Source organism: Streptomyces sp. SAS_272 (assembly GCF_052543235.1).
Genome location: NZ_JBMNDR010000031.1, coordinates 1 through 55,952, shown reverse-complemented (window position 1 = coordinate 55,952; position 55,952 = coordinate 1). Strand labels below are relative to the sequence as shown.

Genomic DNA, 55,952 nt, shown 5'->3' with positions numbered 1-55,952 from the left:
CGCGAACCTCGCCGGTCATCTCGCCAAGGAGCTGTACGGCGTCCCGCACGTGGTGACCGCGCACTCGCTGGAGCCGCTGCGCCCCTGGAAGGCCGAGCAACTCGGCGGGGGCTACGCCCTGTCGAGCTGGGCCGAGCGGACCGCGGTGGAGGCCGCCGACGCGGTGATCGCCGTCTCCGGCGCGATGCGCGAGGACATCCTCGCCTGCTACCCCTCGCTCGCCCCGGACCGGGTCCACGTCGTGCACAACGGCATCGACACGGCCCTCTACCGGCCCGACCGGGGCACGGACGCGCTCACCCGGATCGGCCTCGACCCGGACCGGCCGTTCGTGCTGTTCGTCGGCAGGATCACCCGGCAGAAGGGCGTGCCGCATCTGCTGCGCGCCGTACGGGACATCGATCCCGCGGCGCAGGTCGTGCTGTGCGCCGGAGCCCCCGACACCCCGGAGATCGAGCAGGAGTTCCGCGATCTCTTCACCGAACTGCGCGGCTCGCGGGACGGGGTGCACTGGATACCCAAGATGCTGCCGCGCCCCGAGGTGATCCAACTCCTCACGCACGCGGCCGTCTTCGTCTGCCCCTCCGTGTACGAACCGCTGGGCATCGTCAACCTGGAGGCGATGGCCTGCGGCACGCCGGTCGTGGCCTCCCGGGTCGGCGGGATCCCGGAGGTCGTCGAGGACGGGGTGACGGGCAGGCTGGTGACCGTCGACGAGGATTTCGAGGCGAACCTCGCGGGCGCGCTGGACGGGATCCTCGGCGACCCGGCGGCCGCGGCGCGGATGGGTGAGGCCGGACGGGCACGCGCGGTGGAGGAGTTCGGCTGGGACGCGGTGGCCCGGCGCACGGTCCGGCTGTACCAGGAGATCGTCAAACAGGCGTAGGGAGCCCCGCGCCGGGGCAGCCATGGGTATCCGACCAGGGTGAGGGGAGCGGCCATGCGGCGTGGAGGACCTACGGTGCTCGGGATCGTGCTGGCGGGCGGTGAGGGCAAGCGGCTGATGCCGCTCACCGCGGACCGGGCCAAGCCGGCGGTGACGTTCGGCGGCACCTACCGGCTCGTCGACTTCGTCCTGTCCAACCTCGTGAACGCCGACATCCTGCGCATCTGCGTGCTGACGCAGTACAAGTCGCATTCGCTGGACCGGCACATCACGACGACGTGGCGCATGTCGAGTCTGCTCGGCAACTACGTCACCCCCGTCCCGGCGCAGCAGCGGCTCGGGCCGCGCTGGTACCTCGGCAGCGCGGACGCCATCCTGCAGTCGCTGAACCTGATCTACGACGAGCAGCCCGAGTACGTGGCCGTGTTCGGCGCCGACCACGTCTACCGCATGGACCCGCGCCAGATGCTCTCCCAGCACATCGAGAGCGGTGCGGGCGTCACGGTGGCGGGGATCAGGGTCCCGCGGGGCGAGTCCTCCTCCTTCGGAGTGATCACCCCCGGTTCGGACGGTCAGACGGTCGAGCGCTTCCTGGAGAAGCCGGCCGACCCGCCGGGGCTCGTCGACGACCCGGAGTCGGTGTTCGCGTCGATGGGGAACTACATCTTCACCACCAAAGCCCTCATAGAGGCGCTCCAGCGGGACGCCGAGGACGAGGCGTCCGTGCACGACATGGGCGGCTCGATCCTGCCTCAGCTCACCGAACGCGGCGAGGCCGGGCTGTACGACTTCAGCGAGAACCACGTCCCCGGCGAGACCACCCGGGACCAGGGCTACTGGCGGGACGTCGGCACGCTCGACGCGTACTACGACGCCCATATGGACCTGATCGCCGAGCGCCCCGCCTTCAACCTGTACAACCGCAGCTGGCCGATCTACACCCACTCGGGCCAGCTCTCCCCGGCGCGTTTCAACGCGGGAGGCATCGCCGGTGAGTCGATCATCAGTTCGGGATGCCTGATCCGCGGACAGGTGACCCGGTCGGTGCTGTCGCCGGGGGTGGTGGTCGACCCCGGGGCGGTCGTCCAGGGCTCGATCCTGCACGACAACGTGCACATCGGCCGGGGCGCCGTGGTGCGCGGGGCGGTTCTGGACAAGAACGTCGACGTCCCCCCGGGCGCGACCATCGGCGTGAACCCGGAGCGGGACGCGGAGCTGTACACGGTGTCCCCGGGCGGGGTGATCGCCCTGGGCAAGGGGTGCCAGGTGTCATGAACTTAATCGGATGTTAACTGTGCGTAGCGTGATCGTACTTGACCGTAATCGCGTCCGAGGGGTTGACTGGTTTCACACCCGTCCTTCGCTCACCCGTCCTCGACGCGAGGCAAGTCCGTGACTGCTGATGATCTGCTGGCCCCCCTCGACCTGGCGTTCTGGAACCTCGAGTCGGCCGAGCACCCCATGCACCTGGGCGCTCTCGGCGTCTTCTCGGCGCACTCGCCCGCCGCGGGCGCCCACGCGGCAGACCTGCTCGCGGCCCGGGCGTCCGGCGTCCCCGGGCTGCGGATGCGGATCCGGGACGTGTGGCAGCCGCTCGCCTTCGGGGGAGCCGTCCGCGAGGCCGACCCGGACTTCGACCCGCGCCACCACGTCCGTCTGCACGCTCCCGAAGCCGACTTCCAGACCGCGGCGGGCCGGCTCATGGAACGGCCCCTGGAGCGCGGCCGTCCGCCCTGGGAGGCGCACGTCCTGCCGGGGGCGGACGGCGCCTCCTTCGCCGTGCTCTTCAAGTTCCACCACGCCCTCGCCGACGGTCTGCGCGCCCTGACGCTGGCCGCGGCCGTCCTCGACCCGATGGACCTGCCCGAGCGCCGGCCCCGCCCGGCCGCGCCCGCCCGCAGGCTCATCCCCGACGTGGACCGGCTGCGCGGACTGCTGCGCGGGACCGTCTCCGACGTGGGCCGCGCCCTCGACATCGGCGCCTCGCTCGCGGTCTCGGGCCTCGGCGTGCGCTCCAGCGCCGCGCTCACCGCCGCGCCCAGCGGCACCCGCCGCACCGCCGGCGTGGTCATCGACCTCGACGACGTGCACCGGATCCGCAAGGTCGCCGGCGGCACCGTCAACGACGTGCTGATCGCGGTCGTCGCCGGAGCCCTGCGCCGCTGGCTCGACGAGCGCGGCGACGGCAGCGCGGGCGTACGGCCGCGCGCCCTGATCCCCGTCTCCCAGCGCCGCCCGCGCACCGCGCACCCGCAGGGCAACCGGCTCTCCGGGTACGTGGTGCGGCTCCCGGTCGACGACCCGGACCCGCTGGGCCGGCTCGCCCACGTCCGCACCGCCATGGACCGCAACAAGGACGCCGGGCCGGCCAGGGGCGCGGGCGCCGTCGCCCTGCTCGCCGACCACGTCCCGGCCCTCGGCCACCGGCTCGGCGGGCCGCTGGCCGGCCAGGCGGCCCGGTTCTGGTTCGACATCCTCGTCACCAGCGTCCCGCTGCCCAGCCTCGGCCTGAAGCTCGGCGGGAACCCGGTCGACGAGGTCTTCCCCTACGCGCCGCTGGCCCGCGGCCAGGCCCTGGCCGTCGCGGTCTCCACCTACCGCGGCCGCGTCCACTACGGGCTCGTCGCCGACGCCGAGGCCGTCCCCGACCTCGACCGCGTCGCCCGCGCGCTGACCGCCGAGGTGGAGACGCTCATCACGGCCTGCGGCCCTTGACGGGAGCGCGTTTGGAGGAGAGGCGCGGCGCTCCGTAAAATTCCCCCTTCGTAAGGCGGGCGCGGTCGGAGCGCCGCCCGGGTGAGCAGGGAAGCGGCAGCGCGATGACGGTGACAGAGGACAACTCGGCGGCGATCACCGAGGAGGCCGTTGACACGGTCGTGCACGGGCCCGGCATCGATCCCGAGCGGCTCGCCGTCTGCCTCGGCGTGCTGGAGGAGCTCGACAAGCTCGACGTGGACCACCCGGACGCGATCGCCGTGCGCCGGGCCACCGCGGGCGTCTACCGCACGGTCAAGCAGCGCCGCCGCCAGGAACGCCGGGCCGCCAAGACCGCCCACGACAAGACGGTCACCGAGGCCACCGCCACCGGTTCGGCCCAGCGCATCGACGACGAGACCGAGGGCATCCTGCCCTCGTCCGTCACCGAGGAGGGCAGGATCGCCGGGATACTCCAGCGACCGCGCTCCTGCTACACCTGCAAGACCCGGTACGTCGAGGTCGACTACTTCTACCACCAGCTCTGTCCCGAGTGCGCCCGACTGAACCGCGACAAGCGCGACGTGCGCGCCGACCTCACCGGCAAGCGCGCGCTGCTCACCGGCGGCCGGGCCAAGATCGGCATGTACATCGCGCTGCGGCTGCTGCGCGACGGCGCGCACACCACGATCACCACGCGTTTCCCGAAGGACGCCATCCGCCGATTCAAGGCCATGGACGACTCGGCCGACTGGATCCACCGCCTGGAGGTCGTGGGCATCGATCTGCGCGACCCCGCGCAGGCCGTGGCCCTCGCCGAGCAGGTCGCCGCAGCGGGGCCGCTCGACATCCTCATCAACAACGCCACACAGACCGTGCGCCGGCTGCCCTCCGCCTACGCCGCACTGGTGGGCGGCGAGAGCGCCCCGCTGCCCGCCGGCGAGCTGCCCGCCCACCACGTCATCGGCGCGTTCGGCTCCGGCGCCGTCGACGGGCTCACCGCACTGCCGGTCGGGGCCGGCGCCCTGGACGCGCAGAAGGTCGCCGACCTCGCCCTGGTCGCGGGCAACGCCAGCATCGCCCGGCACCTCGACGGCACGGCCATCGACGCGGGCGGCCTGGTCCCCGACGTCGTCGACACCAACACCTGGGTGCAGACCATCGAGCAGATCTCCCCGGTGGAGCTGCTCGAGACCCAGCTGTGCAACTACACGTCGCCGTTCATCCTGATCAGCAAGCTCCGGCCGGCCATGGCCGACGCCGCGGCGAAGGCCGGGAGCGGGCGCGCGTACGTCGTGAACGTCTCGGCGATGGAGGGCGTCTTCGGTCGCGGCTACAAGGGCGCCGGGCACCCGAACACGAACGCGGCCAAAGCGGCGATGAACATGGTGACCCGCACCAGCGCGCAGGAGATGTTCCAGACCGACGGCATCCTCATGACCTCCGTCGACACCGGCTGGATCACCGACGAGCGCCCGCACTACGACAAGCTGCGCCTCGCGGAGGAGGGCTTCCACGCGCCGCTCGACCTGGTGGACGGCGCGGCCCGGGTCTACGACCCGGTCGTGCGGGGCGAGGCCGGCGAGGACCTGTACGGGGTCTTCCTCAAGGACTACGCACCGGGCAAGTGGTGACCGGAGGTCCGTGCCGCTGACCCGGAGCCGGCGCCTGCGCTGAGGGGGCCGGAGCCGATGGGCCCGGCCTGCGGCGGGCCGGGAAGCGGAGTCGACGCCTGCGCCGGGTGCACGTCGCGGGGCGACCGTGCGGACCGGCCGGCGGAGCCTCGTGTCACCCGGGCGCGGGCTCCTGACGTGCGGCGCGTGCCGCCCGCACCCGCGTGCCGCCGTCCACCAGCAGGTCCGCGCCCGTGATCCACCGGGCCTCGTCCGAGCACAGCCACAGCACCGCCCGGGCCACGTCCTGCGGCTCGCCGATGCGTTCGAGCGGCAGCTCCCGTGCGACGGCCCGCTCCCTGGGCTCCCAGACGAACCGCGCCATCTCCGTGCGGACGAGGCCGGGGGAGACGGAGTTCACCCGCACCCCCGGGCCCAGCTCGCCCGCGAGCTGCTGGGTGAGGTGCAGCAGCGCCGCCTTGCTGGTGCCGTAGGCCCCGACGCCCGGCCCCACATGCCCCGCGCCCTCCGTGCAGACGCTCACCACGGCCCCGCCGTGCTCACGCATCCAGCCGTGCCACGCGCACTGCACCAGCCGCAACGGGGCCTCGACGTTGACGGCGAACGCCTCCCGCCACACGTCCGGGTCGGCGTCCATGAGGGGGCCGTACGGCTGGTTGGTCGCCGCGTTGTTCACCAGGACGTCCAGCCGCCCGAAGGAGCGCAGACACAGGTCGGTGAGCTCCTCGGGATGACCCGGGTCCGCGACGCTCCCGGCCAGCCCCACCCCGCCCAGCTCGGCGGCGGCGCGCCGCACCTCGTCGGGGTCCCGTGCGCTCACGCACACCCGCGCCCCGGCGTCCCGGAGCGCCCGGGCCACCGCCCATCCGATGCCCCGCGTGCCCCCGGTGACGAGGGCGGCCCTGCCGCGCAACCCGTACGACGACGTCATCGGCGTACGGTCTCACGGCCCGCTCCCAACCGACAGGCCCAGGAAGGGAGTTGCTTCCTCCGACCACCGCCGGCGGGCGGCCGTGCGGCGTCGGCGAGGCCGGACGGGCCGGGCGGGCGGCCTTTCGGACATGGGGCGAGGAACCGGGAGGGGGTCGGCGACATACGCCGTCCGGGTGAACTCATAGGGCGTGGAAGCGGTGAAAAGGGTTCAATTCGCTTACGGGGGCCTGTGGGTGACGCGCCATGGTTGTGTCAAATCTTCAGGCCCTATCGAGCGGCACCCCGCTCATTTGGTTAGTGTGTAGCGGACGGACAGCAGGACGGAGTGCCACCCACACCCACCGTCCGTCTGGGACAAGCCGGTTCACAACGGCCAGCTCTCCTGGGAGTCACCGGCGCCACCGTGTCGCCACCGACTCCAGCCAGACCCTAGGGAGCGTTCAGCGCCGGACCGCAGACTGGCCGGCACGCCCCGAGGGTGACCCGACACATAAGGAGTGCGCGGTGACACCGGAGAAGACGAATCGCGAGCAACGTCCCAAGGAACGCACGGAGCGGGCCGGCCGCAGGCCCGGCGAGATCGGCAACCTCGACGTGTGGGCCCGCTCCGCCCCCATCCGCCTGGCCGGCTACGAGGACGACCTGGCCGAGGACCACATCCTGCCCAGCGTGGACTGAACCCACGGATCGCGCACCGCGCGATCACCGCCGCATGGGCGTGCGCCCACACCCGAGCCACGCCCATGCCGCCCCCCGCGGGCCCGCCCTCCGCCCGCCCTCCCCGGCCGCCTCCGCCCAGGCCGACGCGGCCGGGGCAGGCTCCGGCCGGGCCTCAGCGCGCGCTCCGGTCGAGCGACGCCGTGCGCCGCCAGGGGCGCAGGTTCTCCAGCTGCTCCGCCACGCGCAGCAGCTCCGCCTCCGAACCCGGCCGTCCGACCAGCTGCACCGCCGCGGGCGCACCGGACGGCAGCGTGCCGGACGGGACCGCCATCGCCGGCCAGCCGGTCAGGTTCCACGGCGGGGTCATCGGCGAGTAGTTGGTGTTCGCCAGGACGTTGCGCAGCCAGCCCCGCTCGTGCCACGGCCCGGCCTTCGGCGACCGCCGCGCCAGCGCCGGGGTGAGCAGCACGTCGTACTCCGCGAAGAACGGCTCCAGCCGGCGCCGCAGCTCCTCGCGCGCCGAGCCCGCGCGCACCCCGTTCAGGAAGCGCCGGCCGAGCGCCGCGTGCACCCGGGTGCGACGGGTCAGCAGGCGGGCGTCGAGAGTGGCCGCGTCCACGGCCGTGCCCGCCGTCCAGTGGGCGAGCGAGGTCACGCCCAGCGACAGCGGATAGGGCGGATCGGCCCGCCGCACCAGATGCCCCGTCTTCATCAGCACGCCGGCCGCGTCCCGGGCCGCGCCCGCGTAGGGAGCGCTCACCGTGACCCCGGCCAGCGGGCTGCGCACGGAGACCGCGATCCGCAGTGCCCCGGCCCCGTCGGCCGCCGTGACGTCGGCGTCCGCGAGCACGGAGAGCATCAGCCGCGCGTCCGCCACCGTGGTCGCCAGCGGGCCGTTCTCCGACATCCCGAACCAGTCGCCGTCCCCGATCCCGGCCGGCACCACCCCGTGACCCGGCTTCAAGGTCACCAGGCCGCAGTTGGCCGCCGGGATGCGCAGCGAGCCCATGCCGTCGTTGCCGAGCGCGATCGGCGTCATCCCGGCGGCGACCGCGGCCGCGCTCCCGCCGGAGGAGCCGCCCGCCGTGCGGGAGACGTCCCACGGATTGCGGGCGGTGCCGTGGACGCCCTCCGTGGTGCCGAACACGCACAGCTCCGGCACGTTCGTCAGCCCGACGACCACCGCGCCGGCGGCGCGCAGCCGGGCGACGGTGACATGGTCGGCGGCGGACGGGGCGTCGGGCGTCGCCGCCGAGCCGACGCGCATGGTCTCGCCCCGCACACCGAGGTTGTCCTTGACCGCCACCGGCACCCCGGCCAGCGCCAGCTCGCCCAGGTCGGGCCGGGCGGCCACCTCGTCGGCCTCCGCGAGCGCGGCCTCGGCCCGCACCGCGCGGAACGCGCCGACGCGGCCGTCCAGCCGCTCGATCCGCGCGAGGTGCTCCGCCACCACCTCCCGGGGCGTGACCCGCTTCTCCCGCACGGCGGCGGCGATCTCGACGGCGGTCCGGCCCACCCAGGCAGCCACGGCAGCTCCTCTGCACTACTCGCGAGTACGTAGGGAGAACTGTGCCCCGGCGGACGCCCCGAGTCGAGAGGCGCCGGCCGACCGGCCGGTTGTGCGGCTGTCGGGCCCCGGCCGCACGTCGTCCGGTCATCCGCCGGTGGCCGGCCGCACGTCGGCGGGTGATCGGCCGGTGATCGGCCGGGGCCGGGTGGATCACGGGGCGCCTGCGGCGGGTACGGTCGGAGGAGCCGAACCTCGAGAGCGGGAAGGGGAACGCCGGGTGAGCGACTTCGAAGGGCTGACGGCCCCGGCGGCGGAGGGCGCCTGCGGCACCGGTCCGGTGAACCGGCTCGGGCGCAGCCGTGTGACGGTCAGCCGGCTCGGCTTCGGCGCCGCCGCCCTCGGCAACCTGTTCGCCGAGGTCGGCGAGGAACAGGCGCAGGAAGCCGTGGCAGCCGCCTGGGGGCAGGGCGTCCGCTACTTCGACACGGCGCCGCACTACGGCCTCGGCCTGTCCGAACGGCGCCTCGGCGCCGCGCTGCGCGAGCACCCCCGGGCGCACTACACGGTCTCCACCAAGGTGGGCCGCCGACTGGAGCCGGCCGACGGCCACGGCGACGACCTGGCGAACGGTTTCGCCGTCCCGGCCGCGCACCGCCGCGTGTGGGACTTCAGCGCCGACGGCGTCCGCCGCACGCTGGAGGCGAGCCTGGAACGCCTCGGCCTCGACCGCGTGGACGTCGTCTACCTCCACGACCCCGACGACCACGCCGAGCAGGCCTTCCGGGAGGGCTACCCGGCGCTCGAGAGGCTGCGCTCCGAAGGCGTCGTCGGAGCGATCGGGGCCGGCATGAACCAGGCGGAGATGCTCACGCGCTTCCTCCGCGACACGGACGTCGACGTGGTGCTGTGCGCCGGCCGGTACACGCTGCTCGACCAGCGGGCCGGGGCCGAACTGCTGCCCGCGGCGCTCGAGCGGGGCGTGTCGGTGGTCGTGGGGGGCGCGTTCAACTCCGGCCTGCTCGCCGACCCCCGGCCCGGGGCCACGTACGAGTACACGCGGGCCCCCGCCGGCCTGGTGGACCGGGCCCTGCGCCTGCGGGAGGCCGCCGGGCGGCACGGCGTCGGCCTGCGCGCCGCGGCCCTGGCGTTCTGCGCCGCCCATCCTGCCGTCGCGAGCGTGCTGGTCGGCGTCCGCTCGGCGGACGAAGCGCGCGACTGCGCCGTGCAGTTCGGCACACCCGTGCCCGCCGCCCTCTGGCAGGAGCTGCGGGACACCGGCCTGCTTCCCTCCGAGGAGCCGTCATGAGAACCGCCCTGCCCACCGTGAGCCGCGTGGACCGCGTCGCCGTCCCCGCTCCCCTCGTCCGGGAGCCGGTGTGAGCGTCGACGCGCACCACCACGTCTGGGACCTGTCGGTGCGCGACCAGGACTGGATCGCCGAAGGCAGCCCGCTGCGGCGGGACTTCGGCGTCGGCGACCTGGCGCCCGAGGCCCGCGCGGCAGGGGTCGACCGCACGGTCCTCGTCCAGACGGTCACCGTGGCCGAGGAGACGCCCGAGTTCCTCGCGCTCGCGGCGGGGAGCGACCTGATCGCGGGCGTCGTCGGCTGGACCGACCTGACCCGACCGGACGTCGCCGACGAACTGGCCCGGCTGCGGGAGCTGCCCGGCGGCCGGTACCTCAAGGGGATCCGGCACCAGGTCCAGGGCGAGAGCGACCCGGAGTGGCTGCTGCGGGCCGACGTGCAGCGAGGGCTGGCCGCAGTCGCCGACGCCGGTCTCGTCTACGACCTGGTGGTGCTGCCCGGCCAGCTGCCGGCCTGCGTCCGTGCGGCGGCCGCGCTGCCCGGACTCACCTTCGTGCTGGACCACCTGGGCAAGCCGCCCATCGCCGCCGGGGCGCTGGAGCCCTGGGCGCGCGACGTCCGGGCGCTCGCCGCCCTGCCCCACACGGTCTGCAAGCTCTCCGGCATGGTGACGGAGGCCGACCCGGCGTCCTGGACCATCGACGACCTGCGCCCGTACGCGGACACGGTGCTGCAGGCCTTCGGCCCGGCCCGGCTGATGTTCGGCTCGGACTGGCCGGTGTGCACGGTGGCCGCGTCGTACGGCGAAGTCGTGGACCTCGCACGGCGGCTGACCGACCCGCACGACCACGTCCAGATCTTCGAGACCACCGCGGCCCGCGTCTACGGCCTGTGAGCCGCGCCGCGTCTACGGCCTGCGGGCCGAGTTCGCGAGCCGGGTCGGCGGCAGGTACTCGCGCACATACGTCCGCTCCCAGCACGCGCCCGTCTCCCGCAGCTCACGCCAAGTCGTGAACCGGTAGCGGAACAGACGGGCGCGGACGTGGTGCGGGGGCTCGCCGGGCGGGAACGGGGAACGGCGCAGCAGCTTCAGCGTGTCGCGGTCGCCTTCCAGCAGCCGTTCCACCAGGGCGGCGAACCACGCCCCGGCGTAGGCGGGGGAGAGCGCCGCGAACCACATCATCCAGTCCAGGCGCAGATGGTAGGGGGCGAACTGGCGCGGCCAGCGCCGCGGATCGCCCGGCTTGCCCTTGAACTCGTACTCCCGCCAGTCGGAGTCCTCGCGGGGCGCGGTGTCGCGCGTGCCCTCGACCACCACCTCGTAGCGGATCCGGCTGACGCTGCCGAACGCGCCGTAGGTGTTGACCAGGTGGAGCGGATCGAAGGACCGGTTCATCACCTGCCGGCGGGAGAGCATGTTGAGCACCGGGCGGTGGCTGAGGAACAGCAGCACGGCGGCCACGGCGAGCACGATGACCTCGTACCAGAGCGGGGCGTCGGGGCCCGGACCGTGGTCGGAGGGGAGAGCCAGCGCCGGGACTGCCAGGACGACGGTGATCCAGTTGAGCCAGGAGAAGTTGCCCGACAGCACCAGCCACAGCTGGGTGAGGATCATCAGCGCGGCGGCCGCCGTCGCCACCGGCTGCGGGGCGAACAGCGCGAACGGCACGACGAGTTGGGTGAGGTGGTTCGCCGCCGCCTCGACGCGGTGCAGGGGCTTGGGCAGGCGGTGGAAGAACCAGCTCAGCGGGCCGGGCATCGGCTGCGTCTCGTGGTGGTGGTAGAGGCAGGTCAGCTTCCGCCAGCAGGCGTCCCCCCGCATCTTGATCAGGCCCGCGCCGAACTCGACCCGGAACAGGAGCCAGCGGATCAGGAAGAGGACGACGACCGGCGGGGCCACCTCGTCGTTGCCCAGGAACACCGCGAGGAAGCCGGTCTCCAGCAGCAGGGACTCCCAGCCGAACCCGTACCAGGTCTGGCCCACGTTGACGATCGACAGGTACAGCGCCCACGGCACGAGCCACAGTGCCATCGCCGCCCAGAGCGGCAGCAGCCCGTCGACGCCGGCCAGCAGCGCCGCCGACACCGCGCACCCCGTCCACGCACAGCCCGCGAAGAACCGGTCGGAGTAGCGCAGCTGGAACAGGCTGGGCGCCCGCCGGAAGGGCGCCTGCTCGACGAACCGGGGCACCGGCAGCATTCCCCGTTCCCCGAGCAGCGCCCGGAACTGCAGCGCCGTGGCCAGGAACGCGACCACGTACAGGCCCGCCAGGGCGCGCTGGAAGACCAGCCGGCTCAGCCAGTAGTCGGGTGCGGTGAACCACTCCACGGCCGTGCGCTCCTTCGCTCAGGTCCTGTCCCTTCCCGGTCGGTCCTCCCCGGTCCTGTCCCTTCCCGGTCGGCCCCCCTCCGGCCCTGGCTCTCCCCGGCCGACTCGTCACGGTAGGTGTCCGCTCGCTCCGCTTGCGTGACCCGTGCGGGCCAAGCAGACAATAGTGGGCGAACCACTTCGGTTCGATCCGTTCGGACGATGCGGAGCACGTGGTGCGACTACCCACAGCCACTCTCCTCACCGCCTGCGCGCTCTCGGCGGCGCTCGTCGTCGCCTGCCGCGGCGGCGAGGCGGCGAACCACACGATGCCGGGATCGGACGTCGTCCTCCCGGCCGCCGAGGGCCGCGCCCTCTTCGACGACCCCTTCGCGGACGGCTCGGGCCCCGACGCCGACGGCGCGGACGCGGACGGGCCGGAGCTCGACCGCGGCCTCGACCCCGGCTCTTTCGACCCCGACGCGATCGGCCCCGAGACCGTGCCCGAGGTGCCCGACCTGCCCGACGGCGGCGGGCTGATCCCGGACGGGCCCGACGAGTCCGACGAGTCGGGCGAGCTCGGCGAGCCGTACCGGTCCGGCGGTTCCGGCGTGCCCGACCGGCCGGACGCCGTCTTCGGCAGTCCCGTCGACATCGCCCTGGGCTGACCGTGGCCGCGGGTCCGGCGCTCACCGGTCGAATAATCGGGCAAATCCTGGCAAGGTGGGCCCATGGCTGATCGGGGAGCGAGAGCCCTTTCACTCCCGGACGACTGGCCCGCCCACCCGGACCCGATCCTGGCGCTCAATCGCATGGGCGGCTTCGACTGGGACCTGGACTCCGGTGTGCTCCAGATGGACGCCCGGGCCCACGAGATCTTCGATCTGCGGCCGGACGAGTACGACGGCAACCCGGCGTCGCTCGCCCTGCGGGTTCCGCCCAACGAGGGCATCCGCCTGGACGAGCTGGTCTCCCAGGCCATCAAGGACGGCAGCGAGAACTACGGCGCCTACTTCCGCCTGCGACTGCGCGACGGCGCCCTGCGCTGGACCCACACCCAGGGCTACATCCGGCGCGACGGCACCGGCCGGCCGCGCCGGATCGTCGGCATCGTCCGGGACGCCACCGACGAGCTGCACGATCTCGCCGACCGCCACGAGGCGGCCGCACTCGACGACGCGCGCCGCGAGCAGACCAACGTCGTCCAGCTCACCACCGCGGCCCTCGCGCACGCCCGCACCGTCCAGGACGTCATCGACGTCCTCAAGGACACCCACGGCCTCACCCACCTGGGGGCGACCAGCCTCGTCATGGGCCTGGTCGAGGCCGGCCGGATCCGGCTGATCGCCGAGGGACCGGAGGGCAGCTTCGTGCCCGGCACGCTGGTCACCCGGATCGACGAGCCGTATCCGATGAGCGAGGTGGTGCGGACCCTCACCCCCCGTTTCATCGAGTCGCCCGAGGAGTTCGCCGGCGGCTACCCCGTGCTGTGGCCGCACCTCACCGACCTGAGGATCACCTCGGCGGCCTATCTGCCGCTCATCGTGCAGGCCCGTCCGATCGGCGCGATGGGGCTGCTCTACAGCGACCGTCACGGCTTCACCCCCGAGGAGCGCAACATCCTCGTCGCCCTCGGCTCCAGCATCGCGCAGAGCCTGCAGCGGGCCATGTTCTACGAGCAGGAGAAGGACATCGCCCAGGGCCTCCAGCAGGCCATGCTCCCGCGCACCATTCCCAGTGTGCGCGGCGCCGAGGTGGCCGTCCGCTATCGCGCCGCCACCATAGGCGGCGCGAACGGCCGGGACATCGGCGGCGACTGGTACGACGTGATCCCGCTGCCCGGCGGCCGGGTCGGCGCGGTCATCGGCGACGTCCAGGGCCACGACACGCACGCGGCCGCCGTCATGGGGCAGCTGCGCATCGTGCTGAGGGCCTACGCGGCCGAGGGGCACACCCCGGCGGCCGTGATGGCCCGGGCCTCCGTCTTCCTGCACGAGCTCGACACCGACCGCTTCGCGACCTGCCTGTACGCGGAGGCGGACCTGTCCACCGGGGTCGTCCAGCTGGTCCGCGCCGGGCACATCGAGCCCCTGCTGCGCGGCCCGGACGGGAACTGCCGGCGCGTTCCGGTGCCAGGGGGGCTGCCGCTCGGCCTGTCCGCCGAGTTCGGCAGTCTCGGGTACCCGGTCGGCACGGTCGAGCTCGATCCCGGGCACACCCTGCTGATGTGCACCGACGGCCTGGTGGAGCAGCCCGGCGCCGACCTCGACGACGGCATGCAGACCCTTGCCGCCTTCATCGCCGCGGGCCCCGAGGACGTCCGCGAACTCGCCGACCGGCTCATCGAGATCGCCGAGGAGCGCGGCGGGGACGACGACGTGGCCCTGCTGCTGCTGCGCCGGCGCGGCCCGGACAACCCGCAGTCCGGCAACCGCCTCCAGCAGCATGTGGCTCCCGGCGATCCGGAGGCCCTCACCGAGGCCCGGCACATGATCCGCGCCGCCGTCCGCTCCTGGGGGGCCCGGGACCGCTCCGACGAGATCGAGCTGGTCGCCGACGAGCTGGTCACCAACGCCCTCATGCACACCGAGGGCGCGGCGATCGTCACTCTGCGCGCGCTGACCGGCGGCGACCGCCGGCTCCGCGTGGAGGTCGAGGACTCCTCCAGCGCGCTGCCGCGCCGCCGCGACGCCGGCGAGTCGGGCGTCTCCGGCCGCGGCCTGCTCCTGGTGGACCTGCTCACCGACGGCTGGGGAGTGGAGGCCCGGGGCGGCGGCAAGTGCGTGTGGTGCGAGTTCGTCGTGCACGAGCACCACTGAGCCCGCGTGGCACTCTGGACGTATGCCGGAACTTCCCGAGGTGGAAGCCCTCAAGGACTTCCTGGCCGAGCATCTGGTCGGCCACGAGATCGTGCGCGTGCTGCCCGTCGCGATCAGCGTGCTGAAGACGTACGACCCGCCCGTCACCGCCCTGGACGGGCAGGAGGTCACCGCCGTGCACCGGCACGGCAAGTTCCTCGACCTGACGACCGCGGACGGCCTGCACCTCGTCACCCACCTCGCCCGCGCGGGCTGGCTGCACTGGAAGGACCGCCTCCCCGACGGCCCGCCCCGCCCCGGCAAGGGCCCCCTCGCCCTGCGGGTCGCCCTGGAGACGGGTGCGGGCTTCGACCTCACCGAGGCCGGCACCCAGAAGCGCCTCGCCGTGTACGTCGTCCGAGATCCGCAGGAGGTGCCCGGCGTCGCCCGGCTGGGCCCCGACCCGCTCGCCGCCGACTTCGACGAGGCCCGCTTCGCCGCCCTGCTCGCGGGAGAACGCCGTCAGCTCAAGGGCGCCCTGCGCGACCAGAGCCTGATCGCCGGCGTCGGCAACGCGTACAGCGACGAGATCCTGCACGCCGCGAGAATGTCCCCCTTCAAGCTGGCGGCCTCCCTGACGCCGGAGGAGATCCACGCCCTCCACGAGGCCCTGCGCACGACACTGACGGAGGCCGTCGAACGCTCGCGGGGCCTGGCGGCGGGGCGGCTGAAGGCCGAGAAGAAGAGCGGTCTGCGCGTCCACGGCCGTGCCGGCGAACCGTGTCCGGTGTGCGGCGACACCGTCCGGGAGGTCTCCTTCAGCGACTCCGCGCTCCAGTACTGCCCCACCTGCCAGACGGGCGGCCGGCCACTGGCGGACCGGAGAATGTCCCGGCTGCTCAAGTAGCCGGCCGAGGCGGGCCGTTCGGAGGACTCCGGCGGTCGTTGCGCGCCTGCGCGGCGCGGCAGGGGCGGGGCTGCTCGCCGCGGTGCGCGCTTCCCGCCGGCACCGCATCGGCATCCGGCGCGGCAAGGGGCGCCGGTAGGTGGACCGGGTCCGTCTGCACTCCGCCCGGGGCGGCGGCGGGAGCGGCTCTCATGTGCTGGTGAGACGGCGCCGGAGTGACCTGAACTCACTCCGGCCGGTCACTGCACGGGGAGCGTCACCAGGTGTTCGCCGCCGGCCGTGCGCAGCTCGTAGCGGGCGATCTCGTCGGGGTGCCAGGCCGCCGCGCCCTGCATGGTGTTGGGGCGGGCGTCGTGCAGGGGGACGTTCCAGCTGGTGACGGTCTGCTCGGAGCCGTCGCGACCGACGGCGATCAGACGGCAGGAACGCGGGCCCGCGCCGTCCTTGACCTCCAGCCGCACATGGCTGCCCCATTCCTCGTCCTCGGTGGTGACCTGGGCCCACACCCCGGACTTCTCGTCCGTCGCGGTGACCCGCACGGCGTTCGCGCCGTCGTCGCCACCGCTGCCGCCGCCCGCCATCATCGCGATCACGGGGCCGGCGAGGGCCACCACCACGGAGGCGGCCACGGCGTACAGCACGCGCCGGCGCACCGCACGGTGCCGGGTCGCCACCTCGGCGAGCAGCCGGTCCAGCAGCTGCGGACCGGGCCCGGCGAAGGGGTGCACGGCGCGCGGGGTGGCACGCCGGTACAGCATCATCTGCCGTGCGGTGGGGCCGAACTCGGTGACCTGTGCCGCACACTGAGGACACTCCATGAGGTGGTCCTCGAAGCGGAAAGCCTCTGCTTCGTCCAGCACGCCGAGCGCGTACGCGCCGACGTCGCGATGCCTTTCCAGGGACCTCATGCCGAAACCTCGTGCCGTTGAGTGCCAGTGGGGTTACTCCTTGCTCCCACCGGTACGCACCTGGCAGACGAATCACTCAAGCCGCGTACCGAATCGTGACCCAGATGTTCGGAGCGGTCCGGCCCGCGGATTGGTGCGAGTCTAGAAAAGATGAATCGCCAGGTGGCCGAGTGGCAACCCGAGCTGCCAGGCGGGCGTCCAGACCTTTGGCCCGTCGTCCTCGCCGGCGCCGACGGAGCCGCCCGGCACCGCGTTGAGGTCGGGAGCGAGCAGCTCCGTCTCCTCCAGCCAGCGCCAGGCCGCGGCGGCGAGTTCCAGATCGGGATCGGGCCCCTCCGACGCGGACGCCTCGTCCGTCAGTTGTGACATACGTGCGCCGACCCACTCCTGCCACGGCTGGTCGTACGCCGTGAGCGAAAGCCAGGTCTCCAGTTGGGTCACGACCCGGATCCCGGGCAGCTCGCCGTCGGTGTCGGACAGGAAGATCGTCAGTGCCAGGGCGTCACGCCCGGCGCGGAACTCGAAGGACGTCGGCGGCATGAGCTCACCGGTCCGCAGCAGTTCGTCGGCGATGTACTCGGCGTACAACCAGGCCATGGGGACGGTCAGTTCGCCGCCGCCGGTGCCGTCCGTGCTCTGGTGCCCTCTGTGCAGCATCCCTTCCTGCCTTCCTCCGGTGCGTGCGCTTCGCCCGTCGCCGGGACGCTGGAGACCCGCTTCCCGGACCCGTCCGGAACACGGATAAGGACACCCGATTACCCAACGGGGGTCCTCGGCAAGGCGCTTTGCGAAGGCTTGACCCGACCGTGGGTTTCAGTGCAGGTCGGCCGCGTATCCCGGAAGCACCCGGCGCAGGGCGCGCAGCGCGTAGTACGCGCGGGACTTCACGGTACCGGGCGGGATGCCGAGCGTTTCGGCGGCCTCCGCCACACTCGCCCCTCGGAAATACACCAGCACCAGGACTTCACGGTGCTGCGGAGTGAGAGTCTTCACAGCCTCGCGCACATCGAGGGTCGCGGCCGCCCGCTCGGCGTGGTCGGCGCAGACCGGCGCGTTCTCCAGCACCGCGTCGCCGACCTCGGCGGGACGGGCCTGGCGGGCCCGCCGGGCGTCGATCGCGAGCCGCCGGCCGACGGTGAGCAGCCAGGGCCGCACGGAGTCGAAGGCGTCGGCGCGCAGCGCCTCGGGGTGCTGCCAGGCGCGGACCAGAGTCTCCTGGACCAGATCCTCGGCGCGCTGGCGGTCGCCGTCGCACAGCCGCAGCAGCAGCGCGAAGAGCGGCCGGCCGTGCTCGCGCTGGAGCGCGGCGAGCTCGTGTTCGGCGGTCGTCGTCCGGGCGTTGAGGGCGGCGGTGGCGGTCATGGGCGTATGGCATCGCAAGGGGCGGGTTCGAGACAGGGCGCGCACAGGGGTCTGCGGCGGACGGTCGATCGCGTCGGCGAACGGTTCGACGAACGGTCCCGGCTACGCCGATCGCGGGCATCGCCCGTGGACGAAGGGAGTGCCGCGTCGGTCGGCCGTCTCGCATCGACTAGTAGTGAGACATGCATAAATATGACAATTCGGATGAACTGGGGTGATCCGGTGATCGCGCGCAGACATCAGGTGGCCCTGGCCCTGACGGTCGTCCTCACCGCGGCCGCCGCCTGCCAGAGCCAGGACCACCGGCCGGGAGAACGGCCCGGACGCCCGGCGCCCGCCGGCGCCCGCGGCTTCACCCTCGTCGCCTCGGGCGACATCCTTCCGCACACCACCGTCATCGACCGCGCCCGCTTCGACGGCGGCGGCGTCGCCTACGACTTCCGCCCCATGCTCGCGGGGATCGCACCCGTCGTCTCCCGTGCCGACGTCGCCCTGTGCCACATGGAGACGGTGTACGGCGCGAACGGCGACTACACCGGCTACCCCGCCTTCAAGTCCCCGCCCGAGATCGCCGCCGCCCTCGCCGCCACCGGCTACGACGGCTGCTCCACCGCCTCCAACCACAGCCTCGACGACGGAGCCGCCGGCGTGCAGCGCACCCTGGACGCGCTCGACGCCGCCGGCGTGCGGCACGCGGGCACCGCGCGCACCGAGGCCGAGGGCAACTCGGTCACCCTGCTGCGCGCGGGCCCGGCCCGCGTCGCCCACCTCGCCTACACCTACGACACCAACGGCTACCCCCTCCCGCCCGGGCAGCCCTGGACCGTCGACCTGATCGACGAGAGCCGCATCATCGCCGACGCCAAGGTGGCCCGGAAGGCGGGCGCGGACGTGGTGGTCGTCTCCGTGCACTGGGGCACCGAGTGGCAGGACGCCCCGGACGACCGCCAGCTCACCCTCGCCCGCACGCTCACCGCCTCCCGCACCGACGGCCGCCCCGACATCGACCTGATCCTCGGGACCCACGCCCACGTTCCCCAGGCCTACGAGAAGGTCAACGGCACATGGGTCGTCTACGGCATGGGCGACCAGATCGCCGGTGAGATGTTCAACCACCAGGGGGCCCAGGACGCGCGCGGCAACGAGTCCACCGTCGCCCGCTTCACCTTCGCCCCGCCCGCCCGGGCCGGAGGCCGCTGGGAGGTGCGCAAGGCCGAGTTCGTGCCGCAGATGTTCGACGTCGACGCGGGACGGGTCGTCGACCTGAACAAGGCCCTCGCCCAGGGCGCCGGCGTCCAGGGAGTGCGCGACCGGATCAGGGACGTCGTCCTCAGCAGGGGCGCGGCCGAGGACGGGCTGGTGATGGGGGAGTAGCGAGGAGTGCTGCGGCGTGGTCCCACACCCGGGTCACGGCCGGCCCCCGGTCATCCGCCCGGAGCCCGGTCATCCGCCCGGAGCCCCGGGTCAGCGGCCGGAAGACCGGTGAACCCGGCCGGACCGGGACGGCGGGCTACGGCACGACCGTCACCGGCCACCGGCCCGCCTTCACCAGCCGCACCGCGACCGAACCCACGATCCGGTGCCCGGCCTGCTCGGAGGCGCCCACCACCACCGCGTCCGCCTTCAGCTCGTCCGCCGCCCTCGCCAGGCCGCCGTAGGGATCGCCGCGGAAGGTGTGGAACTCCCAGCGCACGTCGAATATCCCCCGCGTCCGCTCGGTGGCCTCGCGGATCTGGGCGACCAGGTCCTCGGCGACGGCGTCGGTCGTCTCCGCGACCGGCACGCCCAGCGCGGCGCCCGCCGTCATCACCGGCTGCACGTACACCACGGCGAGCAGCGCGTGCTGGCGGCGGGCCAGCCCGCCGGCGTAGGCCGCCGCGCGCAGCGAGGAGTCCGATCCGTCCACGCCGACGAGGACGACCTTGGGACCGTCGGTACCTCGCTCGAACTGGTGCGCGGGCTGCTGCGAGTGCTGTTCCGTCACGGCCCGAGGCTATCGGAAGCCCCAGGTCCCGCCGGTGCCGGGCTGCCCGACGGGCGACCCGGCCCAGGTGTTCCTACAGTCGGAACATGAGTGCCACCGTGGAGCGCACCGCGGCCGACCGCACCACGCGCCCGGCCCCGCGGCCGGCGGCCCGCGTCCTCACCCGGGTCCCCGAGACGTTCGCGGCCTTCTTCGGCGCCCTCGGCCTGCTGTGCGTCCTGCTGGCGCTGATCCCGCCGCTGCGCCGCCTGCTGCGTCCCGTCGTCCGCTTCCTCGACCTGCTCATCGTCCCGGTCAGCGCCAACCTGGCCTACGCCGTCTTCCTCTTCCTGCTGGCCGCCGCCACCGCCGCCCGCAAGAAGGTCGCGTGGTGGCTGGTCGTCGTCTACCTGGGGCTCCTCGTCCTCACCGACGTCCTCGGCGTGGCCGTCGGCCTGTACGCGCAGTCGGTCCCGTCCCTGGTGGTCTGCGCGCTCGCGCTGGCCCTGCTCGTCCTCGCCCGCCGCGAGTTCTACGCCGCCTCCCGCCGGGCGGCCCTCCGGCGGGCGCTCGCCGTGCTGTTCGTGGGGCTCGGCCTCGCGATCCTCGCCGGCTGGGGCCTCGTCGAGGCGTTCCCCGGCACCCTCCCCGCCGGCCAGCGCCTCGGCTGGGCCGCCAACCGGGTCCTGGGGGGCCTGGTCTCCGCCGGCTCCTTCGACGGCCGCCCGCCCCGCGCCCTGTTCTTCCTGCTCGGGCTCTTCGGGGCCCTCGCCCTGCTCAACGCCGCCGCCGTGCTGTTCCGTTCACAGCGCATGGAAGCGGCCCTGCACGACGACGAGGAGACCCGTATCCGGGCCCTGCTGAAGGCGTACGGCGCACAGGACTCGCTCGGCTACTTCGCCACCCGGCGTGACAAGGCCGTCGTCTTCTCGCCCAGCGGCAAGGCCGCCGTCACCTACCGGGTCGAGGCCGGCGTCTGCCTGGCCAGCGGCGACCCCGTCGGCGACCGCGAGGCCTGGCCGCACGCCATCGCCGCCTGGCTGGACGCGGCCCGCCGGCACGCCTGGGCCCCCGCGGTCATGGGCGCGTCGGAGGACGGCGCCAAGGCCTTCGCGCGCGCCGGGCTCGGAGCGCTGCAACTGGGCGACGAGGCCATCCTGCACGTCGCCTCCTTCGACCTCGGCGGCCGCGAGATGCGGGTGACCCGGCAGGCCGTCAACCGGGTCCGCCGCACCGGCGCCACCTGCCGCGTACGCCGCCACTCGGCCCTCACCGACCGGGAGACGGAGGACGTGGTCGACCGTGCCGACGCCTGGCGCGACACCGAGACCGAACGCGGCTTCTCGATGGCCCTGGACCGCCTCGGCGACCCCGCCGACGCCGACTGCCTCCTCGTCGAGGCCCTGGACGGCGACGGCCGCCCCCAAGCTCGGCGTGCGCCGGATCTCGCTGAACTTCGCCGTCTTCCGCTCGGCTTTCGAGGAGGGCGCCCGCATCGGCGCCGGACCGGTCCTGCGGCTGTGGCGCCGACTGCTGCTGTTCTTCTCCAAGTGGTGGCAGCTGGAGGCGCTCTACCGCTCCAACGCCAAGTACCGGCCCGAGTGGTACCCCCGCTTCCTGTGCTACGGCGACGCCGGCTCCCTGGCGCGGGTGGGCCTGGCCTCCGGCATCGCCGAGGGCTTCGTGTCCGTGCCCTCCCTGCGCAAACTCTGGGGCAAGCGGCGCCCGAAGGGCGGGCCCCGCCCCGCCACCACCGAAGGCCTGCCGTCACTGGCGGCGCTCGGCCTCGACGGAGGGGACGAGGCCGGACGGAGCGGTCCGGACGCGGGCCTGCCCGACCAGGTCCGCGTCCGGCGCCGCACCCTCGACCGGCTGCGTGCCCGGGGCGCCGACCCCTACCCCGTCGGCGTCCCGGCGCGCACTCACACGCTCGCCGAGGTCCGCGCCCTCGCCGGCGACGGAGAGACGGTCACCGTCGCCGGCCGGATCATGCGCGTACGCGACTTCGGCGGCATCGTCTTCGTGACCCTGCGCGACTGGTCGGGCGACCACCAGCTCGCCCTCACCCGCGACGCCCTCGGCTCCGGCGACGCCCCCGGTTCCGCGGCCGCCGGCCGCTCCGGGGGTCCGGCGGAACGCGCAGGCTCCCTCGGAGACTTCCGGGCCGACACCGACCTCGGCGACCACCTCTGCGTCACCGGGACGGCAGGCGTCAGCGACAAGGGCGAGCCGACCGTCTTCGCGACGGCCTGGCAGCTCACCGCCAAATGCCTGCGCCCCCTTCCCGACAAGCGCCGCGGCCTGACCGACCCCGAGGCCAAGGTCCGCATGCGCCATCTCGACCTGGTGGCCGGCCCCGCCGCCCGCGACGTCGTCCGCGCCCGCTCGACCGCCGTCCAGGCCCTGCGCCAGGGGCTGCTGCAGCGCGGCTACCTCGAGGTCGAGACGCCCATGCTCCAGCAGATCCACGGCGGCGCCAACGCCCGGCCCTTCACCACCCACATCAACGCCTACGACCTCGACCTGTATCTGCGCATCGCCCCCGAGCTGTATCTGAAGCGGCTGTGCGTCGGCGGTCTGGAGAAGGTCTTCGAGATGGGCCGCACCTTCCGCAACGAAGGCGTCTCCTACAAGCACAACCCCGAGTTCACGATGCTCGAGGCCTACCAGGCGTACGCCGACTACGACGAGATGCTCCGTCTGGCCCGCGAGCTGATCCAGGGCGCGGCCACGGCCGCCTTCGGCTCACCGGTCGTCCACAAGGACGGGCGCGAGCACGACATCTCGGGGGAGTGGCCGGTGCGAACGGTCCACGGCGCCATCTCCGAGGCGCTCGGCGAGGAGATCGACGCCGACACGGAGCTGGCGGCCCTGCAGCGGCACTGCGACCGCGCCGGCGTCCCGTACACAGCGGACGACGGCACGGGCGACGTCGTCCTGGAGATGTACGAGCGGCTCGTCGAGGAGAGGACCCTGCTGCCGACCTTCTACAAGGACTTCCCCACCGACGTCTCCCCGCTCACCCGGCAGCACCGTCTCGACCCGCGTCTCGCCGAACGCTGGGACCTCGTCGCCTTCGGCACCGAACTCGGCACGGCGTACTCGGAGTTGACCGACCCGGTCGAGCAGCGTCGGCGGCTGACCGAGCAGTCTCTGCTGGCCGCCGGCGGTGACCCCGAGGCGATGGAGCTCGACGAGGACTTCCTCGACGCCCTGGAGTACGCGATGCCGCCGACCGGCGGCCTCGGCATCGGCGTCGACCGCCTGGTCATGTTCCTCACCGGGCTCACCATCCGCGAGACCCTGCCGTTCCCGCTGGTGCGGCACCGCTGAGCGGCCGCCGGCGCAGTGCCTGGCATCGACCGGCGCCGTGCTGCGCCGGGCGGGTGGAATCATGCCGCCGGTCCGGTGTCGGCAGGGTGGGTCGGGGGCCGGTCGGGCGACTGATGACTGCATGAAGAAGGAGCAGTTGTTCACGCGGCGCCGGGCGTTGCTCGCCGGCGCCGCCGCCGTCGGAGCGGTCGGCACGGCCGGAGTGTTCGCATGGGGCGACAAGGGCGAGCCCGTCGGGGCCGCCGTCCCCGCCGCGGGCGCCCAGGCGCGCAGCCTCCCGCTGAAGCCCTCCGCCTACCGTCTCCAGCCGCTGACCGGCTACGGCCCACCGCGCGCCGCCCCCGCCCGCACCCCGGTGCGCCGCGAACCCCTGCTGCGGATGACCGGCCGCGGCCGCACCATGGTGCTGACCTTCGACGACGGACCAGACCCCCACTACACCCCCGGCATCCTCGACACGCTGGCCGAGTACGACGTGCGCGCGACGTTCTTCGTGTGCGGCGAGATGGCCGTCGACAACCAGGACCTGCTGGCGCGGATGGCCGACGAGGGCCACGTCGTCGGCAACCACACCTGGTCCCATCCGCTGCTCACCAGACTGACCCGCGGTCAGATCCGCTCCGAGATGTCCCGCACCAGCGACGTCATCGAGGAGGGGTACGGGGAGCGGCCCCGCTGGTTCCGCGCCCCCTACGGCGCGTGGAACCGCGCCGCCTTCCAGTTCGGCGCCGAACTGGGCATGGAACCGCTCGCCTGGACGGTCGACACCCTCGACTGGACCACCCCCGGCACCGGCGCGATCGTCGACCGGGTCGAGAAGGGAGCCGCCCCCGGCGTCGTGGTGCTCTCGCACGACGCCGGGGGCGACCGCAGCCAGAGTGTGCGGGCGCTGCGCAGATACCTGCCGCAGCTTCTGGACTCCGGCTACCACCTCACGCTGCCGCACTCGCAGCACGCCTGAAGCGGGTCCGCCCGCCCGGCCGGGTCCGCTCAGCGGACCTCGACCAGGCGGGCGAAGGCGACGACGTTGCCGTCGTATCCGTTCGCCTTGGAGAAACCGCCGCCGCAGGTGATGACCCGCAGTTCCGGCGATCCCTTCGAGGCATAGACGCGGTCGCCGGGGAAGTTGTTCTTCGCGAACACCTCGATGCCGTAGATCTCGAACACCGCCGTCTTTCCGTCCTTGCGTGACACCTCGACGCGGTTTCCCTTTTTGAGTGCGCCGAGGCCGTAGAAGACCGCGGGGCCGAGTTTGTTGTCGACATGACCGACGACGACCGCCGTCCCCTTCTCGCCCGGCGAGACACCGCCGGTGAACCAGCCGGCGAGATTCGGGTCCTCCGGCGGCGGCGCTCCCACCCAGCCGTCCGTGTCGAGGCCGACCGCCATGACCGGCGCGTCGACCCGGATGGCGGGGATCCGCACCCGGTCCGGCTCGGCGTAGGGCAGGGCGGCCGCCGTCCGTCCGAAGACGTCGCCGGCGGTCCGGCCGTCCGCGGCAGCGGCCGAGGCCGGCTGCGGCGGGCCGATGTCGAACTCTCCCGACCCGTTCCGGATGAGCGCGAGACCGGTCAGCAGAACAAGCGCTATCACGCCCCAGGGTGCGCGCTTCCGCCGCCGCTCCTCCTCTTCCGCCACCTCGGACAGCTCGTACGCAGACATTCGCCATCCCCTTTCGACACGGCCGTCGCCGCGTCCTTTCGCGCATACGAGAACGCTAAGCGCCGCGACGTGAACCGGCGACGGGGCAACGGCGAACGGGTGGCCCCGGCTTCGTCCGGTGCGCCATCCGAGTTGACGACGGCAGATATTTTCTGACGGTCCGTGACCTGCGGCGATATCCGATTGTGTGCATATCGCTCGGCGTGTCCGCTCACCAGGACGGACCATTCCCGAAATGCGGGCGCCCGCACGGCGTCCGAGGGTCGGTCCGGGAGGTGCTTTCTCGCCGACATGCCGGGGACGGGACCCGGGGCGCCTTCCGCGGAGGATCACATGCGTACCACTCGTGCTCTGGCGGCTTCGGCGGTCTCCGCCGCCGCGGCCGCCGCCCTCGCTCTCACCGCCCCCGCAGCCGTCGCCCGCGACGGCATGGGCGCCAACCCCAGCAACATCGTCGTCCTGCCCGCCGTCATCGCCCGCGGCGGCCAGCTCACGATCACCGTCGACGGCTGCCCGGGCGGCGGCGCCGTGACCTCGGCCGCGTTCCCGCAGGCCCAGCTGACGCCGATCAACGGCGCCAACCAGACCGCCAGGGGCACCGCCACCGTCAACGACACCGCCCGTCCCGGCGCCTACGACGTCACCGTCAACTGCTCCGGCCGTACCCTGACCCGCCCGGCCGCCTTCACCGTCATCGGCGGTGTCCGCGGCGGCCTCGGCGGCAGCAGCACCAGCGGCGCCACCCCCACCGACGTCGCGATCGGCGGCGGGCTCGTCGCCGCGGCGGTGGTCGGCGGCGGGCTGTTCTGGATGCGGCGCCGCGCCGAGCGTCGCATCTGACGTCCCGCCGCCGAGCGGACGGCGCGTCACCCAGGACTTCGCCCCGGACCTGCTGGGATCCGGGGCGAAGCCCCGTGCGCTGTGAGTTGTCAGCCGCCGTCCTCACGCGTGCGCCGCCGCGCGACGCGGTAGGCGGCCCCGACGGAGCCCGCGACGAGCGCCGCGCCCAGCCCGATCTCCTGGAGGTCGAACCCGGCGAAGCTGCCGCCCTCGCCGGCGTGCACACCCCGGGGCGGCTGCGGGCGCAGGGGATCCGGGCGGACGGCGGCGATCGTCAGCTCCTTGACGGCGCTCACGCCGCCGCAGTCGAAGGTCACCCGGTACGAGGCGCCCGGCTTCGCGTCCCGGTCGACCCGTGCCACCGCCGACGTGGAGCGCTTCGGGATGTCGACGGTGTCGAACACCCCCGACGTGACCGTCACGGCGCTCCGGCAGCCGCTGGTGACGCGGTCCACCTGGAGGACGACATCGCCGCCCGCGGCGACCGTCGAGGGCAGCACCCGGTAGCCGTTGGACATGACGTAGTGGTCGTCGTCGCCGTCGCTCGCGACGGCGGCCGGTGCGAAGCAGGTCAGGGCGGTGACGCCCAGCAGAGCGGCCGAAGCGACGCGTATCGCGCGCATGGAGGATCCTCCGGTCTTCGAGGAGCAGCTGCGGACCTGTTCCGCTTTCTCCGGCAATGCTCCTCGATGACCGAAACGCTAGGAACGTGTGTGCGCTCCCGCGATCGCTGTCGCGCGAATGGGGCACGGGCGTGGGCCGCACGGGGGAAGCCGTTCCTGCAACCGGGGGACGGCGGCGGCGTGGCGGCCGTCCCCCGGCGGGTGGACGTGGGGGTGAGCGGGCGTCAGCCCCGAGGGCCTCAGCCACCGATTCCCGGGAACAGGCGGAGGAACGGTTCCGCCGACGCGGTGACACCACGGCTGTACGGCGCGTCGAAGTCCCAGATGAGGAAGAGCAGGAAGGCGATGAGCGCGGAGAACAGCCCGGCCAGGACCAGTTCGCGGGTGGTGCGCCGGATCTGCAGCGCGAACACCATGCCGATGGTGATGACGGCCCCCGCCAGCAGCCCGAACCACACCACGCCGGGCATGGTCGCCCCCGTCGACTCGGCGCGGGCGTTGCGCGCCTGGTCGGCCGCGGCCAGCTGGTCGAGCAGCGGCTGGTAGGCCTGCGCCTGGAAGTCGGAAGCCGGCTGGTGGTCGGTGACGTCCACCCGGACCTGGTGGAGGAGCTCGTCGCCGCGCCGGCTCACCTCGCCGCCTTCGGCCATCTCCTTCCACTCCGTGGTGACGACGTGTCCGACATAGGCGTTGACATCCGCTCGAATACGGTCACGAACGTCCGCCGGGTAGACGCGCACCCGCTCGGAGATCTCGTGCAGCGCCTGCGCCTCGGCCTGCACGTGGTCCTGGGCGACGCTGCGCGCCTCCCAGACGCCGGCGATGGCCAGACCGAGGACGATGGCGTACACCACGCCGATCCACATCGTCATGTACTCGATGACGTCCGGGGTCTCCGAGGGGTCCTCGTCCTCGGGCGCCCTGCGGTGCCGTACGAGGGTGATGACGACCACCACCGCGCAGGCGGCGAGCATCGCGAGGGTGAGAACAAGCCATTCCGGCAAGGAAAGCCTCCAGGATCGGCATTCAGCGCGGTCGCAGCGCGGCGACGGCGATCAGCGCGGGCACGGTGACGAGCAGGACGTAGGTGACCGGCGACTGGCCCCCGCGGGAGGGCCGCTGACGCGCTGTCGCGTGGTACGCCGGGTAGGTCACCGGAGCCGCCGAGGGACGCGGGGGCGCCGGCTCGGGGGTGCGGGCCGGCGCGGGCGCCGGCGGGGGTGTGGGGGCCGGCCGCGGAAGCGGCGCGGCGCGGCGCGGCGGCGCGGGCGCCGGTGGTTTCGGGCGCGGCTTCGGCGCCGGAGGCCGGGGCGCCGGGGGCGGCGGCTCGGGGGCCGGCTTCGGGGGCGGGGCGGGCGTGGGGGGCGGCGTCGGTTCGGGCGGTTCGGGCGTCGGCGGCGTCGGCGGCTCGGGCGGCGGGGTGGGCTGCGGGCACACCGGGGAGCCCTCCCACCCGTAACTCCCCGCGACGGCCACCGCGTCGGTGCCGTCCGGGCCGGTCGAGGCGTACGCGCACGCGTCGGCCGTCGCCAGGCCGGCCGGGACGGCCGCGAGGATCCAGACCGCGGTCACCAGGGCCAGACCTCGTGTGACGAGGGCGGATCGGGTCGGTTCGGGTCCATGCACGACGGAGATCATGCGGCCTCCAGCGGCGACCGGAGTTCTCGCCCGGCGGGGATTGCCCCGAACGGGGGAAGAGCGGCTCCCCGGGTTTGCCGGGTGGTGCGTTCGCTTATGCGGGCCGTCGTCCGTCTGTGCGATCGGCGAGGCGATCGACGCGGTCCGGGCAGGTGAGGGCGCCCGGTCCGGGGCCGTCGGGAGCGGCCCATGACGGACCGCGTCACAGGTCGTGGAAAGAAATTTGTGCCGCGGTTGAGCACAACGGACCTCCGCGTGCGTACCCAGTGTCGTGCGGTGGCGCAGCAGGGCGCCGCAACACTTTGGGAGGATCGGGGAGTTGTTGACGATGAAGACCACCTGGCGGAGCGCCTCACTCGCGGCTGGCACCGTGGCCGTACTGGCGCTGACGACGGCGTGCGGATCGGAAAGCGGCACGTCAGCGTCGAGCCAGAACGTCGGGGCCACGGCTCCGGCCGGTGGCATCGGGGGCGTCGGCAGCGGTTACGGCCAGGTCGGCGCCAGCGCGAGCGCCGCGCCCGGCGGCGTCGGTTCGGGCACCGGAGCGCAGGGCGGTTCGACGGGCGAGCTGGCCGTCACCGCGAACCCGGAACTGGGCAAGATCCTCACCGACGGCGCCGGCAAGACCCTCTACCGCTTCGACGCGGACACCGCGGAACCCCCGAAGTCGAACTGCGACGGCGACTGCGCGACCGCCTGGCCGCCGGTTTCGGCCGACGACGCGAGCGCCGGCGACGGCATCGACAAGTCGCTGCTCGGCGAGATCACCCGCTCCGACGGCAGCAAGCAGCTGACCGTGGGCGGCTGGCCCGCCTACTACTACGCCAAGGACGCCAACCCCGGCGACACCACCGGGCAGGGCGTCGGCAACAAGTGGTTCGCGCTGGCTCCCGACGGCAAGAAGGCCAAGGGCGGCGGGGGCGGCGGCGGGGGCGGCGATGCCGCTCAGGCCGGGCTGTCCGTCCGCAAGGACCCGAACCTCGGCGACATCGTCGTCGACAAGAACGGCATGACCGTCTACCGGTTCCTGAAGGACAAGGCGTGGCCCAAGCCGGTGTCGAACTGCAACGGCCCGTGCCTGGAGAAGTGGCCGGCGGTGGCGCCGGTCGAGGCGAACGACACCAAGGGCGTCCAGAAGAAGGGCCTGATGAGCTTCACCCGTGGCGACGGCGTCAAGCAGCAGACGGTCAACTGCTCGCCGATCTACACCTTCTCCGGTGACAAGTCTCCCGGCGACATCAACGGTCAGGGCGTGGGCGGCACGTGGTACGCCGTCGCGCCCGACGGGAAGCTGGTCGGAGCGCCGGGGCAGTAGGAACGCCTCCCCAGGGCCGGTTCCCGCAGCTGTCCCCTCGCGCACGACCCGTTGGTCCGCCCCCTCCGCGCCGCACGGAGGGGGCGGACCGCTGTGCTTGTCGGGCCCCCTCTTCCTGTGCGTAGAATTCGGCCGCCCTCCGGGCCGCTTCCGGAACCCTCTGGAGCGGCCCGGACACTTTTCGCAGCCCGCGGGGGTCGTCGGTCCGGCACGTGCCGGAGGCAGTGACCGGGAACGGACGGTCAATTTCCGTTTCCCCTCGCCCGTTTGGCGGGCGATCAGTAGCCTCAGCTCGAACACCGGATCGCCTACGCCTTGGAGAGATAGATGGAGCGTCCCGCCTGGGCCCCTCGGAGCATCGACATCTCGGTGCCGAGCGTCTCGCGGATCTACGACTACTACCTGGGCGGATCGCACAACTTCGAGGTGGACCGGGAAGCGGCCCGCAGGGCCATGGAGTTCGTGCCCGGACTGCCGAAGATCAGTCAGGCGAACCGGGCGTTCATGCGCCGTGCCGTGCGGTACGCGGTCGACGAGGGCGTCACCCAGTTCCTCGACATCGGCTCCGGGATCCCCACGTTCGGCAACGCGCACGAGATCGCCCGGGCGGCGAGCCCCGAGGCGCGCGTGGTCTACGTCGATCACGACCCGGTGGCCGTGGCGCACAGCCAGGCGGTGCTGACCGACTGCGACGGCGTCGACGTCGTGGCCGCCGACCTGCGCAAGCCGCAGGAGATCCTGACCAGCCCGCAGGTGGAGCAACTGCTCGACCTGACGCGGCCGGTGGCCCTCCTGCTGGTCGCGGTGCTCCACTTCGTCGAGGACGCCGACGACCCGCACGCGGCGGTGGCGGAACTCGGCGCCGCGCTCGCGCCCGGCAGTCTGCTGATGCTCACGCATGCCTCGTACGAGGGAATCCCGCAGCTGTCGCAGCGGGCCGAGGGCGCCGTCGACGTGTACAAGGACATTCGCAATCCGCTGGTCATGCGCTCGCGTGACGAGATCGGGCGGTTCTTCGAGGGGTACGACATGGTGGAGCCGGGACTGGTGCCGATGCCGTACTGGCGGCCGGACACGGCGCCGGAGGACGAGGACCCCTGGGCCTTCTCCGGGTTCGCCGGCGTGGGGCGTACGGCGTGAGTGCGGAGCCGGACGGGCCGGAGGACAGACTGCGGCGGTTCGTGACGATCTGGAGCCGGGCCGTGTACCCGGTGACCTCGACGTCACTGACCCGCCCCGAACTCGAAGAGCGACTCCTGCCGCTGGCGCGGCGCTTGCGTGAGGCGCTGCTGGAGCGGACCCTCGACGCCGACGCCGCCAAAGCGGTCGGCGCCGCCCTGGTCGACGTGCACTGCACCGACCCCGAGGCGCTCAGCCGCACACTCGACTGCGTCGACGCCTATCTGGTGCTCTACTGCGGCGAGGACGGGCCTCAGGAGGACCTGCGCACCCGCGCCTCACGTCTGCAGCACGCCATGGCGGGCGGCTACGCGGCGGCGCTGCGCGAGCGCACCCTGACCGAGCAGGAGGCCATCGCCCAGGCCGCGTTGCGCGCCCAGGGCGTCGTCGCGCAGGCGCTGCACGCCAGCGAGGCCCGCTTCCGCGCGGTCTTCGAGGGAGCCGCGATAGGGATCAGCATCGCCGACCTGGAGGGCAACGTCCTGCAGGTCAACGGGGCGTTGCTGCGCATGTTCGGCGGTTCGCAGCAGTCGCTGCTGGGCCGCAAGGTCCAGTCCCTGACCCACCCCGAGGACGCGCCGCAGACCTGGCGGCTCTACGACGAGCTCGTCCGCGGTGAACGGGAGCACTACCACACGGAGAAGGCGTTCAGCCGCCCCGACGGAACGGTCCTGTGGACCAATCTGACGGTCTCGCTGCTGCGGGACGCGGACGGTGCCCCGCAGTACCAGCTGGCGCTGATGGAGGACACCACCGAGCGCCGGCTGCTCAACCTGCGGCTGCGCTACGAGGCCACCCACGACGCGCTCACCGGACTGCCCAACCGCACCCTGTTCTTCGAACGGCTGGAGAAGGTCCTGGCGGCCGGCGAGGGCCGTCGGTTCGGGCTGTGCTACCTCGACCTCGACGGTTTCAAGACCATCAACGACAGCCTCGGACATGCCGCCGGCGACCGGCTGCTGGTGGAGGTCGCGGACCGGCTGCAGTCCTGCGCGACCGCGCCCGGGGAGATGGTCGCCCGCCTCGGCGGCGACGAGTTCGTGGCGCTGACCACCGGCCCCGACACCCGCCATGAGGTCGACGAGCTCGCCGCGCGCATCATGAACGCGCTGATCGCGCCCGTGAGCATCGACGGCCGGGAGCTGACCGTGCGCGGCAGCATCGGCATCGTCGAAGGGCCGGCCGGGGAGCGCAGCGCGGCGGAGGTGCTGCGCAGCGCCGACATCACCATGTACCGGGCCAAGTCGGCGGGCGGCAACCGCTTCGAGGTCGCCGACCCGGAGGCCGACGCCCGCGCCATCACCCGGCACGGCCTGACCACGGCGCTCCCGGCGGCCCTCGAACGCGGCGAGTTCTTCATCGAATACCAGCCGCTGGTCCACCTCGGCGACGGCAGCGTACGCGGCGCGGAGGCGCTGGTGCGCTGGCTGCATCCGCAGCACGGGGTGCTGGGCCCCGACCGGTTCATCCCGCTTGCGGAGCACACCGGTCTGATCGTGCCGCTGGGCCGCTGGGTGCTGGAGGAGTCGGTGCGGCAGGCCGGCGAGTGGCGTGACCGCCACCAGGACACCGGCCCGCTGCGCATCAACGTCAACCTGTCCCCGTGCCAGCTCACCCATCCCGGCCTGGTGCAGGACACCGTCGACATCCTGGAGCGCGCGGGCGTCGACCCCGCCGCGCTGTGCCTGGAGGTGACGGAGTCGGCGTTGATCGGCGCCGACGACGCCCTGCTCAAACCGCTGCGCCGGCTCGCCGAGATGGGCGTGGACATCGCGCTCGACGACTTCGGCACGGGCTACTCCAACCTCGCCAACCTGCGCCGGCTCCCGGTGAGCGTGCTCAAGCTGGACCGCTCCTTCACCCGGGGCATGCAGCAGTTCCCGGCGGACCCCGTCGACCTCAAGATCGTCGAGGGGATCGTCTCGCTCGCGCACAGTCTGGACCTCGCGGTCACCGTGGAGGGCGTGGAGACCGGCGCCCAGGCCGAGCAGCTGCGGATACTCGGCTGCGACACGGCCCAGGGCTGGTACTACGCCCGCCCCGGCCCCCCGGACCGCCTCCACGACCTGGCCCTGGTGGACGCGACGGGCTGACCTCGGGCGCGACTTCTCCGGGTGGAGCGGGCCGTCACGACACGGAGCACGGCCACCGGCGCGCGGCGCGGCGCTCGGCCTGCCGTGCCGCGCGGTCGGCCCGGATCACCGCTCCAGCAGCATGCGCTGCAGCTCACGCGCCGCTCGGGGCGGGGCCACGTCGCTGCGGTGGGCCAGGGCGATCGTGCGGTGCAGGCCCGGCCGGGCGAGCGGGGTGACCCGCAGGCCCCGGCCGGAGCGGGCGGCCACCATACGGGGGACGACCGCCACCCCGAGGCCGGCCCGCACGAACCCGAGCACCGCGTCCATCTCGCCGCCCTCCACCGCGAAGTCGGGTTCGAATCCCTCCGCGCGGCATGCGGCGACCGTGAGTTCCCGCAGGTCGTAGCCGTGCCGGAACATGACCAGGCGCTCGCCCTCCAGGTCGGCGATCCGCACGGTGCGCCCCTGTCCCGGCCGGCGTGCCTCCGGCGAGGACACCACCACCAGATCCTCGCGCAGCAGCTCCACCGTGGTCAGCGCCGGGGACGGGCTGGGCAGGGGCAGGACGACCAGGGCGAGGTCCAGGGCCCCGCGTGCCAGTTCGCGGACGAGGTCGTGCGAACCGCCCTCCTCGATCACGAGCCGGATGCCCGGATAACGGTCGTGGAAGGCGCGCAGCACGTCCGGCAGCAGGCCCGTGCAGACACTGGGCGTCGCCCCGAGCCGCACCCGCCCGCCGCGCATCTGCACCAGCTCCTGCACCTCGTACCGGGCGGTCTCGGTGTCCGCGAGAATCCGCCGGGCGAGCGGCAGCAGCGCCTCGCCCGCGTCGGTGAGGGTGATGTTCCCCCGCGCCCGCAGGAAGAGATCCGCCCCCAACTCCCGCTCCAGGGACTTGATCTGCTGCGACAGCGACGGCTGCGCCACGTGCACGAGCTCGGCGGCGCGGGTGAAGTGCCGGGTCTCGGCGACCGCCACGAAGTACTGGAGCTGCTGGAACTGCATGCCTCCAGCGTACGCCGACGATAGGCGAAGCCTATGGAATCCAGGCGGACCATGTCTTGGACCGATCGGCCGGCCCGGCCGTAGCGTCTGCAGACATGGCTCTGGCAACGCGGACCGACCGACGGTCGTCCATGGCGCGCACGGTGTGGGACTCCTCCGTCGGCAAGAAGACGGTGATGGCCGTCAGCGGCATGATCATGCTGCTGTACCTGGTCGCCCACGTCATCGGCAACCTCAAGATCTTCTTCGGTCCGGCGGAGTTCAACCACTACGCCCACTGGCTGCGCACGGTCGGCGAACCGTTCATGCACTACGGGTGGACCCTCTGGCTCGTACGCGTGGCACTGGTCGTCGCGGTGGTCGCCCACGCCGTCTCGGCGTACCAGCTCAGCCGCCGCGACATGAAGGCGCGGCCCACCAAGTACGTGCACAAGAAGCCGCGGGCGAGCTACGCCACCCGCACCATGCGCTGGGGCGGCGTCATCCTCGCCCTGTTCATCGTGTGGCACATCCTGGATCTGACCACCGGCACCGTGCACAGCGGCGGCTTCCAGGAGGGCCACCCGTACCAGAACGTCGTGGACACCTTCTCCACCTGGTACGGCAACGCCGTCTACATCGTCGCCATGCTCGCCGTCGGTCTGCACGTGCGGCACGGTTTCTGGAGCGCGGCCCAGACCCTCGGCGTCGGCAGCCGCACCCGCGACCGTGCCCTCAAGATCTTCGCCGACGTCCTCGCACTGCTGCTCACGGCCGGTTTCCTCGCCGTGCCCGTGGGCGTCATGACCGGAGTGGTGAGCTGAATATGAGTCCCTTCTCCTCCTACGCGCACTACACGACCGGAGACCCGGTCGTCGACGCCAAGGCGCCGTCCGGCCCGGTCGCCGAGCGCTGGGACAAGCGCCGCTTCGAGGCCAAACTGGTCAACCCCGCCAACCGGCGCAGGCACACGGTGATCGTCGTCGGCACCGGTCTCGCCGGCGGCTCCGCCGGCGCCACGCTCGCCGAACAGGGCTACCACGTCGTCCAGTTCTGCTACCAGGACTCCCCGCGCCGCGCCCACTCCATCGCCGCCCAGGGCGGCATCAACGCGGCGAAGAACTACCGCAACGACGGCGACTCCGTGCACCGGCTCTTCTACGACACCGTCAAGGGCGGCGACTTCCGGGCCCGGGAGTCCAACGTGCACCGGCTCGCGCAGATCTCCGTCGAGATCATCGACCAGTGCGTCGCGCAGGGGGTGCCCTTCGCCCGCGAGTACGGCGGCCTGCTCGACACCCGCTCGTTCGGCGGCGTGCAGGTCTCGCGGACCTTCTACGCCCGCGGCCAGACGGGCCAGCAACTGCTCCTCGGCGCGTACCAGGCCCTCAGCCGTCAGATCGCCGCCGGCAACGTGGAGATGCACCCGCGGACCGAGATGCTCGACCTGATCGTCGTCGACGGCCGGGCCCGGGGCATCGTGGCCCGGGACCTGATCACCGGGAAGATCGACGCCTACGTCGCGGACGCCGTCGTCCTGGCCAGCGGCGGTTACGGGAACGTCTTCTACCTGTCGACCAACGCCATGAACTCCAACGCCACCGCGATCTGGCGGGCGCACCGGCGTGGCGCCTACTTCGCCAACCCCTGTTTCACGCAGATCCACCCCACCTGCATCCCGCGCACCGGCGACCACCAGTCGAAGCTGACGCTGATGAGCGAGTCGCTGCGCAACGACGGCCGGATCTGGGTGCCGAAGGCCGAGGGCGACGACCGTCCGCCGAACCGGATCCCCGAGGCCGAGCGCGACTACTACCTGGAGCGCATCTACCCCGCCTTCGGCAACCTGGTCCCGCGGGACATCGCCTCGCGCGCCGCCAAGAACGTCTGCGACGAGGGCCGGGGCGTCGGCCCGGGCGGCCAGGGCGTGTACCTGGACTTCGCCGACGCGATCGCGCGCATGGGCCGCAAGACCGTCGAGGCCCGGTACGGCAACCTCTTCGACATGTACCGGCGGATCACCGACGAGGATCCCTACGAGGTCCCGATGCGGATCTACCCGGCCGTGCACTACACGATGGGCGGACTGTGGGTCGACTACGACCTGCAGACCACCGTCCCCGGCCTGTTCGCGATCGGCGAGGCCAACTTCTCCGACCACGGCGCGAACCGCCTCGGCGCGAGCGCCCTCATGCAGGGCCTCGCCGACGGCTACTTCGTCCTCCCGGCGACCGTCAACGACTACCTCGCCCGCCATCCGCGCCAGAGCGAGGTGAGCGACGAACACCCCGCCGTCCAGGAGGTGCTGGCCGAGACACAGGACCGCCTGAACCTGCTGCTCTCCGTGGACGGCGACCGCACCCCGGACTCCTTCCACCGCGAACTCGGCGAGCTCATGTGGGAGTTCTGCGGCATGGCCCGCACCGACGCCGGACTGCGCAAGGCCCTGGAGCGCATCCCGCAGATCCGCGAGGAGTTCTGGCGGCGCATCAAGGTCCCGGGAACCGGCGAGGAGTTCAACCAGTCCCTGGAGAAGGCCAACCGGATCGTCGACTACCTGGAACTCGCCGAGCTGATGTGCCTCGACGCGCTGCACCGCGCCGAGTCCTGCGGCGGCCACTTCCGCGAGGAGTCCCAGACACCGGACGGCGAAGCCGCCCGCCGCGACGACGAGTTCGCCTACGCGGCCGCCTGGGAGTTCACCGGCGCGGGCCACGCGCCCACCCTGCACAGGGAAGACCTGGTCTTCGAGTACGTCCACCCCACCCAGCGGAGCTACGCATGAGGCTCACCCTGCGCGTCTGGCGGCAGCGCGACGCCGACGCCGACGGCGCCATGTCCACGTACGAAGTGGACGGCATCTCGCCCGACATGTCCTTCCTGGAGATGCTCGACACCCTCAACGAGGAGCTGATCCTGCGCGGCGACGACCCGGTCGCCTTCGACCACGACTGTCGCGAGGGCATCTGCGGCGCGTGCTCGCTCGTCATCAACGGCGACGCGCACGGACCGGAGCGCACCACTGCGTGCCAGCTGCACATGCGGTCCTTCCGGGACGGCGACACCATCGACGTCGAGCCGTGGCGGGCCGCCGCCTTCCCGGTCGTCAAGGACCTGGTGGTCGACCGCGGCGCCCTCGACCGGATCATCCAGGCCGGCGGGTACGTCACCGCACCCACCGGCGCCGCGCCCGAGGCGCACGCCACGCCGGTGCCCAAGCCGGACGCCGACTTCGCCTTCGAGCACGCGGAGTGCATCGGCTGCGGGGCGTGTGTGGCCGCATGCCCCAACGGGGCGGCGATGCTGTTCACGTCCGCCAAGGTCAACCATCTCAACGTGCTGCCGCAGGGCGCACCCGAGCGGGAGACCAGGGTGCTGGACATGGTGGCGCAGATGGACGAGGAGGGGTTCGGCGGCTGCACGCTCGCCGGGGAGTGCGCGACGGCCTGCCCCAAGGGCATCCCGCTGACGTCCATCACCGCAATGAACAGGGAGTGGCTGCGGGCGACCCGGAAGGCCGCCAAGCGGTAGCGCCGGGCAGGTTGAGCGTTCGCCGAAGGTGCGGACGGGCGGGGCCGGGAGTGGTGCTCCCCGGCCCCGTCTCGCCTCTGCGGGACCGGTGGGGTGCGGCGCCTGACGGGCGCATCCTGATTGGCGAGGACGACGGCGAGGCGGCGGCCGACGACCGGCGAGGACGACAGCCGACGGACCGGCCCCGCCACGGCGAACGACCGGCGAAGAGACCGGCGCCCGCCGACCCGCCCCTGCGGCGGTCCGAGTCGTTCAGCAAGCCCACATCAGCTCTCTTCGCGCCGGTCACGCCCAGGTCGGCCGGGAGCGGAAGAACAGGGGCGGCAGCACCCACGCCATGGGGCTGCAGCCGCTGCGCCTTCCCGGCCCGCGACAGGAGAGAGCCATGACCGGCATTTCCACGCTCGACCGTCCCCAGCAGTCCACGGCACCCGTCCGCTACACCGTCACCCTGGCCCGCGACGAGGACGACGTACGGGCCGCGCAGCGGCTGCGGCACGACGTGTTCGCCGGCGAGCTGGGCGCCTCGTTGGCGTCCCCGCACCCGGGCCTCGACGTCGACCCGTTCGACGCCCACTGCGACCACCTGCTGGTGCGCGACACGTACACCGGCCAGGTCGTCGGAACCTACCGGCTGCTGCCGCCGGAGCGCGCCTCGGCCGCCGGACGCCTCTACTCGGACGGCGAGTTCGACCTCGGAGCGCTCGACGCGATCCGGCCCGGCCTGGTCGAGGTCGGGCGCTCCTGCGTGCACCCCGACCACCGCGACGGCGCCGTCATCGGCCTCATCTGGGCCGGCATCGCCCGGTACATGGTGGACCGCGGCCACGCGTGGCTGGCCGGCTGCTGCTCCGTCCCGCTGGCCGACGGCGGCGCCCTGGCGGCCGGCGCCTGGGAGCGGGTGCGTGCGAAGCACCTGGCGCCCGAGGAGTTCCGGGTGCGCCCGCTGCGGCCGTGGACGCCGCCCCCGTCCGCCGCGTCCGCCGCGTCCGGACGCACCGAGCTGCCCGCCCTGCTGCGCGGCTACCTCCGGCTCGGCGCCTGGGTGTGCGGGGAGCCCGCCCACGACCCCGACTTCGGCGTCGCCGACCTGTACGTGCTGCTGCCGATGAGCCGGGTCGACCCGCGCTACCTTCGGCACTTCCTCTCCCTCGTGCCGATCGCGTGAGCGTCTGGCTGCCGGGAGCGCCCTGCACTCCGCGGATGTGCGTGCGGGCGACGGCGTCCCGTACGGGCGTGGTGAGGGCGGTGCTGCGGCTCACCGCGGTCACGGCGCTGGTGCTGGCCGGGGCGGTGCTGTCGCCGCTCGGCGGGCTGATCCCGGCCGGCGCGGTGCGACGGTGGAGCCGGACCGTCGTCCGGGCGGCCGGGGTGCGGGTCCGGGTGACCGGTGCGAGCGCGCCGGCCGCCGGGGGACTGCTGCTCGTCGCCAACCACATCTCCTGGCTGGACGTCCCGCTGCTGGCCGGCGTCCGCCCGGCGCGGATGCTCGCCAAGGCCGAGATCCGGCGGTGGCCGGTGGCGGGCGCGCTGGCCGCGCGCGGCGGAGTGCTGTTCATCGAGCGCGACCGGCTGCGCGCCCTGCCCGCCACGGTGGAACGGATCGCGCAGGTGCTGCGTTCCGGGCGGGCGGTCGCCGTGTTCCCGGAGGGGAGCACCTGGTGCGGCCGCGCTCAGGGGCGCTTCCGGCGGGCGGTGTTCCAGGCCGCGCTGGACGCCGGGGCCCGGGTCCAGCCGGTGCGCATCGGATACCGCGACGGCGGCGGCGCGGTCAGCACGGCGGCCGCCTTCGTCGGCGACGACTCCCTGCTCGCCTCACTGTGGCGGGTTGCGTCCACCCGGGGCCTGGTGGCCGAGGTCGAGGTGCTGCCCGCCCTCGCGGCGGACGTTCACCCGGACCGCAGGGCACTGGCCGAGGCGGCCGGGGCCGGGGTGCTGGACGCGCCGCGTGAGCGCCCCTCACCCCTCCCGGCCGCCGACCGGCACGGCCCGCGCGGCCCACGGCCGGCGGTCGGCGGCGGCAGGCGGCGGGTGGTCCGGGGGCGGACAGCCGCGCGGCGGCAGCCGGCCGCCGCGGCGATTCCCGGCAACGCGGGGACGGTCGCGCCGGGTTGATGGGATCATGACGCGTCCCGATCTCCGAGGGGAGCGCGCGTGAGCACGGATCCGGCCGACACACCGGTGCTGGTGACGGGTGGCAGCGGCTTCGTCGCCGCCCATCTCGTCGAACAGCTCCTCACACGCGGCTACCGCGTGCACACCACCGTGCGCTCCACGGCGAACGCGGCCAAGTGCGGCCCGCTGCACGCCCTCCAGGACGCCTTTCCCGGCCGCCTCGTCCTCTTCGAGGCCGACCTGCTCACCGAGGGCTCCTTCGACGCGGCGATGCGGGCCTGCACGGTGGTCTTCCACGTCGCCTCGCCGTTCCTGATGCCGGAGAAGATCAAGGACGGCCGTCGGGACGTCGTGGAGCCCGCTCTGCGGGGCACCCGCAATGTCGTGGCGTCGGTCGAGCGCACGCCGACGGTCCGCCGGCTCGTCCTCACCTCCACGGTGGGCGCGATCTTCGGCGACTACGCCGACGTACGGGAGATGGACGACGGGACGCTGTCGGAGAAGTACGTCAACACCACCAGCACGGTGGAGAACAACCCCTACCACTACGCGAAGACGGTCGCCGAGCAGGCGGCCCGGGAGGCCGAGGCCGCACAGCAGCGCTGGCGCATGGTCTCCCTCAACCCCGGGCTGGTCCTGGGCCCTTCGCTCACCCCGGCCTCCGACTCGGGCAGCCTGTTCCTGCTGGACGAACTGTTCAAGGGCTACTTCTTCTACGGCGCCCCGGACTTCAGTTTCACCACGGTCGACGTGCGGGACGTGGCGGCGGCCCACATCGCGGCCGCCGAACACCCCGGCGCCCACGGCCGGTACATCCTCGCCGCCGAGGAGATGACCTCCTTCCACCGGATGGCGAAGATCCTCCTGGAGCAGCACCCGAGGAACCTGCGCCTGCCCCGGACGGCCCTGCCGCACTGGCCGGTGCGCGTCCTCGGTCCCGCCTTCGGCCTCTCCCAGGCCTACATCCGCAGCCACCTCGGGATCCGCTTCCGTGTCGACAACCGCAGAAGCACCGAGGAACTGGGACTCGTCTACCGCCCGATCGAGGAGACCGTGAGGGACCACTACCGGTCCTGGCGGGAGCAGCGCGCTCGCCGGAGCAGCGCGTTCCGCGGCGTCCGGCGCTGACCGCGAGGGCCGGCCCAGGGCGCCGCCGCCGGCCCGAGGCCGGTCACCCGCAGAAGTCCCCGCGGTTCTCCGCGTGCCGGAGCGCCGCCGACCGGTGTGGGGCGTCGCCGCGTTCCCGGTCGACGATCGAGGCCAGCCGCCGGAAGGACTCCAGCAGCGCGGTCCGGTCGTAGGTGCTGGTGGTCACCAGCACCTCCTGCGCTCCCGTCTCCTCGAGCACGGTCTCCAGCTCACGGGCGACCTGTTCCTCGTCGCCGACGACGCCGCCGGTGAGCCCGGCCTCGTAGAATCCGCGCGCCTTCGCCGTCATCGGTCGCCTCTCGGCCTCCTCGGCGGGCGGCAGCGGAGGGAACGTGCCGTGGGTCCGCGAGTACGCCATGGACCAGGCCTCCGGTACCAGCAGCCGGCGCGCGGCCTTTGGCGTCGCGGCCACCGCGACCGTCCCGGAGACGACGACGTACGGTTCCGCCGCCCACGGCGAGGGCCGGAAACCGGCGCGGTAGCGGTCGATGCCGCGCCGCATCCTCTCGCGGTCGCGGAGGTCGCCGACCACCAGCGGCAGGCCCGCGCGGGCGGCGATCTCCGCTCCCTCGCCCAGGGCCAGCACGAACGGCGGCACGGCCAGGCCCTCCGACGGCCGGGCGCGGACCCCGGTGGGCGAGGCGCCGGCGAACCAGTCGAGAAGTTCCCGCAGCTGCCCGGCGAAGTCGTCGGCGTCGTCCTTGTCGCGGCCCAGCGCCGTGCGCACCCCGTCGGTGAAGCCCACCGAGCGGCCGAGCCCCATGTCGATCCGGCCCGGGAAGAGGGACTCCAGGACGCCGAACTGCTCGGCCACGACCAGCGGGCGGTGGTTGGGCAGCATCACCCCGCCGGTGCCCACGCGGATGGTGCCGGTCGCGGCGGCCACGGCCGCGGCCAGGACGGTGGGCGCGGACCCGGCGACACCCGGCACGCCGTGGTGTTCCGACACCCAGAAGCGGTGGAAGCCGAGCCGTTCGGCCTCCTGCGCCAGCCGCACGGTGTCCCGCAGCGCCTGCGCGCCGGTGTGCCCCTCACGGATGCGCGAGCGGTCGAGGACGGAGAAGCGGGCCGAAGCGATCACGGAGCTCATAAGGGGTTCAACGCCTGGCGGCCCGTGGGATTCCTCGCCCGCTGCGTCGGTCCTTACACCCGTCGCGGGTCCCCATCCGGGCGTCCTGCACCCGTCGTCCCTCACCCGCCGCCCCCTGCCCGGCAGCGAGCACCGTGACGGGCAGCGGGCGGTCGTGCGCGCCTCAGCCCTCGGGGTGCAGCAGGCCGCGTTCGTACGCCTTCAGCAGGCGCTGGGGCACGAGATGCCGCACACCGTCGACGGTGACCGGCACCAGCCGCGGTGCGGTCGCCTTCCATCGGGCGCGCCGGTGGCGGGTGTTGCTGCGGGACGTCTTCCGTTTGGGAACGGCCATGGGAACCTCCTCGATCGGCTCGCGGTGAGCTTCGAGGACGCTATATGAAAATGGATATCATTAGCAATTAATGGGAAGGGGGGGCTCGGGTGAGTGAGATCGGGGGTGGGTGTGCGAGGGGAGGGGGCGGCGGGGCGCCGAAGGCCGGCCGCCCGATGGCGGCGCCTGGCTAGGGTGGACGGCGTGAACGAGAGCAGCAGGCAGCCCCTCGCCGTGTTCGACCTGGACAACACCCTCGCCGACACGGCCCACCGGCAGCGCTTCCTGGAGCGCAGGCCGCGCGACTGGGACGCGTTCTTCGCGGCCGCGCCGGACGACCCGACGATCCCGGAAGGCGTCGCGCTGGCGCTGTCCAGCGCAGAGGAGTGCGAGGTCGTCTACCTCACCGGCAGGCCAGAGCGCTGCCGGCGCGACACGCTGGAGTGGCTCGCCGCGCAGGGGCTGCCTGAGGGGCGTGTGCACATGCGGCGCAACGGCGACCGCCGGCCCGCCCGGCTCACCAAGCTGGAGATCCTGCGCGGGCTCGCCCGCGACCGGACCGTGCGCGTCCTGGTGGACGACGACGAGCTGGTCTGCGCCGACGCCGAACGGGCCGGGTTCACCGTCGTGCGGGCACGCTGGGCCGCTCCTTCGGGAGAGCTCAAGCAGGCGCAGGAGGGTGAAGGCCGTACCTGAGCGGCTCAGTCCGACTCGTCGAGGCGGAAACCGACCTTCAGGCCCACCTGCCAGTGCGCGATGTCGCCGTTCTCGATCTGGCCGCGCACCTGGGTCACCTCGAACCAGTCCAGGTTGCGCAGCGTCTGCGAGGCGCGGGCGAGCCCGTTGCGGACGGCCTGGTCGACGCCGTCCGGCGACGTGCCGACGATCTCCGTGACCCGGTAGGTGTGGTTCGACATCGGGCTGCTCCTCTCGACCGTGACGGCGTCGTCACGTGTGTCACGCGTCACTCCACCGTGCCCCAAGCTGCGGCGGAGCGCGAGGCGTCGGCGCGGACGGGCGGGTTCCGGGTCGATCCCCTTGACCCCTCGCATTGGTCCATACCAAAATCCGGGACACCCGTTCGAGCGCCGCGCTCGTCCCCCATGTCGGGCCCCCGCCCTGTCCGTCCGACAGAACAGGACCCCCGTGCGACGTCGCCTCCTCGCCCTCCTCTGCGTGTCCGCCGCCCTTCTGACCGCCTGCGGGGTACTGCCCGGGACGGGGGGCGACCGGAGCACGGTCACGGTGTGGCTGATGAAGGACAGTGCCTCGCAGGACTTCCTGGACCGGTTCACCGCGGACTTCGAACACCGCCACCCCGGCCTCGACCTCGACGTCCGCATCCAGGAGTGGACGGGCGTCGGCGACAAGGTGGAGGCCGCGCTGGAGTCCGACGACGAGAACGGGCCGGACGTCATCGAGGTGGGCAACACCCAGGTCCCGCGGTACGTCGTCGGGCGCGGGCTGCTCGACCTGACGCTGGAGTCGGCGGCGAAGTGGGGAAGGGACGACTGGCTGCCCGGTCTCGCCGAACCCGGACAGCAGCGCTTCCACCAGTACGGCATCCCCTGGTACGCGGCCAACCGGGTGGTGATCTACCGCAAGGACCTCTTCGAGCAGGCCGGCGTCACCGCCCTGCCCCGCACCCGCGCCGAGTGGCTCGCCGCCACCGAGAAGCTGAACGCGGACGGCCGGCAGGGCATCTACCTCGCCGGCCAGGACTGGTACACCCTCTCCGGGTTCATCTGGGACGAGGGCGGCGACCTCGCCACCGAGGACGGCGGGCGCTGGCAGGGCGCCCTCGACACGAAGGCCGCCCTGCGCGGCATGGACTTCTACCGGCGCCTGCAGTCGCTCGGCAGGGGACCGGTCGCCGCCGACGAGGAACATCCGCCCCAGGCGGGGGTGTTCGCCACGGGCAGGGTGGCGCAGATCGTGGCGGTGCCCGGACTGGCCCGGGCCGTGCTGGAGCAGAACCCCGCCCTGGAGGGCGAGTTGGGCTTCTTCCCGGTGCCCGGCAAGAGCGCGGACCGGCCGGGCGCCGTCTTCACCGGCGGATCCGACCTCGTCGTCCCCCGTGCCACCGACGTCCGCGAGGGCGCCGTCGCCGTGGTCGCCGCCCTGACCGGCGCCAGATGGGACACCGAGCTGGCCCGCACCATGAACTACGTGCCCAACAAGGCCGAACTCGCCGGAGCGGTCGCGGGGGAGGAGGGCGCCGCGGCCATGGCGGCGGGGGCCGCGCAGGGGCGCGCGACCCCCAGCACGCCCGAGTGGGCCGCCGTCGAGGCGGACAACCCGATCAAGGGCTACATGACGAAGGTGCTCACCGGCGCCGACCCGGCGACCGAGGCCCGCCGCGCCGCCCGCCGGATCACCCGGGCGCTGACGGCGACCTCCTGACGGCGTGCCCGCTCCGCCGTCGCGGACCTCGCCGACGGCTCGCGTTCGACGTCGACGTCGCGCAGAGGACCGTCAGCGAGCGGCCGGGGCCGGCGGCGGCCCCGGCCGGACGGTCCGGCGGAGCGTGTGGAGCACCTCGATCACCTCGTCCGCACGGGTGTCGGGGTTCACGAAGGCCATCCGCAGGACGGTCCTGCCGTTCCACCGGGTCGGCACGCACAGCGTGGCACCCGTCCGGGCGGCCTGCGCGGACCAGGCCGCGTAGTCCTGCGCGTCCCATCCCGGTCGTTCGAAGAGGACGACGGACAACTCGGGTTCGGCGACCAGGCGCAGGTGGTCGCTTGCCCGGATGGCGTCGGCGACCCGTCGGCCGGTGGTCAGGGTCCGCTCCACGGCCGCGGCGTAGCGGTCGGTGCCGTGCACGGCCAGGCTGAACCAGAACGGCAGGCCGCGGGCGCGGCGGCTGAGGTGGAGCGCCAGGTCCGACGGGTTGTGGGCATCGCGGTCGATGGCGTCGAGGTAGTGCGCCGACTGACTGTGCGCGGCGCGTGCCGGAGCGGGGTCGCGGTAGAGCAGCGCGCAGCAGTCGTACGGTGCGAACAGCCACTTGTGCGGATCGACGATGAAGCTGTCGGCGCGCTCGATGCCGGTGTAGCGATGGCGCACGCTGGCGGCGGCCAGGCCGGCTCCGCCGTAGGCGCCGTCGACGTGCAGCCACACGCCGTGCCGTGCACAGGCGTCGGCGATCGTGTCGAGCTCGTCGACCAGGCCGGCGTTCGTGGTCCCCGCGGTCGCCGCGACGGCGAACACCCCGTCGGTGGCGTCGAGGGCGGCGTTCACGGCGGCTCCGGTGAGGTGCCCGTGCCGGTCCACGGGCGCGGTGACCACCTCCACGTCCATGGCGCGTGCCGCGGACCGGATCGAGGAGTGCGCGCTGTCGGCGCACACGATCTTCCAGCCTCCGGCCGGGCGGGGCCGGCCGGAGGCGGCGGCGCGGGCCGCGACGAGGGCGGAGAGGTTGCCCATGGTGCCGCCGCTGACGAAGCATCCCGCCGCGGTGGCGGGCCAGCCGAGCAGCCGGGTGAGCCAGGCGAGCGCCTCGTTCTCGGCGTGGATGGCCCCGGCCCCGGCCTCCCAGGTTCCGGCGAAGATGTTCGCCGCACCGGTGACGGCTTCGAAGGCGAGCGCGGCCCGGGTGGGGGCCGCGGGGATGTAGGCCAGGTTCGTCGGCCCGTTCTGGGCGCGGGTGGCGGGAGCCAGGACGCGGTCGAACAGACCGAGCGCGGCGGCGGCGCCGATACCGGGGGCGGTGATGGCGCTGCCGGCGGCTTCGGCCAGGTCGGCCGCCGGGCGGGCGCCCGTCACGGGATCCGGGTCCTGCCTCAGACGCTGCCAGGCGTACTGCACGGCAACCGAGACCACCTCGTCCTCGTCACCCCACACCCGGACCTCGGCAGGGGAGACGCTCTTCGCTGACATGCCATCGCATGGTGCTTTCTGCATGGCGGAAACCTAGAAACGGTCATCAGTATGCGCAATATGCGTCCAATACATTGCGCATAATGCTCAACGGCGTTCCGGTGGGCCGTGGCATACTGGGCATCATGCGAAACGTGGACGCCGTCGACGCGCGCATCCTCCTCGCGCTCGACGCGGACCCGCAGGCGACCACCGTGGCCCTGGCCGACCGGCTCGGCCTCGCCCGCAACACGGTCCAGAGCCGGTTGCGGCGACTCGAGGAGAGCGGCCACCTCAAGGAACCCAGCCGCCGGGTCGACCCGGCCGCGCTGGGCTACCCCTTGCTCGCCCTGATCACCCTGTCGATCAGTCAGAGAGTGGGGGAGCCCACCCGCGAGGGCATCCTGCGCATCCCCGAAGTCGTCGAACTCCTCGTCACCACCGGCGACGCGGACCTCCTCGCGAGGGTCGTCGCCCGTGACACGACAGACCTCCACCGCATCACCAACCACCTGCTCGAAGTCCCCGGCGTCGTCCGCTCCAACACCACGATCGTGCTGAGCGAACTGCAGCCCCTCAGCGTCCGCCCTCTCCTGCGGCGCCACGCCGGCCCCTGATCCCCGCCGGGGCTGCCCGGGCGTCCTTGCGGCGCCCGGAGGGCGCCTGCTGCTTCCGCCGGACACTTGACAGGAGAAGTGCGCCGATACCTGAATATGTGTCCAGCAGCCGCACCGAACCGGTGACGAACTGCCGAAATCGATGGCCGGGGAGGACGAAGTGTCCGAGGGAATCTCGCCGCCGACGGCAGCGGCCGTACGCACTGCCGTCCCGCTCGACGACATCGACCGGCAGATCCTCAGTCGGCTCCTCGAGGACGGCCGGATCTCGGTCCGCTCACTCGCCGAGCAGGTGCACATCTCCCGGGCCAACGCCTACACCCGCATCGGCCGGCTCGTCGCCGAGGACGTCATCACGGGCTTCACCGCGCAGCTCGACGCCCAGCGAGCGGGCCTCGGCACGAGCGCCTACGTCACGATGAGCATCGAGCAGAACGCCTGGCGTGACATCTCCCGCGACCTGCGCCGCATTCCCTACGTGGAGCATGTCGCCCTCGTCACCGGCGACTTCGACGTCCTGGTGCTGGTGCGGGCACCGGACAACCTGGCCCTGCGCAAGGTCGTGCTGGAGAGCATCCAGGCGGTGCCGGGCGTGCGCTCGACCCGCACCTGGCTCGTCTTCGACGAGGTGCGGGGACGCGGCGCCACCTGGACGGACTGAGGCCGAAGGCTTCACAGGTCCACCAGCTCGGCGGCCTCGACGCGCCTCGCAGGCGCCGGGACGGGACCCGTCGGCGTGGCGTGCCTGCGTGAGCGCACCACCCGGAACCGCCCGGTGACGAAGTGGGCTCCTCCGCCCGGCAGATCAGCGAGAGCCGAGGACGGGTCGGCCGGCAGATCGTCCAGGTTCTCCACCAGCGGCACCCCGGCGTCGAGCGCCGCCGTCTCGGCCGCCGCGAGGACCAGCGTGTCGGTGGAGTGCACCGAGGCGTAGAGCGCGCCGTGCCGCGCCACCGTACGGCGCAGGAGCGCCAGGCTGTGCGAGGTGGACTCGGTGCCGATCAGGAAGGAGATCGGTCCGGGCCACTCCCGTGTGTAGACCTGCTCGTCCGAGGCGCGCAGCCGCACCAGCAGCGGACTGCGCAGCTCGGCGCCCAGATGGCGCGGATGGGGCACCCGGCCGGACGCGTGCACGACCGGGCCGTACCGTGCGGCCTCGGTCAGCGCGGCGCGCACCTCGTCGGCGGTGGTCGCACCCAGCACCCCCGCCGCGCGCACAGGGTGTCCGAGCAGCCGGTCCACGGCCTCACCGAGGTCGGTCCCCAGGTCGCGCAGCGTCTTGTGGCCCTCGTCGGAGCCGAAGCCGTGCTCCGGCACCAGGATGTTCTGCGGTGTGGTGCGCACCGTCCCCGCGCACAGGCAGGAGGAGAGGGCGAGCCCGCGGACCAGGCCCGGGTAGTCGTCGGTGGAGTCCACGACCACGGTGTTCAGCCCGGTCCGGTTGGCGAACACGGTGGCCTGCGCGGCGTGCCGCTCCAGCCAGTCCGCGACGCGCGCGGAGCCCGTGAAGTCGACGATCCGTACGGCCGGATCGGTGGCCAGCCGCAGGTGCGCCTGCCGCCCCGGCTCCGACACGGCGAGTGTCACCAGGTTCGGGTCGTGACCGGCCTCCTCCAGCACCTGCCGGGCGACGCGCACCGTGATCGCCAGCGGAAGCACCGAGCGCGGATGCGGGGCGACGACGACGGGATTGCCGGTGACCAGGCTGGCGAACAGGCCCGGATAACCGTTCCAGAGCGGGAAGTCGGGACAGCCGATGAGCAGCGACACGCCGCGTGGCACCAGCGTGCAGGTACCCCGCAGTGCGAGCGGCGGCCCACCGCGTCGTCCCGCGCTCTCCCAGCGCAGGCCGGACGGAACCCGCTCGGACTCGGCGAAGGCCTGGGCCACCACCTCGAGCGCACGGTCCTGCGCGCGCGGCCCGGCGGCGTGCAGCGCGGCCCGCAGCGGCTGCCCGGTGGTGTGGTGCACCGCGAGCGCCAGTTCGTGACTGCGGGTGTTGAGCCGCCGCAGGATCTCCACGGCGAGCCCGGCACGGCGGCGGGGCCCCGCGGCCCGCCAGCCGGGCGCGGCCCGTGCGGCCGCCGCGACCAGCTCCGAGGGTTCGCAGCGCGGATAGGCGATGGCGAGGCAGAGCCCGTACGGCGACGACTCCGTGCGCACACGGGCGACTTCGCCGGGCTGCACCAGGTCGAAGGGCCGCCCCAGCAGCGAGCCGAACACCTTTCCCGCAGTACGGGTCGACCGCATGCCGGCGTCGGCCGCGTCCTGGACGGTCGCCTCGGCGAAGGGGCGATGGCACTCACCGGCGGCGAGGGCGCGGACGACGCTGTGCAACAGCTCGCGGTGACGCTCGTAGGGGCCGGGGCGCATGGCCGTCAGCCTCTCCGGCTCGGTGCGAGCGGCGGCAGGGCGTCGTTCTGCGCCGCCAGTGCCATCGTCACCCGGACGCCCCCGCCGGGGAACGTGCGGACCATGACCCGTCCGCCGGCACAGTGCCGCGCGAAGTCCCCGCTCCCCCCGCTGCCCCCGCCGTCCCCGCCGAGCGGCAGCCGGACGACGTCGGACAGGGAGGCGGGCACGTCGTGGCCCGGCGTCCGCGACCGCCCCGGGACGCGGTCGGGTCCGGTGACCGTGAGGCGGTGCGGGGCGGCGGGTTCACCGCCGGCCGGCTCGACCGCCCCGGGCTGTTCTCGGCCCGGCACATGGGCGGGCAGCTGGGACAGAGACGCACGGACACGCACCATGCTCGACTCGCTTCTGCAGCGCTGGAGCCCGAGGTCTGCCGTCGGGCGTTCGACAGGGAAATCGTGAAGACGGGAAGCCGATTGCTCAACTGCCTGGCGATTTCGGCTACGGATCGCCGAAAAGGGGAGTCCGACGCGGCAAACCGTCTCCCGGGAGATCCTCCGGGACCTCGGCCACGAGACGAACGGCACGCCGTCCGGGGTGCGCCGGGCGACCCCCAGGATCACGAAGCGGACACAGCGGCTTTCCGGCGTCCTCGCCGGGGCCGGGGCCCGGCAGACTGCTCGCCGCCCGCACCATCGGAAGTGCGCGGGCCGGCCCGTGACGATCGAGGAAACCATGCACACCACCCGGACCCGGCTCCGCCGCGGGGCGCTGACGGCCTGCTCGGCGGCCCTCGCCCTGCTCACCGCCGGCTGCTCGAAGGCGTCCGAGACCACCCAGACCGGAGGCTGCCGTGCCGACGGCGCATGGTCGGCACGACAGAAGGCCGCCTGGCTGCGCAGCGCGGTCTCCTTCCGCACGCCCGAGGGCGCCGCCGCGCCGGACGTGAGGATGTCGGTCGTCGTGGGCGCGCCGCGGTCGGCGGATGCCCGGCGGCTGTGCCTTCCGCTCGAGGTGCAGGTCGAGTTCTGGACGCTGACGACGACGACCACGACCACGTCGACGCGGACCGATTCGTCGTCCGTCAGGCGCAATCGCCTCACGGCCGACGGCGGCAGAAGCCGGACCGTCGGTTTCCCCGGTGACCTTCCCACGGGGCGGGAAGGCGTGTGCGTCGGGGTGCTCGCGGCCGTGTACGCGGGTGAACCCCTGACCGGACGGGAGCTGCCCCGGGTGACACCGGGACCGTCGGCCGACGCGGACGCGTCGGTACGGTTCGTCACCGACCGGGTCGGCGCGTACCGGCTGTTCCCGCCGCCCGATCCCGCGCGGTGCGCCCCGGGCCGGTCCGTCGTCAGCCCCTCGTCCACGGGGGAGCCGGGCTGGGACCCTTTCCATCCGTGACCGGCGGAGCGGGCGACGGGGCGGACCGGCCGAGATGGCCGCCGACGGCCCGGGCGAGGGCGGGGCTCACGGCTGAGCCCCGCCCCTCCCCAAGAGCCCCGGGACGTCCCGCCGGCGGGCGGTGCGCCGGCTCAGTGAGCGGTGGCGAGGGTGAGCATGAAGCCGGCGTTCGGGTCGGCCCAGAGCTCCTGGGTGCGAAGGCCCGCGGCGGCCATCTCCTCCTGCAGCCCGGAGACGGTGAACTTGGCGCTGCGCTCGGTGATCCATTCCTCGCCGGGTTCGAACTGCACCGCCAGACCGAGTTCCCGGATCTTCACCAGCTGCTCGGCCCGGCTGCGCAGCCTCATCTCGATGTGACTCTCCCCGCTGTTCCACACGGCTGCGTGATCGAAGGCGTCGGGGTCGAAGTCGGCGTCCAGTTCGCGGTTCAGGACGTGCAGCAGGTTCTTGTCGAACTCGGCCGTGACGCCCTGGACGTCGTCGTACGCGGCGATCATCTCCTGCTCGTCCTTCACCAGATCGGCGCCGATCAGCAGGAAGTCCCCGGGACGCATGATGTCCCGGAGCCCCCGCAGGAAGGGGCCGCGGGCGGGCCGCAGGAAGTTGCCCAGCGTGCTGCCGAGGAAGGCGATGAGCCGGGAACCCTCCTCGGGCAGCTCCGGTAGAACGAGCGGAGCCGTGAAGTCGGCCCGCAGGGCGTGCAGACCGATCCCCGGGTACTCCCGGACGAGCTGCGCGCTCGCCTGGTGCAGCGCGTCGCCGCTGACGTCGACCGGAACGTAGTGCAGGCCCGCCGGCCCCAGCGCCTCGATGATCAGCTTCGTCTTGGTCGAGCTGCCTGATCCGAGCTCGACGAGACTGCGGGCCGCGGTCCGCGCGGCGATGTCGCCGGCGTGCAGCTGCAGCAGCCCGAGCTCGGCTCGCCACAGGGGGTACTCCGCGAGCTGGGTGATCTCCTCGAAGAGCTCGCTGCCCCGGGCGTCGTAGAACCAGGTGGGCGCCGTGGACTTCGGCGTACGGGTCAGGCCGGCGCCGACATCGGCGCGCAGGGCGGTGCCGTAGTGCTCGGCCTCGAGAGTGTCGGTGTAGCCGTAGGCGCGGGTGCCGGTCATGAGTGCCTCTCTTCGGTCGACGCCTCATCGGCGGGGTGCGGGGGTCGCCTTTCGCCGGCGGTGTCGGTGCCGTCCTCGGGGAGGGCGGGGGTGATCGGGAACGGACTCACGTGCCGGTCTCCTTGCGTGGTGCGGGTGCCGTGTCCGCGCTCGGGTCCTTGAGCGGGGTGAGCAGGACGTCGGCGCGGCTCGCCACGAGCAGGGTCCGGTCCGGGACCTCCTGCCAGCGTGGATCGTCGTCGTACGGTTCGGAGGCCACGACCACCGTGCCCCTGCCGGGGTCCGTGAGATACCAGAGGGTGTCGCCCCAGGCGGTCGCGGTGACGGCCGCCCCGTCGGTGAGGAGCAGGTTGAGCCGCGAGCCGGGGGCCGCGGCGGCGACCTCGAGGACGGTGTCGGTCAGCGCCTGGCCCGCCGGGTCCCCGGCGCGCAGCCGGGCGAGGAGCAGCGCCCACACGAACGCGGAGTCGTTGCGGGCCTCCATGGACAGCAGGTCGGCGGCGGGCAGGGTGCGCGTCAGCGGCTCCAGCGAGCGCGGCCAGCCGGGGAGAGCCCCGTTGTGGCTGAACAGCCAGGCGTCCGCCGCGTACGGGGCCGCCGCGGCCTCCGCGTCGGCGCCGGCCAGGGTGGCGTCCCGGACGGCGGCCAGCACGGCCCGGCTGCGCACGACCCGGGCCAGGTCGGCGAAGGACAGGTCCGCCCAGATGGGCCCGGCCCTGCGGTAGCGGGCCGGCGCCGGGTCGCCGCCGGCGTACCAGCCCACCCCGAAGCCGTCGGCGTTGACCGTGCCGTGGCGCTGCCGCCGCGGAGCCCACGACTGGCGGTACAGCGCGTGCGGGGGATCGACGAGGAGCCTGCCGAGCGCCTCCTCCGGCCCCAGGTAGGCGAGGTGACGGCACATCAGACGGCCCCCTGGCGGGCCGTGCGGAACCCGGAGAAGGTCTGCCGCCGGATCGGGTAGTCCCAGTTGCGGAAGGTGCCCCGGCAGGCGACCGGGTCCACCGCGAACGAACCGCCGCGCAGCACCTTGTGCTCGGGCCCGAAGAACACCTGCGAGTACTCCTTGTACGGGAACGCCCGGAAGCCCGGGTAGGGAAGGAAGTCGCTGGACGTCCACTCCCAGACGTCGCCGATCAACTGCCGTACGCCGAGCGGGGACGCGCCGGCCGGGTAACTGCCCGCCGGGGCCGGACGCAGATGGCGCTGGCCCAGGTTGGCGTGTTCCGGCGAGGGATCGGCGTCACCCCACGGATAGCGCATCGAGCCGCCGGTCGCGGGGTCGAAGCGGGCCGCCTTCTCCCACTCGGTCTCGGTGGGCAGCCGGCGTCCCGCCCAGCGGGCGTAGGCGTCGGCCTCGTACCAGCACACGTGGAGCACCGGCTCGTCGGGCGGCACGACCTCGGTGACGCCGAAGCGGCGGCGCAGCCACTGCCCGCCGTCCCTGCGCCAGAACAAGGGCGCGTGGATGCCGTGCCCGCGGATGTGCGCCCAGCCCTCCCGCGTCCACCAGCGCTCCTCGTCGTAGCCGCCGTCCTCGATGAACGCCTGGTAGGCCGCGTTCGTCACCGGGGTCGTGTCGATGTGGAAGGGGGCCACCTCCCGCCGGTGGGCCGGGCGTTCGTTGTCCAGGGCCCAGGGCTCGCCGGACGTGCCCATGGTGAACGGGCCGCCGGGGACGAGCACTTCGGCCGGGCCGGTGAACAGCGGGACCGGTTCGGGATCGGGGGCGGTGAGCACCGGCGGCCCGGTGCGGAGCTGATGGGTGATCAGCATGGTCTCGTCGTGCTGCTGTTCGTGCTGCGCGATCATCCCGAAGGCGAAGCCGGCCTCCGTCAGCCGGGTGCCGTGGAAGTCGGCGGACTCCAGCACGTCGGTGACCCGGCCGCGTACCTCCGCCGCGTACCGTCGGGCCTCGGCGGGGGGCAGCAGGGGCAGCGTGGGGCGTTCGGCGCGCGAGTGCTCGAAGGCGTCGTACAGGCCGTCGATCTCGGGGCGCATCGCCTCCCGGCCGGCCACCGCCCGCAGCAGCCACAGTTCCTCCTGGTTGCCGATGTGGGCGAGGTCCCACACCAGCGGGGACATCAGCGGGGAGTGCTGGGCGGTGAGGTCGGGTTCCTCGACGCACGTGGTCAGCAGCGTCGTGCGGGCGCGGGCCGTCGTGAGCGAGGCGAGTGCGCGGGCGCGCAGCACGTCCGGGTCCGGGGCGGCCGTGTTCGAGGCGGACACGGCGGCCGCGCCGGGTGTGGGCTCCGCGTCCAGGGCGGGCTCGGTCATGGGCGGAGGTCCTTCCCGTGCGCGCGGGCGTCCGTGCCGCGCAGGCGGTCGAGCTGGTCGTCGGCGGGGGTGCGCCCCTTGAGGACATAGCGGTCCCGGTAGTCCGTCACGGCCGCCAGCACGGTGTCGTCGGCGCCGAGGCGGGGCAGGGCCCGCAAGGCCGCGCCGAAGCAGGCGACCGCCGTCTCGTGCAGTTCGGGGTCGGTGAGCGCGTGCCGGGCCGCGTCCATCCACAGCGGATTGTGCGGGGCCGGCAGCGGCCGGGCCCGCTCGGCCAGCGGTTTGACCGCGCGGTAGGCGAACTCGGCGGCCTCGGGGTCCTCGAACAGGGCCGTCGTCACGGCGAGCGGCACGATCCAGCCGTCGTCGCCGGGCTGCGCGTCGATCATGCGCAGTTCCAGATGGCCGCGCGGTCTGACCGGCGGGAACAAGGTGGTGAGGTGGTAGTCGAGATCCTCCCGGGTCGGCTCACCCGATCGGGTCCACTGCCGGAAGGTGAGGCGGTCGGGCACCTCCCAGGCGCCCTCGGCACGCCGGACGCACATCACCGGCGCGTCCAGCACGTGCCGCGCCCAGGCCGCGCGCGGATCGCCGTTCATGGCCGGACCTCCCGCACGGCCGGCGCCGATCTCCATCCACAGCAGCTGCCGCGTGGAGCGCCAGCCGGTGGGGACGCCGCCGAGCAGCGGGGAGTTGGCGAAGGCCGCCGTCAGCACCGCGCCCAGCGTGTGCGACAGCCACCAGCGCCTCCCGTGCCCGAGGGGGCCCGGCTCCTCGTACCCGGCGTCCAGGCAGACCTGTACGGAGGCCGAGGTGCACATCATCGCGCGGCCCGCAGGTCCCGTGCGGTCGAGGCAGGCCTCCATGGCGTCGTAGCGCGGCTCGTGCAGGAACCGGCGCGGTGGATGCCAGGGGTCGGTGCCGATGCCGGCGAGGGCGAGTCCCTGCTCGCGCAGGGTCGCGCGGACCGCGGCCAGATCGGCGGAGACGGTGTGCACGCACTCCATGAGGGAGGCGGCGGGCGGCGAGCTCAGCTCCAGCTGGCCGCCGGGCTCGACGGTGAGCGGCGAGCAGAGGGGCACGTCCCGCAGTGCGGCGTAGGCCGCTTCGAGTCGTTCGGGTGTGACGGGGAGCTGCGGCGCGTGCAGCTCGTGGACGAGCCATTCCACCTCGACCCCGATGGTGCGGGGCGGGCCGGTCTTGAAGCAGATTCCCCTGACCAGCGCCTCCACCTCGGCTTCGGTGAGGGCGCTGCGCGGCTCTGCTCCGTTCGTACAGTCGCTGACCGAGTCGGACATGTCGGGATCCTCCTGAGATTCCACCATGCCACCGGTCCGGCCTCGGTGCGGCCGGACCGGTAGAGCTCGTTCCACCCAAGACCCTCGATCCGATTCGCACAAGGGTGCACATCGGGACTTTCAGGACCGTGAAGCCCGGATTCCGTGGCGATTCTCCACCGGTTCACCGCCGGTTTCCCGCTGCCTCAGAGCTGCTTCCCGGACGGACCCGGAGCATGCGCGACAGGGGCCGGGCACCGGAAAATCCTGTTGCACACGATGTCCAGGATCGCTCACGATGCGTGCATGAGCTCGACGGCGGAGGCGCGCTGCGTGCGGCGCGAGGCGCGGTGCGGGCCGGGAGCGACCGCGCGGCGCGCGCTCACGGGGTCCACGGGGGTGGCCCCATGAGTGCGCGACTGCGCGGCATCGCCCGGGCTACGGAGCGGATCGTGGCCGCCGGCGGCTCTCGCGCGTCCGACGGGCGCGAGGTGTCCCTCACCGCGGCGGTCGAGGCCGCCCGGGCCGGCACACGGACGAGGGGACCGGGACCGGTCGACGTGCCCGCGGCCCCGCCGGTGGACCTGCGCGTCGACGTCACCGGCGCGAGCAGCCTGGAGGCCCGCGCCGAACGGGTCCTGGAGACGCCCGCCGCGCACGGCTGCCGCCGCCTGGCGCCGGGCGCCTGGGGCTGCGGGGTGTTCCGCAACGACCCCGCACAGGTGGCGGAGGCGTTCCGGGCCCGGCCGGCGGCCGGCGGCCGCTTCGAGCACAGGTTCACCCACGTGGTCTTCGGGGCGCCGGACCGGACGCCGGGCGGCACGGTCCGTGCCGCCTTCGGGCACGCGTTCGGCCGGACGGGTGCTCAGGTCCAGCCGTAGCGCTCGTGGAGGCGCTGCCGCACCAGGTTGAACCGCATCCGGTCCAGCGCGCAGGCCTCACGGCGCATGCCGTCCTCGTGCAGCCGCAGCACGCGGTCGACGTCCACCCAGGAGTCGCGGCCGGTCCGGTCCCACGGCCCGCTGCCGATGGCCACCCATTCCCGGTCGCCGTCGTGCCGTTTGCTGGAGAGCTGCACGGCCAGGACCGTGCCGCCCGGCTCCCGGGCGACGACGAGCACCGGACGGTCCTTGCCCCGGCCGTCGTTCTCCTCGAACGGCACCCAGGTCCACACGATCTCGCCGGGGTCCGGGTCGCCGTCGTGCGCGGGGGAGTACTCGGTGCGCACCCGGCCGACCTCACGCGGGTCGGCCTCGACGGTGGCGGTGGGGCCGGAGCGGCCCGGGACGTCTGCATCGGTAAACGCGGTCACGGGGGCAAATTCAGCGGTGCCCCCACG

51 protein-coding genes and 1 pseudogene (1 of these 52 running past the window's edge) are annotated in these 55,952 nt (G+C 73.3%); 29 read left to right on the top strand and 23 right to left on the bottom strand.

What is annotated here, in order from left to right; all coding sequences use genetic code 11:
- The 4 genes from glgA to ACN6LD_RS19175 form a co-directional block, all read left to right on the top strand.
- Window positions 1–886 carry the 3' portion of a glycogen synthase gene (gene glgA, locus ACN6LD_RS19190; RefSeq protein ID WP_319195680.1) on the top strand. The gene continues 266 nt to the left of window position 1, outside the view, so only the last 886 of its 1,152 coding nucleotides appear in the window; its start codon lies off the left edge, out of view; its stop codon occupies window positions 884–886.
- A gap of 54 nt (window positions 887–940) precedes the next feature.
- Complete coding sequence (gene glgC / locus ACN6LD_RS19185) at window positions 941–2,161, top strand: glucose-1-phosphate adenylyltransferase (protein WP_319195681.1); 1,221 nt, start codon at window positions 941–943, stop codon at window positions 2,159–2,161.
- 117 nt (window positions 2,162–2,278) lie between these two features.
- A complete protein-coding gene (locus ACN6LD_RS19180) occupies window positions 2,279–3,601 on the top strand; it encodes a wax ester/triacylglycerol synthase family O-acyltransferase (protein ID WP_445043817.1) in 1,323 nt (440 codons plus the stop codon).
- A 104-nt stretch (window positions 3,602–3,705) separates the two neighbouring features.
- Window positions 3,706–5,214, top strand: coding sequence for an SDR family NAD(P)-dependent oxidoreductase (locus ACN6LD_RS19175; RefSeq protein ID WP_319195684.1), 1,509 nt, complete (start codon window positions 3,706–3,708; stop codon window positions 5,212–5,214).
- A 154-nt stretch (window positions 5,215–5,368) separates the two neighbouring features.
- On the opposite strand, the gene ACN6LD_RS19170 is transcribed toward ACN6LD_RS19175, so the two are convergent.
- Window positions 5,369–6,145 (bottom strand): SDR family oxidoreductase, encoded by a 777-nt coding sequence (locus tag ACN6LD_RS19170; protein ID WP_445043816.1) that lies wholly within the window; start codon window positions 6,143–6,145, stop codon window positions 5,369–5,371.
- Window positions 6,146–6,651: 506 nt separating this feature from the next.
- Between ACN6LD_RS19170 and ACN6LD_RS19165 the strand changes: the two genes are divergently transcribed.
- Window positions 6,652–6,825, top strand: coding sequence for a hypothetical protein (locus ACN6LD_RS19165; protein WP_266715955.1), 174 nt, complete (start codon window positions 6,652–6,654; stop codon window positions 6,823–6,825).
- A 154-nt stretch (window positions 6,826–6,979) separates the two neighbouring features.
- Here the strand turns inward: ACN6LD_RS19165 and ACN6LD_RS19160 are convergent, their stop codons facing one another.
- Window positions 6,980–8,335, bottom strand: a complete 1,356-nt coding sequence (locus ACN6LD_RS19160; protein ID WP_445043815.1) for an amidase — start codon at window positions 8,333–8,335, stop codon at window positions 6,980–6,982.
- Window positions 8,336–8,654: 319 nt separating this feature from the next.
- Here ACN6LD_RS19160 and ACN6LD_RS19155 point away from each other — a divergent pair, with 319 nt between their 5' ends.
- A complete protein-coding gene (locus ACN6LD_RS19155; RefSeq protein WP_445043838.1) occupies window positions 8,655–9,623 on the top strand; it encodes an aldo/keto reductase in 969 nt (322 codons plus the stop codon).
- A 70-nt stretch (window positions 9,624–9,693) separates the two neighbouring features.
- Entirely contained in the window at window positions 9,694–10,518 is an 825-nt protein-coding gene (locus ACN6LD_RS19150; protein WP_319196015.1) for an amidohydrolase family protein, read from the top strand.
- 12 nt (window positions 10,519–10,530) lie between these two features.
- On the opposite strand, the gene ACN6LD_RS19145 is transcribed toward ACN6LD_RS19150, so the two are convergent.
- On the bottom strand, window positions 10,531–11,952 hold the full coding sequence (locus ACN6LD_RS19145; protein ID WP_445043814.1) for a lipase maturation factor family protein: 1,422 nt from the start codon (window positions 11,950–11,952) through the stop codon (window positions 10,531–10,533).
- A gap of 215 nt (window positions 11,953–12,167) precedes the next feature.
- On the opposite strand from ACN6LD_RS19145, the gene ACN6LD_RS19140 reads away from it, so the two are divergent.
- The 3 genes from ACN6LD_RS19140 to ACN6LD_RS19130 all read left to right on the top strand — a co-directional run bounded on the left by ACN6LD_RS19140 (window position 12,168) and on the right by ACN6LD_RS19130 (window position 15,636).
- Window positions 12,168–12,599: a hypothetical protein gene (locus tag ACN6LD_RS19140; RefSeq protein WP_445043813.1), complete on the top strand. Its 432-nt coding sequence runs from the start codon at window positions 12,168–12,170 to the stop codon at window positions 12,597–12,599.
- Window positions 12,600–12,662: 63 nt separating this feature from the next.
- Window positions 12,663–14,750, top strand: coding sequence for a SpoIIE family protein phosphatase (locus ACN6LD_RS19135; RefSeq protein ID WP_445043812.1), 2,088 nt, complete (start codon window positions 12,663–12,665; stop codon window positions 14,748–14,750).
- Between the two features lie 22 nt (window positions 14,751–14,772).
- The gene (locus tag ACN6LD_RS19130) at window positions 14,773–15,636 is read left to right on the top strand and encodes an Fpg/Nei family DNA glycosylase (RefSeq protein WP_319196021.1); all 864 of its coding nucleotides are present in this window, start codon (window positions 14,773–14,775) and stop codon (window positions 15,634–15,636) included.
- Between the two features lie 239 nt (window positions 15,637–15,875).
- Here ACN6LD_RS19130 and ACN6LD_RS19125 read toward each other — a convergent pair whose 3' ends face one another.
- The 3 genes from ACN6LD_RS19125 to ACN6LD_RS19115 all read right to left on the bottom strand — a co-directional run bounded on the left by ACN6LD_RS19125 (window position 15,876) and on the right by ACN6LD_RS19115 (window position 17,906).
- Window positions 15,876–16,544, bottom strand: coding sequence for a zf-HC2 domain-containing protein (locus tag ACN6LD_RS19125; RefSeq protein ID WP_319196022.1), 669 nt, complete (start codon window positions 16,542–16,544; stop codon window positions 15,876–15,878).
- Between the two features lie 141 nt (window positions 16,545–16,685).
- Window positions 16,686–17,201 (bottom strand): hypothetical protein, encoded by a 516-nt coding sequence (locus ACN6LD_RS19120; RefSeq protein WP_319196024.1) that lies wholly within the window; start codon window positions 17,199–17,201, stop codon window positions 16,686–16,688.
- A 156-nt stretch (window positions 17,202–17,357) separates the two neighbouring features.
- Window positions 17,358–17,906 (bottom strand): sigma-70 family RNA polymerase sigma factor, encoded by a 549-nt coding sequence (locus ACN6LD_RS19115; RefSeq protein WP_319196025.1) that lies wholly within the window; start codon window positions 17,904–17,906, stop codon window positions 17,358–17,360.
- Window positions 17,907–18,128: 222 nt separating this feature from the next.
- On the opposite strand from ACN6LD_RS19115, the gene ACN6LD_RS19110 reads away from it, so the two are divergent.
- Window positions 18,129–19,280, top strand: a complete 1,152-nt coding sequence (locus tag ACN6LD_RS19110) for a CapA family protein (RefSeq protein ID WP_445043837.1) — start codon at window positions 18,129–18,131, stop codon at window positions 19,278–19,280.
- A 136-nt stretch (window positions 19,281–19,416) separates the two neighbouring features.
- Here the strand turns inward: ACN6LD_RS19110 and ACN6LD_RS19105 are convergent, their stop codons facing one another.
- On the bottom strand, window positions 19,417–19,890 hold the full coding sequence (locus tag ACN6LD_RS19105; RefSeq protein ID WP_319197798.1) for a universal stress protein: 474 nt from the start codon (window positions 19,888–19,890) through the stop codon (window positions 19,417–19,419).
- 86 nt (window positions 19,891–19,976) lie between these two features.
- Between ACN6LD_RS19105 and lysX the strand changes: the two are divergent.
- Window positions 19,977–23,202: pseudogene (gene lysX, locus ACN6LD_RS19100) on the top strand (bifunctional lysylphosphatidylglycerol synthetase/lysine--tRNA ligase LysX).
- A gap of 121 nt (window positions 23,203–23,323) precedes the next feature.
- Window positions 23,324–24,163, top strand: a complete 840-nt coding sequence (locus tag ACN6LD_RS19095) for a polysaccharide deacetylase family protein (RefSeq protein ID WP_445043811.1) — start codon at window positions 23,324–23,326, stop codon at window positions 24,161–24,163.
- Window positions 24,164–24,192: 29 nt separating this feature from the next.
- On the opposite strand, the gene ACN6LD_RS19090 is transcribed toward ACN6LD_RS19095, so the two are convergent.
- The gene (locus ACN6LD_RS19090) at window positions 24,193–24,864 is read right to left on the bottom strand and encodes a class F sortase (RefSeq protein ID WP_319198044.1); all 672 of its coding nucleotides are present in this window, start codon (window positions 24,862–24,864) and stop codon (window positions 24,193–24,195) included.
- A 333-nt stretch (window positions 24,865–25,197) separates the two neighbouring features.
- Between ACN6LD_RS19090 and ACN6LD_RS19085 the strand changes: the two genes are divergently transcribed.
- Window positions 25,198–25,704 carry a hypothetical protein gene (locus ACN6LD_RS19085; RefSeq protein ID WP_319198042.1) on the top strand — a complete coding sequence of 169 codons (507 nt, stop codon included), beginning with the start codon at window positions 25,198–25,200 and terminating at the stop codon, window positions 25,702–25,704.
- An 89-nt stretch (window positions 25,705–25,793) separates the two neighbouring features.
- Here the strand turns inward: ACN6LD_RS19085 and ACN6LD_RS19080 are convergent, their stop codons facing one another.
- From ACN6LD_RS19080 to ACN6LD_RS19070, 3 genes are all read right to left on the bottom strand, one after another.
- The gene (locus ACN6LD_RS19080) at window positions 25,794–26,327 is read right to left on the bottom strand and encodes a hypothetical protein (RefSeq protein WP_445043810.1); all 534 of its coding nucleotides are present in this window, start codon (window positions 26,325–26,327) and stop codon (window positions 25,794–25,796) included.
- Window positions 26,328–26,566: 239 nt separating this feature from the next.
- Window positions 26,567–27,331, bottom strand: coding sequence for a bestrophin-like domain (locus ACN6LD_RS19075; protein ID WP_319198039.1), 765 nt, complete (start codon window positions 27,329–27,331; stop codon window positions 26,567–26,569).
- 22 nt (window positions 27,332–27,353) lie between these two features.
- Window positions 27,354–27,953, bottom strand: a complete 600-nt coding sequence (locus ACN6LD_RS19070) for a hypothetical protein (RefSeq protein WP_445043809.1) — start codon at window positions 27,951–27,953, stop codon at window positions 27,354–27,356.
- Window positions 27,954–28,293: 340 nt separating this feature from the next.
- Between ACN6LD_RS19070 and ACN6LD_RS19065 the strand changes: the two genes are divergently transcribed.
- From ACN6LD_RS19065 to ACN6LD_RS19055, 3 genes are all read left to right on the top strand, one after another.
- On the top strand, window positions 28,294–29,280 hold the full coding sequence (locus ACN6LD_RS19065; RefSeq protein ID WP_445043808.1) for an SCO0930 family lipoprotein: 987 nt from the start codon (window positions 28,294–28,296) through the stop codon (window positions 29,278–29,280).
- Window positions 29,281–29,607: 327 nt separating this feature from the next.
- On the top strand, window positions 29,608–30,420 hold the full coding sequence (locus tag ACN6LD_RS19060; RefSeq protein ID WP_319193826.1) for an SAM-dependent methyltransferase: 813 nt from the start codon (window positions 29,608–29,610) through the stop codon (window positions 30,418–30,420).
- Window positions 30,417–32,552 (top strand): putative bifunctional diguanylate cyclase/phosphodiesterase, encoded by a 2,136-nt coding sequence (locus ACN6LD_RS19055; protein WP_319193824.1) that lies wholly within the window; start codon window positions 30,417–30,419, stop codon window positions 32,550–32,552. The genes ACN6LD_RS19060 and ACN6LD_RS19055 overlap by 4 nt, the downstream gene beginning before the upstream one ends.
- Before the next feature lie 105 nt (window positions 32,553–32,657).
- Here the strand turns inward: ACN6LD_RS19055 and ACN6LD_RS19050 are convergent, their stop codons facing one another.
- Window positions 32,658–33,539, bottom strand: a complete 882-nt coding sequence (locus ACN6LD_RS19050) for a LysR family transcriptional regulator (RefSeq protein WP_319193822.1) — start codon at window positions 33,537–33,539, stop codon at window positions 32,658–32,660.
- 131 nt (window positions 33,540–33,670) lie between these two features.
- Between ACN6LD_RS19050 and ACN6LD_RS19045 the strand changes: the two genes are divergently transcribed.
- The 6 genes from ACN6LD_RS19045 (at window position 33,671) to ACN6LD_RS19020 (ending at window position 40,292) form a co-directional block, all read left to right on the top strand.
- Window positions 33,671–34,342: a succinate dehydrogenase gene (locus tag ACN6LD_RS19045; protein WP_319193828.1), complete on the top strand. Its 672-nt coding sequence runs from the start codon at window positions 33,671–33,673 to the stop codon at window positions 34,340–34,342.
- Window positions 34,343–34,344: 2 nt separating this feature from the next.
- Entirely contained in the window at window positions 34,345–36,303 is a 1,959-nt protein-coding gene (locus ACN6LD_RS19040) for a fumarate reductase/succinate dehydrogenase flavoprotein subunit (protein WP_445043807.1), read from the top strand.
- Window positions 36,300–37,049, top strand: coding sequence for a succinate dehydrogenase/fumarate reductase iron-sulfur subunit (locus ACN6LD_RS19035; protein WP_319193818.1), 750 nt, complete (start codon window positions 36,300–36,302; stop codon window positions 37,047–37,049). Before ACN6LD_RS19040 ends, ACN6LD_RS19035 begins: the two co-directional genes overlap by 4 nt.
- Window positions 37,050–37,434: 385 nt before the next feature.
- Entirely contained in the window at window positions 37,435–38,217 is a 783-nt protein-coding gene (locus tag ACN6LD_RS19030) for a GNAT family N-acetyltransferase (RefSeq protein ID WP_445043806.1), read from the top strand.
- Entirely contained in the window at window positions 38,214–39,164 is a 951-nt protein-coding gene (locus ACN6LD_RS19025; RefSeq protein WP_445043805.1) for a lysophospholipid acyltransferase family protein, read from the top strand. The genes ACN6LD_RS19030 and ACN6LD_RS19025 overlap by 4 nt, the downstream gene beginning before the upstream one ends.
- Window positions 39,165–39,203: 39 nt before the next feature.
- Window positions 39,204–40,292, top strand: a complete 1,089-nt coding sequence (locus tag ACN6LD_RS19020) for an NAD-dependent epimerase/dehydratase family protein (RefSeq protein WP_445043804.1) — start codon at window positions 39,204–39,206, stop codon at window positions 40,290–40,292.
- Between the two features lie 43 nt (window positions 40,293–40,335).
- On the opposite strand, the gene ACN6LD_RS19015 is transcribed toward ACN6LD_RS19020, so the two are convergent.
- A complete protein-coding gene (locus tag ACN6LD_RS19015) occupies window positions 40,336–41,403 on the bottom strand; it encodes an LLM class flavin-dependent oxidoreductase (RefSeq protein WP_445043803.1) in 1,068 nt (355 codons plus the stop codon).
- A gap of 163 nt (window positions 41,404–41,566) precedes the next feature.
- Window positions 41,567–41,737, bottom strand: a complete 171-nt coding sequence (gene rpmF / locus ACN6LD_RS19010) for a 50S ribosomal protein L32 (protein ID WP_319193809.1) — start codon at window positions 41,735–41,737, stop codon at window positions 41,567–41,569.
- A gap of 183 nt (window positions 41,738–41,920) precedes the next feature.
- Between rpmF and ACN6LD_RS19005 the strand changes: the two genes are divergently transcribed.
- Window positions 41,921–42,412, top strand: coding sequence for a phosphatase domain-containing protein (locus tag ACN6LD_RS19005; protein WP_445043802.1), 492 nt, complete (start codon window positions 41,921–41,923; stop codon window positions 42,410–42,412).
- A gap of 5 nt (window positions 42,413–42,417) precedes the next feature.
- On the opposite strand, the gene ACN6LD_RS19000 is transcribed toward ACN6LD_RS19005, so the two are convergent.
- Window positions 42,418–42,633, bottom strand: coding sequence for a dodecin (locus tag ACN6LD_RS19000; protein ID WP_057581022.1), 216 nt, complete (start codon window positions 42,631–42,633; stop codon window positions 42,418–42,420).
- A 229-nt stretch (window positions 42,634–42,862) separates the two neighbouring features.
- Here ACN6LD_RS19000 and ACN6LD_RS18995 point away from each other — a divergent pair, with 229 nt between their 5' ends.
- Window positions 42,863–44,119: an extracellular solute-binding protein gene (locus ACN6LD_RS18995; protein WP_319193805.1), complete on the top strand. Its 1,257-nt coding sequence runs from the start codon at window positions 42,863–42,865 to the stop codon at window positions 44,117–44,119.
- A gap of 72 nt (window positions 44,120–44,191) precedes the next feature.
- On the opposite strand, the gene ACN6LD_RS18990 is transcribed toward ACN6LD_RS18995, so the two are convergent.
- Window positions 44,192–45,598, bottom strand: coding sequence for a pyridoxal phosphate-dependent decarboxylase family protein (locus tag ACN6LD_RS18990; protein WP_445043801.1), 1,407 nt, complete (start codon window positions 45,596–45,598; stop codon window positions 44,192–44,194).
- Between the two features lie 125 nt (window positions 45,599–45,723).
- Here ACN6LD_RS18990 and ACN6LD_RS18985 point away from each other — a divergent pair, with 125 nt between their 5' ends.
- Window positions 45,724–46,194 carry an Lrp/AsnC family transcriptional regulator gene (locus ACN6LD_RS18985; RefSeq protein WP_319193802.1) on the top strand — a complete coding sequence of 157 codons (471 nt, stop codon included), beginning with the start codon at window positions 45,724–45,726 and terminating at the stop codon, window positions 46,192–46,194.
- A gap of 142 nt (window positions 46,195–46,336) precedes the next feature.
- Window positions 46,337–46,855 carry an Lrp/AsnC family transcriptional regulator gene (locus ACN6LD_RS18980; protein WP_445043800.1) on the top strand — a complete coding sequence of 173 codons (519 nt, stop codon included), beginning with the start codon at window positions 46,337–46,339 and terminating at the stop codon, window positions 46,853–46,855.
- An 11-nt stretch (window positions 46,856–46,866) separates the two neighbouring features.
- Here ACN6LD_RS18980 and ACN6LD_RS18975 read toward each other — a convergent pair whose 3' ends face one another.
- Together ACN6LD_RS18975 and ACN6LD_RS18970 are read right to left on the bottom strand one after the other, a co-directional pair.
- Entirely contained in the window at window positions 46,867–48,567 is a 1,701-nt protein-coding gene (locus ACN6LD_RS18975; protein WP_445043799.1) for an aldehyde dehydrogenase family protein, read from the bottom strand.
- 5 nt (window positions 48,568–48,572) lie between these two features.
- A complete protein-coding gene (locus ACN6LD_RS18970; protein WP_445043798.1) occupies window positions 48,573–48,941 on the bottom strand; it encodes a hypothetical protein in 369 nt (122 codons plus the stop codon).
- 340 nt (window positions 48,942–49,281) lie between these two features.
- Between ACN6LD_RS18970 and ACN6LD_RS18965 the strand changes: the two genes are divergently transcribed.
- Window positions 49,282–49,950, top strand: a complete 669-nt coding sequence (locus ACN6LD_RS18965; RefSeq protein ID WP_445043797.1) for a hypothetical protein — start codon at window positions 49,282–49,284, stop codon at window positions 49,948–49,950.
- A gap of 131 nt (window positions 49,951–50,081) precedes the next feature.
- On the opposite strand, the gene egtD is transcribed toward ACN6LD_RS18965, so the two are convergent.
- The 4 genes from egtD to egtA form a co-directional block, all read right to left on the bottom strand.
- Entirely contained in the window at window positions 50,082–51,062 is a 981-nt protein-coding gene (egtD, locus tag ACN6LD_RS18960; RefSeq protein ID WP_445043796.1) for an L-histidine N(alpha)-methyltransferase, read from the bottom strand.
- Window positions 51,063–51,168: 106 nt separating this feature from the next.
- On the bottom strand, window positions 51,169–51,963 hold the full coding sequence (gene egtC / locus ACN6LD_RS18955) for an ergothioneine biosynthesis protein EgtC (protein ID WP_445043795.1): 795 nt from the start codon (window positions 51,961–51,963) through the stop codon (window positions 51,169–51,171).
- Window positions 51,963–53,336, bottom strand: coding sequence for an ergothioneine biosynthesis protein EgtB (gene egtB, locus ACN6LD_RS18950; RefSeq protein WP_445043794.1), 1,374 nt, complete (start codon window positions 53,334–53,336; stop codon window positions 51,963–51,965). The genes egtC and egtB overlap by 1 nt, the downstream gene beginning before the upstream one ends.
- Window positions 53,333–54,634, bottom strand: coding sequence for an ergothioneine biosynthesis glutamate--cysteine ligase EgtA (gene egtA / locus ACN6LD_RS18945; protein ID WP_319192226.1), 1,302 nt, complete (start codon window positions 54,632–54,634; stop codon window positions 53,333–53,335). Before egtA ends, egtB begins: the two co-directional genes overlap by 4 nt.
- Window positions 54,635–55,020: 386 nt before the next feature.
- Between egtA and ACN6LD_RS18940 the strand changes: the two genes are divergently transcribed.
- Window positions 55,021–55,494, top strand: coding sequence for a TIGR02452 family protein (locus tag ACN6LD_RS18940; protein WP_445043793.1), 474 nt, complete (start codon window positions 55,021–55,023; stop codon window positions 55,492–55,494).
- On the opposite strand, the gene ACN6LD_RS18935 is transcribed toward ACN6LD_RS18940, so the two are convergent.
- On the bottom strand, window positions 55,479–55,925 hold the full coding sequence (locus ACN6LD_RS18935) for a type II toxin-antitoxin system PemK/MazF family toxin (protein ID WP_319192230.1): 447 nt from the start codon (window positions 55,923–55,925) through the stop codon (window positions 55,479–55,481). The two genes, ACN6LD_RS18940 and ACN6LD_RS18935, sit on opposite strands and share 16 nt — an antisense overlap.
- Window positions 55,926–55,952: the final 27 nt, after the last annotated feature.

Coding starts and splice junctions, on each gene's coding strand:
- glgC (WP_319195681.1), top strand. CDS start 941: ATGCGGCGTGGAGGACCTACGGTGCTCGGGATCGTGCTGGCGGGCGGT.
- ACN6LD_RS19175 (WP_319195684.1), top strand. CDS start 3,706: ATGACGGTGACAGAGGACAACTCGGCGGCGATCACCGAGGAGGCCGTT.
- ACN6LD_RS19170 (WP_445043816.1), bottom strand. CDS start 6,145: ATGACGTCGTCGTACGGGTTGCGCGGCAGGGCCGCCCTCGTCACCGGG.
- ACN6LD_RS19135 (WP_445043812.1), top strand. CDS start 12,663: ATGGCTGATCGGGGAGCGAGAGCCCTTTCACTCCCGGACGACTGGCCC.
- ACN6LD_RS19130 (WP_319196021.1), top strand. CDS start 14,773: ATGCCGGAACTTCCCGAGGTGGAAGCCCTCAAGGACTTCCTGGCCGAG.
- ACN6LD_RS19125 (WP_319196022.1), bottom strand. CDS start 16,544: ATGAGGTCCCTGGAAAGGCATCGCGACGTCGGCGCGTACGCGCTCGGC.
- ACN6LD_RS19120 (WP_319196024.1), bottom strand. CDS start 17,201: ATGCTGCACAGAGGGCACCAGAGCACGGACGGCACCGGCGGCGGCGAA.
- ACN6LD_RS19115 (WP_319196025.1), bottom strand. CDS start 17,906: ATGACCGCCACCGCCGCCCTCAACGCCCGGACGACGACCGCCGAACAC.
- ACN6LD_RS19095 (WP_445043811.1), top strand. CDS start 23,324: ATGAAGAAGGAGCAGTTGTTCACGCGGCGCCGGGCGTTGCTCGCCGGC.
- ACN6LD_RS19090 (WP_319198044.1), bottom strand. CDS start 24,864: ATGTCTGCGTACGAGCTGTCCGAGGTGGCGGAAGAGGAGGAGCGGCGG.
- ACN6LD_RS19085 (WP_319198042.1), top strand. CDS start 25,198: ATGCGTACCACTCGTGCTCTGGCGGCTTCGGCGGTCTCCGCCGCCGCG.
- ACN6LD_RS19080 (WP_445043810.1), bottom strand. CDS start 26,327: ATGCGCGCGATACGCGTCGCTTCGGCCGCTCTGCTGGGCGTCACCGCC.
- ACN6LD_RS19065 (WP_445043808.1), top strand. CDS start 28,294: ATGAAGACCACCTGGCGGAGCGCCTCACTCGCGGCTGGCACCGTGGCC.
- ACN6LD_RS19060 (WP_319193826.1), top strand. CDS start 29,608: ATGGAGCGTCCCGCCTGGGCCCCTCGGAGCATCGACATCTCGGTGCCG.
- ACN6LD_RS19050 (WP_319193822.1), bottom strand. CDS start 33,539: ATGCAGTTCCAGCAGCTCCAGTACTTCGTGGCGGTCGCCGAGACCCGG.
- ACN6LD_RS19045 (WP_319193828.1), top strand. CDS start 33,671: ATGGCGCGCACGGTGTGGGACTCCTCCGTCGGCAAGAAGACGGTGATG.
- ACN6LD_RS19040 (WP_445043807.1), top strand. CDS start 34,345: ATGAGTCCCTTCTCCTCCTACGCGCACTACACGACCGGAGACCCGGTC.
- ACN6LD_RS19035 (WP_319193818.1), top strand. CDS start 36,300: ATGAGGCTCACCCTGCGCGTCTGGCGGCAGCGCGACGCCGACGCCGAC.
- ACN6LD_RS19030 (WP_445043806.1), top strand. CDS start 37,435: ATGACCGGCATTTCCACGCTCGACCGTCCCCAGCAGTCCACGGCACCC.
- ACN6LD_RS19015 (WP_445043803.1), bottom strand. CDS start 41,403: ATGAGCTCCGTGATCGCTTCGGCCCGCTTCTCCGTCCTCGACCGCTCG.
- rpmF (WP_319193809.1), bottom strand. CDS start 41,737: ATGGCCGTTCCCAAACGGAAGACGTCCCGCAGCAACACCCGCCACCGG.
- ACN6LD_RS19000 (WP_057581022.1), bottom strand. CDS start 42,633: ATGTCGAACCACACCTACCGGGTCACGGAGATCGTCGGCACGTCGCCG.
- ACN6LD_RS18990 (WP_445043801.1), bottom strand. CDS start 45,598: ATGTCAGCGAAGAGCGTCTCCCCTGCCGAGGTCCGGGTGTGGGGTGAC.
- ACN6LD_RS18985 (WP_319193802.1), top strand. CDS start 45,724: ATGCGAAACGTGGACGCCGTCGACGCGCGCATCCTCCTCGCGCTCGAC.
- ACN6LD_RS18980 (WP_445043800.1), top strand. CDS start 46,337: ATGGCCGGGGAGGACGAAGTGTCCGAGGGAATCTCGCCGCCGACGGCA.
- ACN6LD_RS18975 (WP_445043799.1), bottom strand. CDS start 48,567: ATGCGCCCCGGCCCCTACGAGCGTCACCGCGAGCTGTTGCACAGCGTC.
- ACN6LD_RS18970 (WP_445043798.1), bottom strand. CDS start 48,941: ATGGTGCGTGTCCGTGCGTCTCTGTCCCAGCTGCCCGCCCATGTGCCG.
- ACN6LD_RS18965 (WP_445043797.1), top strand. CDS start 49,282: ATGCACACCACCCGGACCCGGCTCCGCCGCGGGGCGCTGACGGCCTGC.
- egtD (WP_445043796.1), bottom strand. CDS start 51,062: ATGACCGGCACCCGCGCCTACGGCTACACCGACACTCTCGAGGCCGAG.
- egtC (WP_445043795.1), bottom strand. CDS start 51,963: ATGTGCCGTCACCTCGCCTACCTGGGGCCGGAGGAGGCGCTCGGCAGG.
- egtB (WP_445043794.1), bottom strand. CDS start 53,336: ATGACCGAGCCCGCCCTGGACGCGGAGCCCACACCCGGCGCGGCCGCC.
- egtA (WP_319192226.1), bottom strand. CDS start 54,634: ATGTCCGACTCGGTCAGCGACTGTACGAACGGAGCAGAGCCGCGCAGC.
- ACN6LD_RS18940 (WP_445043793.1), top strand. CDS start 55,021: ATGAGTGCGCGACTGCGCGGCATCGCCCGGGCTACGGAGCGGATCGTG.